This window comes from Staphylococcus sp. IVB6240, from assembly GCF_025558425.1.
Classification (GTDB): Bacteria; Bacillota; Bacilli; order Staphylococcales; family Staphylococcaceae; genus Staphylococcus.
The window spans coordinates 1095761-1153431 of sequence record NZ_CP094718.1 but is presented as its reverse complement, the minus strand read 5'-3'; the positions used below and the strand labels follow the sequence as shown (position 1 = coordinate 1153431).

At 36.1% G+C, this 57671-nt stretch carries 61 protein-coding genes (2 of these 61 running past the window's edge); 3 read left to right on the top strand and 58 right to left on the bottom strand.

What is annotated here, in order from left to right:
- The 19 genes from recO to lepA form a co-directional block, all read right to left on the bottom strand.
- Positions 1–629 carry the 5' portion of a DNA repair protein RecO gene (recO, locus tag MUA88_RS05630; RefSeq protein WP_262605191.1) on the bottom strand. It extends 133 nt beyond the left edge of the window, so the window shows 629 of its 762 coding nt (coding positions 1–629); its start codon is at positions 627–629; its stop codon lies off the left edge, out of view.
- 20 nt (positions 630–649) lie between these two features.
- Complete coding sequence (era, locus tag MUA88_RS05625; protein WP_262603222.1) at positions 650–1546, bottom strand: GTPase Era; 897 nt, start codon at positions 1544–1546, stop codon at positions 650–652.
- Positions 1546–1953, bottom strand: a complete 408-nt coding sequence (gene cdd / locus MUA88_RS05620; RefSeq protein ID WP_262603221.1) for a cytidine deaminase — start codon at positions 1951–1953, stop codon at positions 1546–1548. The genes era and cdd overlap by 1 nt, the downstream gene beginning before the upstream one ends.
- 13 nt (positions 1954–1966) lie before the next feature.
- Positions 1967–2305, bottom strand: coding sequence for a diacylglycerol kinase family protein (locus tag MUA88_RS05615; protein WP_262603220.1), 339 nt, complete (start codon positions 2303–2305; stop codon positions 1967–1969).
- Positions 2302–2775, bottom strand: coding sequence for an rRNA maturation RNase YbeY (gene ybeY / locus MUA88_RS05610; RefSeq protein ID WP_262603219.1), 474 nt, complete (start codon positions 2773–2775; stop codon positions 2302–2304). The genes MUA88_RS05615 and ybeY overlap by 4 nt, the downstream gene beginning before the upstream one ends.
- A gap of 2 nt (positions 2776–2777) precedes the next feature.
- On the bottom strand, positions 2778–3722 hold the full coding sequence (locus MUA88_RS05605) for a PhoH family protein (protein WP_262603218.1): 945 nt from the start codon (positions 3720–3722) through the stop codon (positions 2778–2780).
- A 198-nt stretch (positions 3723–3920) separates the two neighbouring features.
- Entirely contained in the window at positions 3921–4532 is a 612-nt protein-coding gene (locus tag MUA88_RS05600; protein WP_262605190.1) for a hypothetical protein, read from the bottom strand.
- 13 nt (positions 4533–4545) lie between these two features.
- A complete protein-coding gene (gene floA, locus MUA88_RS05595) occupies positions 4546–5544 on the bottom strand; it encodes a flotillin-like protein FloA (RefSeq protein WP_095116742.1) in 999 nt (332 codons plus the stop codon).
- A gap of 16 nt (positions 5545–5560) precedes the next feature.
- A complete protein-coding gene (locus MUA88_RS05590) occupies positions 5561–6208 on the bottom strand; it encodes an NfeD family protein (RefSeq protein ID WP_262605122.1) in 648 nt (215 codons plus the stop codon).
- A gap of 235 nt (positions 6209–6443) precedes the next feature.
- The gene (gene rpsU, locus MUA88_RS05585; RefSeq protein ID WP_002471046.1) at positions 6444–6620 is read right to left on the bottom strand and encodes a 30S ribosomal protein S21; all 177 of its coding nucleotides are present in this window, start codon (positions 6618–6620) and stop codon (positions 6444–6446) included.
- Positions 6621–6780: 160 nt separating this feature from the next.
- Positions 6781–8127 (bottom strand): tRNA (N(6)-L-threonylcarbamoyladenosine(37)-C(2))-methylthiotransferase MtaB, encoded by a 1347-nt coding sequence (mtaB, locus tag MUA88_RS05580; protein WP_262603216.1) that lies wholly within the window; start codon positions 8125–8127, stop codon positions 6781–6783.
- Positions 8128–8131: 4 nt separating this feature from the next.
- Positions 8132–8884 (bottom strand): 16S rRNA (uracil(1498)-N(3))-methyltransferase, encoded by a 753-nt coding sequence (locus tag MUA88_RS05575; RefSeq protein ID WP_262603215.1) that lies wholly within the window; start codon positions 8882–8884, stop codon positions 8132–8134.
- A 2-nt stretch (positions 8885–8886) separates the two neighbouring features.
- Positions 8887–9819: a 50S ribosomal protein L11 methyltransferase gene (gene prmA / locus MUA88_RS05570; protein ID WP_262603214.1), complete on the bottom strand. Its 933-nt coding sequence runs from the start codon at positions 9817–9819 to the stop codon at positions 8887–8889.
- A 2-nt stretch (positions 9820–9821) separates the two neighbouring features.
- On the bottom strand, positions 9822–10958 hold the full coding sequence (gene dnaJ, locus MUA88_RS05565) for a molecular chaperone DnaJ (RefSeq protein ID WP_262603213.1): 1137 nt from the start codon (positions 10956–10958) through the stop codon (positions 9822–9824).
- A gap of 118 nt (positions 10959–11076) precedes the next feature.
- On the bottom strand, positions 11077–12900 hold the full coding sequence (dnaK, locus tag MUA88_RS05560; RefSeq protein ID WP_262605189.1) for a molecular chaperone DnaK: 1824 nt from the start codon (positions 12898–12900) through the stop codon (positions 11077–11079).
- A gap of 64 nt (positions 12901–12964) precedes the next feature.
- A complete protein-coding gene (grpE, locus tag MUA88_RS05555; RefSeq protein WP_262605188.1) occupies positions 12965–13555 on the bottom strand; it encodes a nucleotide exchange factor GrpE in 591 nt (196 codons plus the stop codon).
- Positions 13556–13600: 45 nt separating this feature from the next.
- Positions 13601–14590, bottom strand: coding sequence for a heat-inducible transcriptional repressor HrcA (gene hrcA, locus MUA88_RS05550; RefSeq protein WP_262605187.1), 990 nt, complete (start codon positions 14588–14590; stop codon positions 13601–13603).
- Positions 14591–14695: 105 nt separating this feature from the next.
- Positions 14696–15817 carry a radical SAM family heme chaperone HemW gene (gene hemW / locus MUA88_RS05545; protein ID WP_262603209.1) on the bottom strand — a complete coding sequence of 374 codons (1122 nt, stop codon included), beginning with the start codon at positions 15815–15817 and terminating at the stop codon, positions 14696–14698.
- Between the two features lie 69 nt (positions 15818–15886).
- Complete coding sequence (gene lepA / locus MUA88_RS05540) at positions 15887–17710, bottom strand: translation elongation factor 4 (RefSeq protein WP_262605186.1); 1824 nt, start codon at positions 17708–17710, stop codon at positions 15887–15889.
- A gap of 245 nt (positions 17711–17955) precedes the next feature.
- Between lepA and rpsT the strand changes: the two genes are divergently transcribed.
- Positions 17956–18204, top strand: coding sequence for a 30S ribosomal protein S20 (gene rpsT / locus MUA88_RS05535; RefSeq protein WP_095116721.1), 249 nt, complete (start codon positions 17956–17958; stop codon positions 18202–18204).
- Between the two features lie 129 nt (positions 18205–18333).
- Here the strand turns inward: rpsT and holA are convergent, their stop codons facing one another.
- The 33 genes from holA to MUA88_RS05370 form a co-directional block, all read right to left on the bottom strand.
- A complete protein-coding gene (gene holA, locus MUA88_RS05530) occupies positions 18334–19308 on the bottom strand; it encodes a DNA polymerase III subunit delta (protein WP_262603207.1) in 975 nt (324 codons plus the stop codon).
- A 62-nt stretch (positions 19309–19370) separates the two neighbouring features.
- On the bottom strand, positions 19371–21317 hold the full coding sequence (locus MUA88_RS05525; protein WP_262605185.1) for a DNA internalization-related competence protein ComEC/Rec2: 1947 nt from the start codon (positions 21315–21317) through the stop codon (positions 19371–19373).
- A gap of 284 nt (positions 21318–21601) precedes the next feature.
- Positions 21602–22066 (bottom strand): ComE operon protein 2, encoded by a 465-nt coding sequence (locus MUA88_RS05520; protein ID WP_262603205.1) that lies wholly within the window; start codon positions 22064–22066, stop codon positions 21602–21604.
- A gap of 65 nt (positions 22067–22131) precedes the next feature.
- On the bottom strand, positions 22132–22794 hold the full coding sequence (locus tag MUA88_RS05515) for a helix-hairpin-helix domain-containing protein (RefSeq protein ID WP_262605184.1): 663 nt from the start codon (positions 22792–22794) through the stop codon (positions 22132–22134).
- 56 nt (positions 22795–22850) lie between these two features.
- Entirely contained in the window at positions 22851–23573 is a 723-nt protein-coding gene (locus MUA88_RS05510) for a class I SAM-dependent DNA methyltransferase (protein ID WP_262605183.1), read from the bottom strand.
- A complete protein-coding gene (gene rsfS, locus MUA88_RS05505; protein ID WP_262603202.1) occupies positions 23573–23929 on the bottom strand; it encodes a ribosome silencing factor in 357 nt (118 codons plus the stop codon). Before rsfS ends, MUA88_RS05510 begins: the two co-directional genes overlap by 1 nt.
- A gap of 11 nt (positions 23930–23940) precedes the next feature.
- The gene (yqeK, locus tag MUA88_RS05500) at positions 23941–24513 is read right to left on the bottom strand and encodes a bis(5'-nucleosyl)-tetraphosphatase (symmetrical) YqeK (RefSeq protein WP_262603201.1); all 573 of its coding nucleotides are present in this window, start codon (positions 24511–24513) and stop codon (positions 23941–23943) included.
- Positions 24506–25072, bottom strand: a complete 567-nt coding sequence (gene nadD / locus MUA88_RS05495; RefSeq protein ID WP_262603200.1) for a nicotinate (nicotinamide) nucleotide adenylyltransferase — start codon at positions 25070–25072, stop codon at positions 24506–24508. The genes yqeK and nadD overlap by 8 nt, the downstream gene beginning before the upstream one ends.
- Positions 25072–25365: a ribosome assembly RNA-binding protein YhbY gene (yhbY, locus tag MUA88_RS05490; RefSeq protein WP_262603199.1), complete on the bottom strand. Its 294-nt coding sequence runs from the start codon at positions 25363–25365 to the stop codon at positions 25072–25074. The genes nadD and yhbY overlap by 1 nt, the downstream gene beginning before the upstream one ends.
- Before the next feature lie 19 nt (positions 25366–25384).
- Positions 25385–26191 carry a shikimate dehydrogenase gene (gene aroE, locus MUA88_RS05485; RefSeq protein ID WP_262603198.1) on the bottom strand — a complete coding sequence of 269 codons (807 nt, stop codon included), beginning with the start codon at positions 26189–26191 and terminating at the stop codon, positions 25385–25387.
- A gap of 12 nt (positions 26192–26203) precedes the next feature.
- Positions 26204–27304, bottom strand: a complete 1101-nt coding sequence (gene yqeH, locus MUA88_RS05480; protein WP_262603197.1) for a ribosome biogenesis GTPase YqeH — start codon at positions 27302–27304, stop codon at positions 26204–26206.
- Position 27305: 1 nt separating this feature from the next.
- Positions 27306–27833, bottom strand: a complete 528-nt coding sequence (locus MUA88_RS05475; protein ID WP_262603196.1) for a YqeG family HAD IIIA-type phosphatase — start codon at positions 27831–27833, stop codon at positions 27306–27308.
- A 71-nt stretch (positions 27834–27904) separates the two neighbouring features.
- Positions 27905–28591, bottom strand: coding sequence for a 5'-methylthioadenosine/adenosylhomocysteine nucleosidase (locus tag MUA88_RS05470; protein ID WP_262603195.1), 687 nt, complete (start codon positions 28589–28591; stop codon positions 27905–27907).
- Positions 28592–28960: 369 nt separating this feature from the next.
- Positions 28961–30199 (bottom strand): NRAMP family divalent metal transporter, encoded by a 1239-nt coding sequence (locus MUA88_RS05465; RefSeq protein WP_262605182.1) that lies wholly within the window; start codon positions 30197–30199, stop codon positions 28961–28963.
- Between the two features lie 3 nt (positions 30200–30202).
- Positions 30203–30964, bottom strand: coding sequence for a 5-oxoprolinase subunit PxpA (gene pxpA, locus MUA88_RS05460; protein WP_262603193.1), 762 nt, complete (start codon positions 30962–30964; stop codon positions 30203–30205).
- Complete coding sequence (locus tag MUA88_RS05455; protein WP_262605181.1) at positions 30957–32321, bottom strand: acetyl-CoA carboxylase biotin carboxylase subunit; 1365 nt, start codon at positions 32319–32321, stop codon at positions 30957–30959. The genes pxpA and MUA88_RS05455 overlap by 8 nt, the downstream gene beginning before the upstream one ends.
- 13 nt (positions 32322–32334) lie before the next feature.
- Positions 32335–32775, bottom strand: a complete 441-nt coding sequence (locus MUA88_RS05450; protein ID WP_262603191.1) for an acetyl-CoA carboxylase biotin carboxyl carrier protein — start codon at positions 32773–32775, stop codon at positions 32335–32337.
- The gene (locus MUA88_RS05445) at positions 32766–33791 is read right to left on the bottom strand and encodes a 5-oxoprolinase subunit C family protein (RefSeq protein WP_262605180.1); all 1026 of its coding nucleotides are present in this window, start codon (positions 33789–33791) and stop codon (positions 32766–32768) included. Before MUA88_RS05445 ends, MUA88_RS05450 begins: the two co-directional genes overlap by 10 nt.
- Positions 33781–34512, bottom strand: a complete 732-nt coding sequence (gene pxpB / locus MUA88_RS05440; RefSeq protein WP_262603189.1) for a 5-oxoprolinase subunit PxpB — start codon at positions 34510–34512, stop codon at positions 33781–33783. Before pxpB ends, MUA88_RS05445 begins: the two co-directional genes overlap by 11 nt.
- 527 nt (positions 34513–35039) lie before the next feature.
- Positions 35040–35516 carry a transcription elongation factor GreA gene (greA, locus tag MUA88_RS05435; protein WP_262603188.1) on the bottom strand — a complete coding sequence of 159 codons (477 nt, stop codon included), beginning with the start codon at positions 35514–35516 and terminating at the stop codon, positions 35040–35042.
- A 24-nt stretch (positions 35517–35540) separates the two neighbouring features.
- A complete protein-coding gene (gene udk, locus MUA88_RS05430; RefSeq protein WP_262605121.1) occupies positions 35541–36167 on the bottom strand; it encodes a uridine kinase in 627 nt (208 codons plus the stop codon).
- A 4-nt stretch (positions 36168–36171) separates the two neighbouring features.
- Positions 36172–37437 carry a peptidase U32 family protein gene (locus MUA88_RS05425; RefSeq protein WP_262605179.1) on the bottom strand — a complete coding sequence of 422 codons (1266 nt, stop codon included), beginning with the start codon at positions 37435–37437 and terminating at the stop codon, positions 36172–36174.
- 18 nt (positions 37438–37455) lie between these two features.
- Positions 37456–38385, bottom strand: a complete 930-nt coding sequence (locus MUA88_RS05420) for a peptidase U32 family protein (RefSeq protein WP_262603186.1) — start codon at positions 38383–38385, stop codon at positions 37456–37458.
- On the bottom strand, positions 38378–39022 hold the full coding sequence (locus MUA88_RS05415; protein ID WP_262603185.1) for an O-methyltransferase: 645 nt from the start codon (positions 39020–39022) through the stop codon (positions 38378–38380). The genes MUA88_RS05420 and MUA88_RS05415 overlap by 8 nt, the downstream gene beginning before the upstream one ends.
- Before the next feature lie 352 nt (positions 39023–39374).
- Positions 39375–41078: a hypothetical protein gene (locus MUA88_RS05410; protein WP_262605178.1), complete on the bottom strand. Its 1704-nt coding sequence runs from the start codon at positions 41076–41078 to the stop codon at positions 39375–39377.
- Between the two features lie 75 nt (positions 41079–41153).
- Entirely contained in the window at positions 41154–41474 is a 321-nt protein-coding gene (locus tag MUA88_RS05405; protein ID WP_262603183.1) for a DUF1292 domain-containing protein, read from the bottom strand.
- Between the two features lie 13 nt (positions 41475–41487).
- Positions 41488–41916, bottom strand: a complete 429-nt coding sequence (ruvX, locus tag MUA88_RS05400) for a Holliday junction resolvase RuvX (RefSeq protein WP_262603182.1) — start codon at positions 41914–41916, stop codon at positions 41488–41490.
- Positions 41909–42184 (bottom strand): IreB family regulatory phosphoprotein, encoded by a 276-nt coding sequence (locus MUA88_RS05395; RefSeq protein WP_262603181.1) that lies wholly within the window; start codon positions 42182–42184, stop codon positions 41909–41911. The genes ruvX and MUA88_RS05395 overlap by 8 nt, the downstream gene beginning before the upstream one ends.
- A gap of 65 nt (positions 42185–42249) precedes the next feature.
- Complete coding sequence (gene alaS, locus MUA88_RS05390) at positions 42250–44880, bottom strand: alanine--tRNA ligase (protein ID WP_262605177.1); 2631 nt, start codon at positions 44878–44880, stop codon at positions 42250–42252.
- 247 nt (positions 44881–45127) lie between these two features.
- Positions 45128–47533: an SF1B family DNA helicase RecD2 gene (recD2, locus tag MUA88_RS05385; protein WP_262603179.1), complete on the bottom strand. Its 2406-nt coding sequence runs from the start codon at positions 47531–47533 to the stop codon at positions 45128–45130.
- Between the two features lie 2 nt (positions 47534–47535).
- Positions 47536–48207 (bottom strand): tetratricopeptide repeat protein, encoded by a 672-nt coding sequence (locus MUA88_RS05380; protein WP_262603178.1) that lies wholly within the window; start codon positions 48205–48207, stop codon positions 47536–47538.
- 136 nt (positions 48208–48343) lie between these two features.
- A complete protein-coding gene (mnmA, locus tag MUA88_RS05375) occupies positions 48344–49456 on the bottom strand; it encodes a tRNA 2-thiouridine(34) synthase MnmA (protein WP_262603177.1) in 1113 nt (370 codons plus the stop codon).
- On the bottom strand, positions 49453–50601 hold the full coding sequence (locus MUA88_RS05370) for a cysteine desulfurase family protein (RefSeq protein WP_262605176.1): 1149 nt from the start codon (positions 50599–50601) through the stop codon (positions 49453–49455). Before MUA88_RS05370 ends, mnmA begins: the two co-directional genes overlap by 4 nt.
- 376 nt (positions 50602–50977) lie before the next feature.
- Between MUA88_RS05370 and MUA88_RS05365 the strand changes: the two genes are divergently transcribed.
- Positions 50978–51991, top strand: coding sequence for an LLM class flavin-dependent oxidoreductase (locus MUA88_RS05365; protein ID WP_262605175.1), 1014 nt, complete (start codon positions 50978–50980; stop codon positions 51989–51991).
- A 162-nt stretch (positions 51992–52153) separates the two neighbouring features.
- Here the strand turns inward: MUA88_RS05365 and MUA88_RS05360 are convergent, their stop codons facing one another.
- Positions 52154–52345 carry a CsbD family protein gene (locus MUA88_RS05360; protein WP_262603174.1) on the bottom strand — a complete coding sequence of 64 codons (192 nt, stop codon included), beginning with the start codon at positions 52343–52345 and terminating at the stop codon, positions 52154–52156.
- A gap of 91 nt (positions 52346–52436) precedes the next feature.
- The gene (cymR, locus tag MUA88_RS05355) at positions 52437–52856 is read right to left on the bottom strand and encodes a cysteine metabolism transcriptional regulator CymR (RefSeq protein WP_262605073.1); all 420 of its coding nucleotides are present in this window, start codon (positions 52854–52856) and stop codon (positions 52437–52439) included.
- Positions 52857–53106: 250 nt separating this feature from the next.
- Between cymR and MUA88_RS05350 the strand changes: the two genes are divergently transcribed.
- Positions 53107–54372 (top strand): replication-associated recombination protein A, encoded by a 1266-nt coding sequence (locus tag MUA88_RS05350; RefSeq protein ID WP_262605174.1) that lies wholly within the window; start codon positions 53107–53109, stop codon positions 54370–54372.
- A 45-nt stretch (positions 54373–54417) separates the two neighbouring features.
- Here MUA88_RS05350 and MUA88_RS05345 read toward each other — a convergent pair whose 3' ends face one another.
- From MUA88_RS05345 to MUA88_RS05330, 4 genes are all read right to left on the bottom strand, one after another.
- Positions 54418–55188, bottom strand: coding sequence for a tRNA threonylcarbamoyladenosine dehydratase (locus MUA88_RS05345; RefSeq protein WP_262605071.1), 771 nt, complete (start codon positions 55186–55188; stop codon positions 54418–54420).
- A 226-nt stretch (positions 55189–55414) separates the two neighbouring features.
- Positions 55415–56296: an oligopeptide ABC transporter permease gene (gene opp4C, locus MUA88_RS05340; protein WP_262605945.1), complete on the bottom strand. Its 882-nt coding sequence runs from the start codon at positions 56294–56296 to the stop codon at positions 55415–55417.
- 23 nt (positions 56297–56319) lie between these two features.
- Entirely contained in the window at positions 56320–57282 is a 963-nt protein-coding gene (opp4B, locus tag MUA88_RS05335; RefSeq protein ID WP_262605070.1) for an oligopeptide ABC transporter permease, read from the bottom strand.
- A protein-coding gene (locus MUA88_RS05330; RefSeq protein WP_262605926.1) for an ABC transporter ATP-binding protein crosses the window boundary here: on the bottom strand, positions 57279–57671 show its 3' end. Its footprint extends 597 nt past the window's final position; only the last 393 of its 990 coding nucleotides appear in the window; its start codon lies beyond the right edge, outside the window; its stop codon occupies positions 57279–57281. Before MUA88_RS05330 ends, opp4B begins: the two co-directional genes overlap by 4 nt.

The window sequence follows — 57671 nt, the reverse complement described above, 5'->3', positions numbered from 1 at the left end:
ATAGAGTTAATTTTTAATAGTGGTAGTTGCTTTAAAATCGCCATGAGGTACAGCGTTTTGTTACTAAGTGGCATAAGATATGGGTCTAGATGTGCTGCTGATTTTGAAATCACACCATCATATTTAAAACTGTATCCTACAAATTCACCTGGCTCTTCTGTATGCTTCACGGCACATTGCGTTAAATTAATATCAAAACCATAATATGTCATACATTTTAACATAACAATATTCGCAATTAATTGTGCTGAAACCTCTTTCTCAATTTGTGTTAATGCAAACTCTAACAAAGCATACATTTGTGGATCAACCTGATCTGTATCCATTGCCCCATCAATTGTTTCTAAACATAAACTCGCATAGCTATTTGTTATTAAATCTACACGCAGATCATAGTAACTATCGATGACATCCACTGAAGTTAACGTCCCCATACCACGCCATTTATTATATATGAACAAACCTTTGACAAAGAGTTGAGTTGTCGCCTGTAATCCCGACTTCACTTTCTTTGCACGGCGAACCATTAATGGAATCTTGGCACCATGTTCATTTAAAATCGTAATAATTTTATCTGATTCACCATAGTCAACGGTTTTAATAATAATTCCTTTTTGTTTGACGAGCATTTATCGCCCCACCTTATATCCTATTCGTCTTCTACGTATCCCATCTGTTTGATGAATTGAGATTTATTACGCCAATCTTTTTGAACTTTTACCCATAAATCAAGATACACTTTAGAACCAAGTAGATATTCAATATCTAGACGTGCGCGTTTCCCGATTTCTTTTAGTTTCTTACCACCCTTACCGATGACAATCCCTTTTTGTGAGTCTCGTTCTACATAGATAACAGCTTCTACATGTACGCGATCCTCAGACTCTTGAATCATACGTTCGACATTAACACCGATGGAGTGTGGGATTTCTTCAGACGTTGTTTGAAGGATTTTTTCACGAATTAATTCACTCACAACAAATTGTTCAGGATGGTCTGAAATTTGACCATCTGGATAGTATTGTGGTCCTTCAGGAAGATAACTTTTCAACACATTTATAAAATGATCGACATTATGTCCTTCTAATGCTGAAATAGGTATAATCTCTGAAAATGACATGTAGGATTGGTATTTTTCAATTTTTGGCATTAATTCATCAGGATGCACCAAATCAATTTTATTTAATACTAAAAAGACCGGTGTTTTAACGGTTTTTAGCATTTCCATAATATATTGATCACCACGACCAATCTCTTCATTGGCATTCACCATAAACATAACCGCATCAATTTCTGATAAAGTATTTTTAGCAACTTTCATCATATAGTCACCTAATTTATGTTTCGGCTTATGAATTCCTGGTGTGTCTAAGAAGATGATTTGGGCATCATTTTGCGTCATGACACCTTGAATTTTATTGCGAGTTGTTTGTGCTTTGTCAGACATAATCGCAATTTTATTTCCAATGACTCTATTGACAAACGTTGACTTCCCTACATTTGGGCGACCAATAATGGTAACAAACCCTGATTTATATTCATTCATTATTTATTTAAATCCTTTCCTGAAAATCCAAGTGGTAATAACTCAGCTACGGTTAATGACTTCATTTCACCTTTATGGTTTGTCATATAAACTGGCATTTCATCGTCGCATAATTCTTTCAATACTTGTCGGCACGAACCACATGGTGAAGACACTTCATCACTATCAACTGTTATTGTAATCGATTCGAAATCCCCAGGTCGGTAACCTTGTGACATCGCTGCAACTAGCGCAGAACGTTCTGCACAAATCGTAGCAGGATATGCTGCATTTTCAATGTTTGCTCCGTAGAACGTTTGTCCATCTTTTGTAATAAGATACGCACCCACTTTGAATTCGCTGTATGGTGCATAAGCATTTTGTTGTGCTTTTCTTACTTCTTCAAAATGTTTATCTGTGTATGTCATATGCGTCATCTCCTCAAAATAATTTTGGTACAAAGATAAGCGTGCCAACGATCACTGCATAGATTGAAGCAAGCAACACACTGAATGCAGCAATATCTTTTGCTCTCTTAGCATCAATATGATAATCCTTTGTGACAAGGTCAACGGTATATTCAATTGCTGTGTTTAGCGCTTCTGTTAACATCACAAGAAAGATAGCAGACAATAAGAACAGCCATTCCATCAGTTCGACATGAAGCAGTATTCCGAGGACAATTACAATCATCCCTGCAATTATATGCAAAACAAAGTTTCGATCTTTGAAGATCAGTGTCTTACCGCCTTCAAATGCATACTTAAATCTTGAAATCATGCGTCTCTTGTTAAGCCAAAAGCGTTTAAAATCGCATCTTGACGTCCGAACATTTCTTTTTCTTCTTCTTCAGTTATGTGGTCATAACCAAGAAGATGCAAGAAACCATGCAATGCAAGGAATCCTAATTCACGTTCAAAAGAATGATTGTACTGTTCTGCCTGTGATTTCGCAACATCTGTACAAATAATAATGTCGCCGAGTACACGTGGGATTTCAGCTCCTTCAAACCCTTCGAATACATCTTCTTCTTCCTCGAAAGCGAATGAAATCACATCTGTCACTTTATCTTTATCTCGATAATCGCGATTAATTGTTTGAATTTCTTCTTGATCAACAAAACTCACAGATAATTCTGCGTTCTCGTCGATGCCTTCTTGTTGTTTGGCAAACGTTAATAATGTTTCTATTTGATCAATCCATGCTTGTTCCACTAAGCCAGTATGATCATTAAAGTCAATCGTGAACATGTTTAGTCCTCCTCATATCTTGTAATAATTCGACCTACAAGTGGATGGCGTACAACGTCTGCTTGATCAAGATGTTGGATGCTTAAACCTTTAAGTCCCTTTAATCGTTGTTCAGCTTCCACGAGCCCACTTTTAACGCCTTTTGGTAAATCTATTTGTGTTTTATCTCCTGTTACAACCATTTTTGATCCAAATCCTAAACGTGTCAAAAACATTTTCATTTGGGCTTGCGTTGTATTTTGTGCTTCGTCTAATATGACAAATGCATCATCTAGTGTACGTCCACGCATATAAGCGAGTGGCGCTATTTCTATCACACCACGTTCAATAAATCGTGTCGTCTGTTCTACACCTAGCACTGTGTGTAATCCGTCATATAAAGGGCGTAAATACGGATCTACCTTTTCTTTCAAATCACCAGGTAAAAAACCAAGTGATTCGCCCGCCTCTACAGCAGGTCTTGTTAGAACAATACGTTTAACTTCTCCTGCACGTAATGCTTTGGCAGCATACACGACTGCTAAAAATGTTTTCCCTGTCCCAGCTGGACCAATACCAAAAACAAGATCATGTTGTTTCATCGCATGAATATACATACGCTGTCCCATTGTTTTAGGTCGAATGGTTTTGCCATACGCATCTTTTGTAATTGCTTCATCATAAAGGTCGATCAAATGGTCAATGGTTCCATTTTTGGCCATTTTAATCGCTGCTTGAACATCTTTTACAGCGATAGATTCACCTTTTTCAATGACTTTTAATAAATTGCGTAATACAGACTCAGCTGCTGTGACATCATGTATCTTTTGTCCTTTCACTGCAACCTCTTGTCCACGTGCATGAATCATGACACCAAATGCATTTTCAATAAGCGTTAAATGTTCATCATTATTGCCTAGTAACGCTTGTGCTTGATGGATGTCATCTATCTGAATAATTTCAGGCATACAGTCGCTCCTTTACATAATTGTTGACCTTAATCTAACAAAAAAATGAGATTAGGTACAAATAAACCTATTCATATTCCTCTTTATTATAGCATGATTTTCTTATTTCGTTTTGATATAAATACTTTATTGCGAAAGAACATCCAGACATAAAAAACGAGCTGTGAAGACGTATTTTGTCTCACAGCTCAAATGATTTTATAATTGTTTCGGTTTGTTTAAAATCTCAGACCAGATAACCCCATTGATCACTTCATTATCTGAAAAAGCCATTTTTCTATCTGAAGCATTCTTTACATTTGTTGTATCCATCAAAGCCTTCAACTTGATTTGCTTCGTGCGATTAGACAAGTATTCATCTTCAATAATCATTCTTGCACGACGCTCAACTCTAGCAAGTTGTTTTTGACGTTCACGGTGCAACTCATTATCTAGCTGATTCATACGTTCAGCAACCATATCATTTAATCGTTGACGTTGTTGTTCTCCATCTTTTCGACGACTTGACACGGTCGGTTCTGCTGTATGTTCAGTCTGTACAACGTCAGGACGTTTTGGTTCTTCAATCGGCTTTTGTTGACGTGGTGACTCAACTGGCTTTTCAGTATCTGGTTCTTGTTCCGAGAAAGCTTCTTCTATTTCTGATAAAGTTTCTTGTACTTTTTCAAAAAATCCTTTTTCAGGTGTTTCTACATGCTTCTTTGGACGAGGTGGTTGTTGCTGTTGACGTTTTTCATGCTGCTTATCCCCAAGTGCGCTAAATAATGAAAAAGCGATTGTAATGAGGAAAATAATGAAACCCATACTCATAAGATCACCTCATTTATTGATCAGATGGTGTATTGTTTTGTTCTTGAGAGTGCTTGTTGATTGCTTCTCTCATACCAGTATCTGCCTCAATATTTTTTAAATTATAATACTCTTTCACACTAATATTACCTGAACGTAATGCTTCTGCCATAGCAAGTGGTACTTCAGCTTCTGCTTCCACAACTTTTGCATGCATTTCTTGAACACGTGCTTTCATTTCTTGTTCTTGAGCGACGGCCATTGCACGACGCTCTTCAGCTTTCGCTTGTGCAATGTTTTTATCAGCAATGGCTTGTTCGGTTTGTAAGTCGGCACCAATGTTTTTACTGATGTCTACATCGGCAATATCAATTGATAAAATTTCAAAAGCTGTACCTGAGTCTAGACCTTTGCTTAAAACAGTTTTAGAGATATTATCAGGGTTTTCAAGTACTTCTGTGTGGTGTTCACTTGAACCAATTGTAGAAACAATACCTTCACCAACACGAGCGATGATTGTATCTTCACCAGCACCACCCACTAAACGTGAAATATTCGCACGCACTGTAATACGTGCTTTTGCTTTTACTTCAATCCCGTTCATTGCGACACCAGCGATAAATGGTGTTTCAATCACTTTAGGATTAACAGACATTTGAACCGCTTCTAATACGTCACGACCTGCTAAGTCAATTGCTGCACCACGTTCAAATGGTAAATTGATGTCGGCACGTTGTGCTGCGATATTTGCATCTACAACTCGGTCGACGTTACCACCTGCTAAGTAATGTGATTCTAATTGGTTAGTTGTGATTTGTAAACCAGCCTTATGTGCTTTAATTAAAGGACCAATCACCTTTCTAGGTGAAACTCGACGTAAACGCATACCCACTAATGTGGCGATGCTGACTTTAACGCCTGCAGCTAATGCAGAAATCCACAGTCCAATCGGTACGAATGAAAATAATATCATTAATGCAACAACGACAAGCACTGCGATAATAATTAAAGAAATAAATCCTGCTGAAAACATATTTTGCCATCTCCTTTTATGATTTTGTTAATCTTACAACGACCCGAGTCCCTTCAACCTCAACAATATCCACTTGTGAGTCTTTTAAAATGAAAGGACCTTCTGATACCGCATCAATCCGTTCATTGTTTAAGAGAATGATACCGGACGGGCGCAAATCTGTGAGTGTCGTAGCAACCTCTCCCACTAAATGAGAGCGATCATTGTGCGATGTGTAACCAGATTCTTTATTTGTAGAATCTTTTAACACGACATTCTCAAATAAAGAAATTGTTTTTTTGAAAATATTCACTAAAATCACCCACTCAATAATACTTAAAATTAATGCGACGAATACATTTAAGAGCATCATCGATAAGTTGTCACCAATTGTGATTAAACTAAAGATGATCAGACCCATGCCTATGATTCCTAGTACTGCACCAACCACAAAAAGTTCAATGATGACAAGAATAACTCCTACTATAATCATCAACAGCGTAATTGCAGATACATCTCCTAGTACAATAAACCCTAGTAATAAGAGTAAGAAAGAAATAATAGATATGATACCTGCAAAGTTAATGCGCTTTGAATACAGTTGGTAAACAAAACCAAGAAAGATGAGACAGGTTAAGATGAGAGATATCATTGGTGAAGTGACCCATACACCAAATTGATGCATCCCTTCTTGAAATGTAATCGTCCCACTGACGATCCACGTATGTAAACCCATCTTGTTCTTAATTCACCTCACTCTCTTTTATTAAGTATACATGAATTTTCTGAGTACTTATAGTCATACCTCTAACTCTATAAATTTGGATAAAAAAAGAATCTCAACTAGTAGCATTATGCTATCGTTGAGATTCTATATATCATTAATTTTGAATGTTGAGGGAGTTCAACACATTAATGATTTATCTGAATTTGCGCTTACGAGCAGCTTCAGATTTTTTCTTACGTTTTACGCTTGGTTTTTCATAGAATTCGCGTTTACGAACTTCTTGAATTGTACCGCTTTTTGACACTGAGCGCTTAAAACGACGTAATGCATCTTCTAGTGATTCGTTTTTACGGACTACTGTTTTAGACATCTGTATTTCCCTCCCTCCAAATATCAAAAAAACTTTTTTCATATTTACATAGTTACTCACCATGTATAAATTAGTATAAAATAAATCTTATTCACGGTCAATCAACAAATTTACATTTTTATGGATAACAACCATTTTTTTATATAATTACTTTATAATTTTATGCTAGCATTTCAAATTCAGATTGATTATTTGCATGTTCAACCGTTCTTAGGAATGTACCATAGTTGATTGGATAGCCCACTTGATCAATTTTAACTTTACAGATTTCGCCGATAAGTGATGCATCACCTTCAAATTCAACTTTCATGTAGTTATCAGCATATCCAACAAGCACACCATCTTTGGCACTCTTTTCTTCAGGAATTACTTCTAACACATCATTTTCAAATTGAGACGCATACGTTTTCGCAAGTTGATTACTTAATTCAATTAACTTGTGTACTCGTTCATTTTTTACTTCTTCATCAATTTGGTCATCCATACGTGCAGCAGGTGTACCAATTCTTGGTGAATATGGGAATACGTGTAACTCAGAGAATTTATGTTTTACAATAAAATCGTATGTTTCTTGGAATTCTTCTTCAGTCTCACCAGGGAAACCAACGATGACATCACTCGTTACAGCTAGGCCTGGTAACGCTTCGTGTAATTTCATAATACGTTCAGAAAAATGTGCCATTGAATATTTACGACGCATACGTTTTAATACACTGTCAGATCCGGATTGTAGTGGAATGTGTAAATGGCGAACAACTTTTGACGATTTTTGTAAAACATCAATCACTTCATCTGTTAATTGACTTGCTTCAATAGATGAAATACGAATACGTTCTAAACCATCCACTGTTTCTAAGTCACGTAAAAGTTGCGCTAAGTTATAATCTTTTAAGTCTTGACCGTAACCGCCTGTATGAATACCCGTTAATACGATTTCTTTATAACCAGATTGCACAAGTTGTGTTGCTTGCTCCACTACTTTTTGTGGATCACGAGAACGCATCAAGCCACGCGCCCATGGAATAATACAGAATGTACAGAAGTTATTACAACCTTCTTGAATTTTAAGTGATGCACGTGTTCTATCAGTGAAGTAAGGTACATCTAATTCTTCATATGTACGATTCTTCATGATATTGCTAACACCATTAATGGGTTGTCTTTCTTGTTGATATTCGTCAATATATCCTAAAAGTTTATGACGATCTTGTGTACCAACGACGATATCGACACCTGGAATTTCCATAATTTCTGCAGAAGATGTCTGTGCATAACAACCTGTTACACAAACAACTGCATCAGGATTTTGTCTGATCGCTCTGCGGATCACTTGGCGACTTTTTTTGTCCCCTGTATTTGTAACTGTACACGTATTGATGACAAAAACATCTGCGTTTTGTTCAAAATCAACACGATCATAGTCAGCTTCTTTAAATAATTGCCAAATTGCTTCTGTTTCATAATGGTTCACTTTACACCCTAAAGTATGAAAGGCAACTGTTGACATGACTTCACCTCATTAATTCTATTTCGTAACTAATGGCACTCAACGCATAGAGCGGAGCTGTTTCAGCACGAAGAATACGCGGTCCTAAGCCAACAATATGTGCATTGGATTCAAATAATGCCACTTCCTCTTCACTAAAGCCACCTTCTGGCCCAAACAAGAGAAGTACTTTATCGTTTGGTTTAAGCTGTGTAAGCATCTTTTTAAATTGTGATGACTCACCTTTTTTTGCCTGTTCTTCGTATGCCATTAGAATATAATCATATTCACTAATCATATCATATACATATTTTAAATTCGAGTAATATTTTATGTTTGGAATAAGTTGTCGATAGCTTTGTTCTGCAGCTTCTTTGATTATTTTTTGCCATCTATCTAATTTTTTTGATGCTTTTTGGTCATTTAATTTTACGACTGAACGATCCATTTGAACGGCAATCAAATCATTTGCACCCATTTCTGTCGCCTTTTGGATCAGCCACTCATATTTATCAGACTTGATTAATCCACTGGCAATCGTAATCGACACTGGCATTTCTGTTTCAATTTCCAGTTGTTCAATTGTCTCGATTTCTATTGATTTGTTGTCGATTTGTATGATTTCAACTTCGAATGTTTGTCTATTATTAAAATTAATGATGATATGATCGCCTTCAGTATAGCGCATCACTTTTGACATATGATGTATATCATCTTTATCTGTGATAAAAAAACGCTGATGACTCTCAGCGTTTTCATTTAAAAAATAACGTTGCATGATTAACTCACCTTCTGTCCAGTAATACAAACCCAACCATTATCATGTTGGACATCAATGATTTCATAGCCGACGTCTTTCATTTGCGATTGAATTGACTCGCTTTTCTCTTCAATTATCCCAGATGTAATAAAATAACCAGATGGATTTAATCGTTCATAACTATCTTCAATCATCAATTCAATAATGTGAGGTAATATATTCGCAATAACAACATCATATTGTGCAGTTTCGTTTGTTAATAAGTTCCCAGTTGCTGTTTCTATTTCACTAGCACAACCATTTTTCTCGAAATTATCTTTTGCGACTTTCACAGCCATCTCATCTAAATCAATCGCTTTAACTGACTTGGCACCAATGAGATGTGACGCAATACTTAAGATACCTGAGCCTGTCCCTACATCAATGACAGAATGATGCGGCTTTACAACACGTTCAATCGCTTTTAAGCAAAGGCTAGTTGTCGGATGATCACCTGTACCGAAAGCCATACCTGGATCTAATTCAATATATAGGAAATCGCTATCCTGTGATACCGTCTCCCAGCTTGGCACAATAAAGAACTTCTCTGATGCTTGGAATGGATGGAAATAGTTTTTCCATTCATTCTCCCAATCCGATTCTTCAATCACCTTTGTGGATACCTGTAAAATATTTGTGTCAATTTCTTCAATTGATGATAGCTTTTCCTTTAAACGTTCAACAAAAGCGTTATCAGCTTGCATTTCTGTGTAGTAACCCTTTATTACCATGTGTGTATCAGGATAATCAGAAGGGTTTAAATCAAAAACTTCACCAAATCTATCTTCTCTCTCTTTATTGACTTCATTTGAGTCCTCTATTGCGACACCATTTGAACCGAAGTCTTGTAATACATTAGAAACAATGGCTTCAGCATCTTCGTTTACCGTAACTGATAATTCAATCCAATTCATTTTTAATCTCCCTTAAAGAAACGACGTGCTTTATCTTTGAAATTGCTTGGTTGTTCATTGATTTCATCGCCACTTTCTTCAGCAAAAGCTTTTAATAATTCTTTTTGGCGATCATTTAGTTTTGTAGGTGTATGGACTTTAATATTAATAAATAGGTCACCATAACCATAACCATGCACGTTTTTAACACCTTTGCCTTTTAAGCGGAACTGTTTACCTGATTGAGTACCTGCTGGAATTGTTAACATGCCTTGGCCGTTTAATGTTGGGATTTTCACTTCATCACCTAATGCTGCTTGTGCAAAGTTGATTGTATGTTGATAATACACATCGTCACCTTCACGTGTAAATTTATCAGATGGCTCTACACGGAATACAACATATAAGTCGCCAGCTGGTCCACCATTTTCACCAGGTGAGCCTTGACCAGACAAGCGAATTTGTTGGTCATTGTCGACACCTTCTGGAACTGTCACTTCAAGTTTAACTGTTTTAACTTCTGTACCCTTACCATGACATGTTGGACATGGCTCATCAAATTCTTGACCTGTCCCGTTACATTCAGGACATACTTGTTGTGTGCGGACACGTCCTAAGATTGTATTTTGCTCAACTGATACGTGACCAGAACCATTACAATAGCTGCATGTATGTTTTTTCGTACCAGGTTTCGCACCTTCACCATCGCATGTATGACAAACTACTTCTTTTCTTACTGATATTTCTTTCTTTGTACCAAAAATAGCTTCTTCAAACGAAACAGTCATTGTGTATTGAAGGTCATCACCTTTACGTGGGGCGTTTGGATCTCGTTGACGTTGTGCGCCACCGAAGAAAGAACTGAAGATATCTTCAAAGCCACCACCGCCAAAGCCTGAGAAGTCTTGGCCACCAAAGCCACCTTGACCGAATCCACCTTGTGCACCTGCATGACCGAATTGATCATAGTTAGCACGTTTATTCTCATCACTTAATACTTCATAAGCTTCACTTATTTCCTTGAACTTCTCATCCGCGCCTTCTTCTTTATTAATATCCGGATGATACTTTTTTGACAATTTACGGTAAGCTCGTTTTATTTCATCTTTCGAAGCACTCTTCGAAATTCCTAGGACTTCATAATAGTCTCTTTTCGCCAATGCTATCTCTCCTTTTACTCATTCAATTTAGATTGTAGACACTAAAGTAAAAGGAGCTGGGACGATGATTGTCCTAGCCCCTTTGAGCGACTGATTACAGTCAATCTATTATGATCTATTATTTTTGATCGTCATCTTTTACTTCTTTGAATTCAGCGTCTTGAACACCGTCATCTTGTTGTACTGCGCCACCTTGAGCTTGTTGTGCTTGTTGCGCTTGCTCATAGATCTTCATTGATAATTGTTGAATCACTTGTTCAAGTGATTCTTTTTTCTCTTTAATTGCATCAATATCGTCACCTTCAAGTGCTGATTTCAATGCTTCTTTTTTCTCTTCAACTTCTTTTTTGTCGTCTTCAGTAACATTTTCACCTAAGTCAGTTAATGTTTTGTCTACTTGGAATACAAGTTGATCTGCTTCGTTACGTAAATCTACTTCTTCACGACGTTTTTTGTCTGCTTCAGCATTTTGTTCTGCATCTTTAACCATGCGATCGATTTCTTCATCTGAAAGTGATGATGAAGATTCGATTGTAATGTTTTGTTCTTTATTTGTACCCAAGTCTTTTGCAGTTACATTTACGATACCGTTTTTGTCGATATCAAATGTTACTTCGATTTGAGGTACACCACGTGGTGCTGGTGGAATATCTGTTAATTGGAATCGACCTAATGTTTTGTTGTCTGATGCCATTGGACGTTCACCTTGAAGTACATGGATATCTACTGCTGGTTGGTTATCAGCTGCTGTAGAGTATACTTGTGACTTAGATGTTGGGATTGTTGTATTACGTTCGATTAACGTATTCATACGTCCACCCATAATTTCAATACCTAATGATAATGGTGTTACGTCAAGTAATACGACATCTTTCACATCACCAGTGATTACGCCACCTTGAATAGCTGCACCCATCGCAACTACTTCGTCAGGGTTTACACCTTTATTAGGTTCTTTACCGATTTCTTTTTTAATTGCTTCTTGAACAGCAGGGATACGTGTTGAACCACCTACTAAAATGACTTCATCGATATCAGCATTTGATAAGCCAGCATCTTTCATTGCTTGACGTGTTGGTGTCATTGTTTTTTGTACAAGATGATCTGCTAATTCTTCAAATTTCGCACGTGTTAATGTCATTTCTAAGTGTAATGGACCTGCTGCACCTGCAGAAATGAATGGTAATGAAATTTGAGTTGAAGATACACCTGATAAGTCTTTTTTCGCTTTTTCAGCAGCATCTTTCAAACGTTGTAATGCCATTTTATCTTGTGATAAGTCTACACCGTTTTCAGATTTAAATTCACTTACTAAATAGTCAATGATAACTTGGTCAAAGTCATCCCCACCTAATTTATTATCACCTGCAGTTGCTAATACTTCGAATACACCGTCACCTAATTCAAGGATTGATACGTCGAAAGTACCGCCACCAAGGTCAAATACTAATACTTTTTCTTCTTTATCTGTTTTATCTAAACCATATGCTAATGCTGCAGCTGTTGGTTCGTTGATAATACGTTCTACTTCTAATCCAGCGATTTTACCAGCATCTTTTGTTGCTTGACGTTCGCTGTCATTGAAGTAAGCAGGTACAGTGATAACTGCTTTTTCAACTTTCTCACCTAAATAACTTTCAGCTGTATTTTTTAAGTTTTGTAAGATCATTGCAGAAATTTCTTGTGGTGTGTAGTCTTTACCTTCAATATTTTCTTTATAATCTGTACCCATATGACGTTTAATAGATTGGATTGTGTTTGGGTTAGTGATTGCTTGACGTTTCGCCACTTCACCTACTTGTGTTTCATCGTTTTTAAATGCAACAACAGATGGTGTAGTTCTTGCACCTTCAGGGTTTTGAATTACTTTAGGTTCGTCACCTTCTAATACTGATACACAAGAGTTTGTTGTTCCTAAGTCAATACCAATTACTTTACTCATAGTTAAATTCCTCCTAATTTACAAACAATGTTATTTTACATAAATGATCGTTTTTCGTCAAAAATTATTGATTTACTTTAACCATTGATGCGCGTAATACGCGGTCTTTTAATTTATATCCTAATTGCAATTCTTCAGTTACTGCACCAGATTCAAATTCTGGATTGTCGTCTTGAATAACAGCTTGGTGATAGTTCGGATCGAATTGTTCACCCTCTGCTTTGATACGCTCTAATCCATTATCTTCAAGTGCTTTAATGAGACTATCATAAACCATTTGTACACCTTTTTTTAGTGAAACGAATGATTCGTCATCGCCTTCTATTTGTAGCGCTCTTTCAATATTATCAAGTGTTGGTAACACATCTGTTAATACTGATTGCGCACGGTATGTTTTTTGAATATCCGCTTCATTTTGAATACGGCGTTTGTAATTTTCAAATTCTGCATATAATCTCAAATATTTTTCTTGAGCAGCTTCTACTTCAGATTTTAAAGTTTCCACTTGTTGTTCTAAAGTAGGTTCACTTGCAGTTTCTGTTTCCTCTACAGTTTCTTGAGTATCAACATTTTCATCTTCTACTGTATTAGGGTCGACAGTTTCTTCAGTTGTTTCTTCGTTAACTTCTTCACGTAATTCTTTATCTTCTGGCATTTCCAAACCTCCGCGACACTTTTTTGTATGTGTACTTGAATTGTTTTATCTCGTTTGACTTAGCAATTGTATCACATTTTGATAACGCATTGCTGTTGGGCCAACGACTGCTATGTGACCTTCTATATCATTTGTAAGTGTATAAGGTCTGGTCACTATCGCAATCCCTTGTAAGTTCTGATCAATTTCAGAACCGATACTAATATGAATAGGTGCATCAGATATTTGATCGATTAATTGTGTAATCTTACCAGATTCAACATACTTTAATATAGGTTGTATCGATGTCACAGTTGTCTCATCTAGTCTTTCTATCAATTGATGTTTACCACCTAAATAGATACGTGATGATTCGGAATTTAAATGTTTCCGCAATAAATAGTATACCTGTAATAGGACTGTCACCTCATCATCATCAAACCCCATCAGTCGATACGTATCGATATGCTGTTGTTGACCGTTATTTAGAAATACTTCAAGATTTTTTGAAATATAATTAGATATTTTAATAACTGTTTTATCTTCAACAGCAACGCTTGATGACAAATGTAGGTGTTTGACATGACCTGTTTGATATATTAATACCACGATGAGATGTTGTGGATTAACCTTAATCAAATGGGCATCAATAATCGGTGACTTGCTATGATCAGGACCTACTACAATCGTCGTATAATGCGTTCGGTCTGAAAACAATTGTGCGAGACGATTTAGCGTAGTAGAAATATCAAAATGATTCTCACTAAACAATGTGTTCAGATTTAGTTTGCTTTGAGGTTCATTCACATTTTTTTGCTGTAATAACTGATTCACATAAAGTCGAAAACCAGCTTCAGATGGGACACGCCCAGATGATGAATGCGTCTTTTCAATCAAACGATTTTCTTCCAGTAACTTCATTTCATTTCGAATTGTAGCTGGACTTACTTGAACGTTATGTCGCTTTATTAATGTGGTTGAACCAATGGGTTGGCCTAATTCAACATAATCTTCAACAATTGCATTTAAAATACTTATTTGCCTTTGAGTAATCATGTTTCCACCTCATTAGCACTCATTTATATCAAGTGCTAATTATAATTTATCAAAAAGGTCAAAGTAAGTCAATGTTAAAGCTTACGTTTCTTTATTTTCTATGTTTTATTTGATAAAAGCCTCAAAAACATAGTTTCCAATCACTCTTCCCTCTTCTGTTAAGGCAATGTGTGTTGGCGTTTCATAGATTAAATTTTTAGCTTTTAAGTCCTCTATTTCATCTTGATAATAATTTAAGAGTTCAATATGATATTTTTTATTAAAACGTGATTTTTCAACACCCTCATTCATACGTAATCCTAGAAACATTTCTTCTTCCATTTTCTCTTGTTTTGTCAAAGTCTCTTCCGTACGAACCGGTCTTTTGTTTTGTGAAACCTGTTCAATGTAATGATTTACAGGATTGGTATTAGAATACCTCACGCCATTTACATAACCGCTAGCACCCGCTCCAAAACCATAATAGTTTTCATTTTTCCAATAAACTTTGTTATGAGCAGATGAATGGCCTTCACGTGCAAAGTTAGAAATCTCATATTGCTTAAATCCATGCTGTCCTAACTTTTCAATCATAAAATGATACATCTCTGCACCAAGATCTTCATCTGGTTCATTTAATTCTCCACGTTGATACAAGTTATAAAATTGTGTTTGTTTTTCTAATATCAGACCATAACTTGAGATATGATCAATATTTAGAGAAAGCGCCTCCTCAAGACTTTCTTCAAACTGCGTCATCGTCTGTCCAGGGAGTTGATACATCAAATCAATACTGATAGAAGAAATTTGATATTTACGCGCATTTTCTACAGCTGAATAAATATCTTCACGTTGATGACTACGCCCTAATACTTTAAGTAAGTCCTCATCAAAGGTTTGAACACCTAATGATAAGCGATTCACACCATATTTTTTAAGCAACGCTACTTTCCCTTCAGTTAATTCATCTGGATTTGCTTCAAAAGTATATTCGTCAGTAATATCAAATTGTTTTTGTATTGCCACTAATAATCGCTCTAACTGTGCTTCAGAAAGTGCTGTCGGCGTCCCACCACCCACAAACATCGTGGATAATTTTTGTTTACCGACCCAAGACATTTCCGTAATCAAGCTTGTTAAATAATCATCAACAGGTTGGTGTTGTATAAAATACTTATTAAAATCACAATAAGTACAAATTTTTGCGCAGAAAGGTATGTGAATATAAGCGCTTTTTACTTTTTGCATGAGTCATCCTCCTACGAAATAAACTCCCAAGTCACAATGTCATGCAAGTGACTGGGAGCTTTATATTCATTATTCGTCATCCATTTTTAGAACTGCTAAGAAGGCATCTTGTGGAATTTCAACACTACCAACGGCCTTCATCTTCGCTTTACCAGCTTTTTGTTTTTCAAGCAACTTACGTTTACGGCTAATATCCCCACCGTAACATTTTGAAAGTACGTTTTTACCCATTGATTTGATATTTGTACGTGCCACGATTTTTTGACCAATCGCTGCTTGTACCGGTACTTCGAATTGTTGTCTAGGGATCAACGTTTTTAATTTTTCAACAAGCACTCTACCACGTTCATATGCAAAATCACGGTGCACAATAAAGCTTAAGGCATCTACTTTATCACCATTTAATAAAATATCCATTTTAACAAGATTACTTTCTTTGTTTTCAATGAATTCATAGTCAAATGACGCATAACCTTTTGTATTCGATTTCAACTGATCAAAGAAATCAAATACAACTTCTGATAATGGTAGTTCGTAAACAATACTTACTCGGATATCATCTAAATAATCCATTGTGATAAATTGACCACGCTTACGTTGACATAGTTCCATTACAGCACCCACATAATCATTTGGTACCATCATTGTTGCACGTACGTATGGTTCAAATACTTTTTCAATTTGATCACGGTCAGGCATTTGCGCAGGGTTATCCACTTTAATTGATTCGCCATTTCTCAACACAACTGTATAAATTACAGATGGCGCTGTGGCAATTAACTCTATGCCAAATTCACGTTCAATACGTTCTTGAATAATTTCCATATGCAGCATACCTAAGAAACCTGTACGATAACCAAAGCCCAGTGCTTTTGATGATTCAGGTTCAAATTCTAGAGAAGCATCGTTCAACTGTAATTTTTCTAACGCTTCACGCAGATCATTGTAATCTTTATTATCGATTGGGAAAAGACCACAATATACCATTGGATTCATTTTTTTATACCCTTGTAAAGGTTCAGAAGCTGGATTGTCCTCATGCGTAATTGTATCACCTACACGAGAATCATCCACATTTTTAATACTCGCAATAATATAACCTACATCACCCACTGTAAGTTCATCAATGGGTAATTGTTTAGGCGTATTGATCCCTACTTCTGTTACTTCGAAGCTTTTACCAGTCGCCATCATTTTAATACGGTCTCCTGCTTTTACAACACCGTCAACGACTCTTATAGAAGAGACAACCCCACGATATGGGTCATATTCAGAGTCAAAGATTAATGCTTTAAGAGGTGCAGAAGGATCGCCATCTGGTGCTGGGACGATTTCAACAATCTTTTCTAAAATCTCATCGATACCGATATTAGACTTCGCACTTGCTAAGACAGCATCATCTTTATCTAAGCCAATCACATCTTCTACTTCTTGTTTTACACGTTCCGGCTCAGCAGCAGGTAAATCAATTTTGTTGATAACAGGAATTAATTCAAGGTCATTATCTAAAGCAAGATAAACATTTGCTAAAGTTTGCGCTTCGATACCTTGTGCCGCATCCACAACTAAAATTGCACCTTCACATGCAGCTAATGAACGAGAAACTTCATATGTAAAGTCGACATGCCCAGGTGTATCAATTAAATGGAATGTATATGTTTCGCCATCTTTTGCTTCATATTTTAAACGAACGGCATTTAATTTAATGGTAATACCACGTTCACGCTCTAAATCCATTGAATCTAGTAATTGTGCTTGCATTTCACGTGATTCTACTGATTTTGTATTTTCTAAAATTCGATCCGCCAATGTTGACTTACCATGGTCAATGTGGGCAATGATCGAAAAATTTCTTATATTTTTACGTCTGTTTAAACGTTCATTATTGTTCATAACATCCTGCTCACTTTCATTATATTCCCGATTTATAAACTCTTACATCTTTGCTATGATAACGTTTTTAAGCCATAATTGCAACTACATGAATAAGCATTTTATAATATGTTTTTAGTCATAAAAATAAAAAATAAGATGAACTGTATAATTAATGATTGCACAATGTGTACACATTTGATAGAATAAATTTTGTTGTAATCAAAGTTATTTTGATACCAAGTTGATTCTAGGAGGTGTCTTTCATGCCAAACATTAAATCTGCTATTAAACGTGTTAAAACGACACAAGTAGCTGAGAGCCAAAACATTTCACAAAAAAATGATATGCGTTCTGCAGTGAAAAATGCAAAAAAAGCAATCGAAACTAATGCTGACAATAAACAAGAATTAGTAAGCAAAGCAATCAAACGTATTGATAAAGCTGCGCAAAAGAATTTAATTCATTCTAACAAAGCTGATAGAATGAAATCTAAATTAATGTCAGCAAAATAATTTCATAGTATTCATACTATGTGATATGACTTCTAATGTTGAACTTGTTCAATGTTAGAAGTCTTTTTTTATCTTAATAGATTTAGAGAGGCTGGGATACTATTTAAGCAACTCCCAACCCCCTCTTTATTATAGACTTAATATAAACAACTCTAAAATCAGGACCTTATCCATATATGAAGATTTTAGCTTATAATCTGTTTCAGCACATGCGTTGATAATATCTAATAATTGATGAAGTTGATATTTTCTTGTTTGTTGCATGGCTAGTTTTACGCGGTATGGATGAACACCGACCGTTTTCGCAATTTGTTGCTGAGAATATCCCTTTTGACTGAGAATTAAAGATTGATAGTATAGACGATAGTTACTGGTGATTAAAGCTAACAACTTGATGGGTTCTTCTTTTAATTGAATTAAATCTTTCATCAGTTGAATGGCACGATCTTTCTGGCCTTTTTGGATGTATTCCGTTAATAAAAAGACATTCTGTTCCAAACTTCTATTTACAATCGTTACTACATCATTTTTATTAATAACTGGTTGATCTCCAATAAATAAAATGATTTTTTCAAGTTCTTGTTGAACAATACGATAATGAATTCCTGTTAATTGGATAAGTTCATCTAAAGCATCTTGTTTAATATCTTTAAACTGTGCATGAAGTTGTGTTTGAACCCATTGTTTCATTTCTTGTTCTGTAAATTGTTCAACTTTCTTTAAAGTTGCATGTTTTTTTAATTGTTTTACAACCTTTTTTCGTTCATCCAACTTCACTGCATTCACTTGAAATATCACTAGTGTCTCTCCATCATAATTTTCGATAAATTGAATCAAACCATCAATATTAGGTTGTATTCCTTTTGGTACTTTTTCTCCTGTAAATACATAACTATTTTGTACTAACACGACTTTTTTGTCAGAGAAGAACGGCAGTGTCATTGCCTCCTCCATAATAACGTTAAGTTCTGTCTCATATAAATTATATTTCACAAAGTTAAAATCATCTCTTGGTGCCTTCTCTAAATATTGATCGATCAGTTGATCACTTTCTTTATCTACGAGTTCTGGCACTTCACCATATACAACATGCAAATAGGACATGTGTTTCTCCCTTTCAAAAATAAATGTATACGTATTATAACATGATTTAGGAATAGTTCGTTCTATGAATCACCCTTTGACTCATGGCTCAATTTATAAGAATGATTTATATCATTAGGGAATGTAATAATCACATGATGGTTATCCGCAGTACTATAGACGGGGATATGATTATTGATAAACCTATCTAATATCAGTGGGCTTGGTAAATGATACATATTATGTTTTGCTACTGAAATAAGGGCAATATCTGGTTTAATTGTTTCAAGAAAAGCCACAGAACTGCTTGTTTTACTACCATGATGGCCTACTTTCAAAATATCAATCTTAGGTAATTGATACGATTGCAAGAGCTTTTCCTCATTTTTTATAGTCGCATCCCCCATCAATAATAATTTGTATTGATTAATATTCACTAAAGTCACAATAGAATGTTCGTTAGGGTCATCACTCATTTCAACATCACAATTTAAAAATTGAAATTTAAAATCACCTAATTTAAGTTGATTCAATTTTTTAAAATCCCAAAGTTTCGATTGTTCTTGTCTTAATACCTTTTGAACAATTGTAGCATTCACCTTATCAAAATGATTAGGATTAATCACAATGTTTTCAATTATTACCCGTTGTGCAAGATGTTCTAATTCTCCCATGTGATCGGCATGTGGATGTGTAAGAATTAAATAATCAATCTTATGAATGCCACGAGTCTTCAAATATGGAAATAATTTCTGATCAGTGATAGATAATTTGTGTGCAAAATGATTTTTATCCTCCCGCTCCCCTCCTGTATCTATTAATACCGTCTGCCCAGTTGACGTTTCAAATAGGATGGCATCTCCTTGACCAACATCAATCATCGTCATTCGATTTTCATGATGAGGATGACAAATCAATAACACTATAAAAGTGCAAGCTGTTAAGATGATAAGCACGCCACGCTTGTTTTGTGCTAAAAAGTACGCAAAAAAGATAGTAAATACTATAGAAGTGGCGTATCCCAACTCACCAAAGTCTGGGAGAATGACTTTAAATGCAATAAGTGGTTTAAGACAAACTAAAATAAATTTGTGAATAGCAAAAAAGAAAGAAAATGGTAGTTTAAAAAGAAATAACAATGATGGGCACAGTAAAGCAATTAATATTGTTAGGAATGATAATGGAATAATACAAAAACCATATAGTGGAATAAAAAATATATTCGAAATCAAGCCAATCCACTGAAGTTCATTGAAGTATTGATAACTAATCGGAATCGTACCTAAAATGGAAATCATACTTGTGATAAAAAAAGCTTTGATAAATGTTTTATTGATATAAGTATCACGAAGCATCAGTAATAAAAAACAGATAGTATAGGAGAATTGAAAACCAATGTGGGTATGAATCTGAGGATTATAAACAGATAAAATTATGTAGGAAATAAGTAGAATATACAGTGGTTGTTGCGGTGTATATCGTAGTAAAAGAATGACTAGTATCGCCATCACAACCGCTCGTTGTGCACTCGGACTATTACCAGCAAATATTAAAAATAGTGGCAGTACGATGAGTATACATCCTTTAGCGACATACAGTGGAATTGGACAGCGTTTTCCAATCATATAGAGTAATCCTGTCATAATGGCAACATGAGTCCCGCTCACTGCAAACAAGTGAGAAATACCAAGATCTCTTAATTGTTGTTTTTGAAGTATTGGAATGTAATCTGTTGTCCCAGTGACTAGTGCGATAATATATGGAAAACCTGATAACTTAGATTGAGCTAGTCTTTCAATTGCTGTATTACGTAGCTGTAGAATTTTATCTTTTAACGTTATATGATATGTGATATTACAAGCATTTAAATCAAGTTGATTTGTAAATAGTGTAGGAAGTGAATTCTCTTGTTGTGCGGGTTTTGTTGTCGCTTTTATTTCACAATCATGATCCACCCAAAATGAGGCTTGCGGTTGACGTGTGGTATTTTTGATTTCTCTAAAAATCAGTCGATAAGCTTGGTTCTTCATTGTAACAGTTGTATGATAAAAATCCCCATTATAAATAGGTAGCGACTCAATATGTATCATGGAATGGATTGTTTTGTCAGATACTTGAATATCGCCTGTTGTAGACTGCATCGAGTTTGATTCAATGTAGTAACCCATCATGATACAAAATGTAGATATCAATATGACATATATCGTTTGTCGCTTTATCACCATACTTACATACATAACAAACCCAATACAACATGCAGATAAGCTATGATGATAAGCGAACTGACCAACGATATATGCTATTAATATGTAAATCATTGGCTATCCATAATATAGTTGGCAATGCGTTCAGGTTCAAAAGGAATATGCTCATATTTGACACCTGATTGCTCAAGTAACTGTAAAGCATACGCATGATTGTGATAATCTTTAGCATAATAGATCGTCTTGATACCTGCTTGTATGATAGACTTCGTACAATTTAAACATGGAAAATGTGTCACATAGATTGTCGCACCTTCTGTAGAAACACCTTGTTTTGAACACTGCAATATTGCATTCATTTCTGCATGAATCGTACGAATACAATGTCCATCTTCAAGGAGACAATCTTCATCAATACAGTGAACTTCTCCTGCTACAGAGCCATTATAACCACCTGCAATAATGCGATTATCCTTTATAATTGTTGCACCTACAGACAATCGTTTACATGTAGATCGCAATGCAAGTAAATGTGCTTGCGCCATAAAATAATCATGCCATTCTATTCTTTCCATCATGTCACTCCTTGTATGCACTGAATTTCTTTAGATTATAACATTGAAACCAACAAATGCTCCAATCAAACCGTAAAATAACTGCTTAAGTTTTCATATGTTTTATCTCCAATACCTTTCACTTCTTTCAATTCTTCAACAGACTGAAATTGACCCTTTTCCTCTCGATAAGCTAATATCGCTTGTGCTTTCGCAGGTCCTATTCCCGGAACATTCGTTAAATCATTGAGTTGTGCTGTATTCAAATTAATGACCTGATTTTGCCCTGGGCTAGCTCCATTTGAATTATTGGGCCCAGCAGATAATGATGGATCAACCTGTTCTCCTTTTTGTGGGATATAGATCATCTTTTGATCCGTCAACTTTTCAACAAGATTAATTTTTGTTAAGTCAGCATTAGGTAAAACCCCTGCTTTATCAATCAATTGCTTCATTCGATCATCTGACATCATCTGATATGTATTTGGATGTTTTACTGCTCCTTTTACATCAACAACAATCGGAACAGCTTGTTGTTCTGTAGACGTTTTTCCTTGAGATAAGTGTGCTGTTGCATTTGAGTCACTTACCTCTGTTTGCTGAATGAGTGACGTCGAAGCTGCCTCTTCATCATCAGAAGAAATTAATCGAATAAGTACAAATACTGCTACACATAATAAAACAATTGCAAATACTGAGATGAAACGGTATTTTAAACACCAAGCTTGTAATTGGGAAATGAAAGACATATGAAACCCTCCTTTGCATATGAATACATGCATAAAGGAGGGTTATTACTTTGTATTTATTTTGATGCAACAAAAAATAAGCGATCGCTTTTCGCATCGTGACATTCGGGATTAAAATCATAAAATGTTTGAATATTTTTGAACCCAATTGATTCTAACATACTTTGATAAATCGACTTATCCAATGTTCTTTGGAATTGTGTCTCATCATGGCGTGTGTATTGACCGTCTTCTTCTTGAACAAAAAAGATTAAATCATGCCAAACACTATGTGGTAATTCACCCGCTTCAGTTTGCCACACTAATGTTAAATTTTCCCGATCATCGAGATACGTTTCACCGTTAAACTGTGTATCCATTTTATGTGTAGTATGCACATCAAATATCAGTACACCCTCATGATTTAAGTGTTGATATACATGATTGAACGTTGCGAGTACATCTTCTTCATCTGATAAATAATTTAACGAATCGCATAAGATGGTAATAGCATCGAAACGCTGCGATAATTGAAAATCAGCCATATTTCCAACAAGCCATGATACATCATTGGACTTTTGTTGGGCATAAATGACCATCTCTTCACTCAAATCCATACCTATCACTTGATCCGAAAAACTTAAGAATTTTTCAGTTAATGTGCCTGTACCACACCCCAAATCTAATATGGATGTGATATGTGATTTGGATAAATAACGTTGAACAATTTCTAACCACTGATCATAGGGTTGGTCGTCCGTTAATTTATCATAAAAAGCACTGAGTGTTTGATAAGCCATTATGACTTAATCACCTCATGATAACCAAGAATTTCAGCGTCTTGATATAACTTTTCAAGATTATAATAGTCACGTTCATCCTTATGGAAGACATGTACGACTACATCTGCTAAGTCAAGTAGTACCCAACGTGCTTCTTCATAACCTTCCATGCGTTTCACATGAATCCCTTGTTCTTCTGCTTTATCTTTAACTGCTTTGGCAATTGCTTGCACTTGTCGTTCATTGTTCCCATGACAAACTAAAAAGTAGTCAGCAATATCAGAAATACCTTGCATATTAATTGAAATAATATCTTCAGCTTTCTTCTCATCTGCTGCATTTACACTTAACATTAATAATTCATTTGCGTTCATTTAATCATCCTCTAATTAATTTCATTTAAGTTATAGTAATTCAAACAGTCGATTGTCGGTTGGTAGACACTGACATCTTTACTAACAAGATGTAACACTGTTCTTTTAGAAATCTCATAAATTGTACGATCTAAACCGCCGCCGTTATACACTAATTCACGTATTTCATCAACACCAGGGATTTCTCTTTTAGGTTCAATGTAATCAGCGATGAAAACTAACTTCTCTGTTTTCGTCATCTCATTACGACCTGTTGTATGATAGTGAATAGCTTTTAATACTTCCTCATCTGTCACACCATATTGATGTTCCATAAGCGCAGCACAAACTGGACCATGAAGAATTTCAGAACCGTAACTTAATAAGTTAGAATCTAATTGATATTTCGTCACTTGTTGATAAAGAAAACTCAATTCATCATACTTACAAAAATCATGTAGGATGCCAGCTAACTCAGCTTTCTCTTTATCACCTTCATATATTTCAGCTAACTTTACAGCTGTTTCAGCCACACGTAATGAATGTTTGAAACGCTTCTTCGGCAATTTTTGTTCAACAAGCTCAATAGCAAATTGTTTATCCATACAATCCCCTCCTCATAATATACGATTCTACATTTAATGGTACCCACATATGAATGGTTTCATGCTTTTTACATTTATCACGAATAATTGTTGAGCTAATTGCCATTTCTGGAATCTCTAACGGTCTAATATGTGGATCTTCTGTTTCAATTTGACGCCCGCGATTCACAACGATAAACGTAACAATCTGCTTAAGTTCTTCAATACAGTACCATTTCTCTAATTGATCATATTGATCTGTCCCTATGACAAAGTATAAAGAAACATTAGGATTTTCTTCATAAATGGCTTTAATAGTATCGTACGTATAGCTTTTCCCTTTTCGTTCAATTTCATCAGTCCGTAAAACACCAAATCCTAAGTTATCAATCACAAGTTGAATCATTGCTAACCGATCCTCAATCGGAATAGGTTGATCATGTTCTTTAAGTGGTGACATGTAACTTGGCATGAAATAAAATTCATCAGGCTTTAATGCCGCATTCACTTCACTGGCAATCATTTCATGCGCACTGTGAATGGGGTTGAATTGGCCACCATAAATGACGATACGTTTCATTATGGCAACTCGATTTGTTTATTTTCTTCAGATTCACGATACAGCACAATGATTGAACCGATGAGTTGAACAAGATAGCTATTCGTTGCTTGTGCTAAAGTTTCAGCTAAATCATTCTTATCATCTAAGTTATTTTGTAAAATGTGTACTTTAATTAATTCTCTTTTTTCTAATGTTTCATCAATTTGAGTCACCATATTTTCATTAATCCCCGCTTTACCAATTTGGAAGATTGGATCGATATGGTGTGCTTGGCTTCTTAAAAAGCGCTTTTGTTTTCCTGTTAAAGTCATAATGACCTCCTATTAAACTCTATTCTGTATATAATTTTTCTTTGACACGATTTCGCATTATCTCAATGTCAGCGTCTAAACCTGTCCAAAATTTAAAACTTTCTGCACCTTGATAGACAAACATATCAAGACCATTATACGTATTATAGCCTTGCAGTCTTGCAGCTTTTAGAAATGCTGTTTCTGCAGGAACATATATAATATCACAAACTAAAGCGTCGTGTTTTAATTCTTTCAGTGATACAACTTGATCTGTTGATGTGTGCATACCTACCGGCGTTGTATTGATAATAATATCAAACTGACCCGCTATTTGGTCGACGTCAGATAAGTGATATGGTGTCACTTCAAACTGCCAATCATCAAAACGCGACATTGTACGATTAGCAACGGCGATGGTATGTGCTGTTTTTTGAGATAATGAATAGGCAATCCCTTTACTCGCACCACCTGCACCAAGGATTAGAATTTTAGCATCTGAAAGGTCGCCATAATATTCAATTAAACCTTTTACAAAACCAAGTCCATCTGTGTTATGACCAATCCAACGCCCCTCTTTGATATGAACTGTGTTTACCGCACCAATCGCTCTCGCTTCATCCGTTAGTTCATCTAAATAAGGAATGATACGTTCCTTGTGTGGAATGGTGACATTAAACCCATCAAAGTCATACTCTGATACGATATCTCTGATATGGTTGAAATGAGCAGGTGGAATATTCAACGCTTGATAGCCATACTCCAACTGCAATGCATCAAAATTCGCATGATGCATGATTGGAGATAAAGAATGTTCTATTGGATGACCAATCACTGCAAAATTCATAAGCTTCTCCTCCTACATAATAGACGGACGTAAATATACTTCTACATTTTTCGGTACAGTGACAACAACATCTGCACCCTCATCAATTGTAATAAAACCAAGTCCAGCAATCATAACGTCTTTCTTACCATCTTCAGTATGCAATGAAACTTGTTTTAAACTGTCAAAATCAAAGTTTTCACGATTAGATGGTGGTGTTAGAAGTGCACCTAGTTGTTCACGCCAAAGCTTATCAGCCTTTTCAAGTTTTGTACGATGAATGTTAATTTCATTAGAGAAATAACAAATTAGTGGACGTTTACCACCACTGATATAATCAATTCTTGCAAGCCCCCCGAAAAATAGAGATTGCGCTTCATTCAATTGGAATACACGCTGTTTAATCTCTTTTTTAGGCATAATCAAGTTAAGCTCTTTCGTCGTCACATAGTGTGTCATTTGATGCGCCTGTACAACACCCGGTGTATCATACATAAAGCTATGCTCATCAATTGGAATATCAATCATATCAAGTGTTGTTCCAGGTACTTTAGATGTTGTAATTACATTCTTTTCACCCACACTCTCCTCAATCAATTTATTGACTAATGTTGATTTCCCTACATTCGTCGTCCCCACAATAAAGACGTCTTGTTGATTACGATGCTTTTCAATCGCTTGCATGAGATCATCAACGCCATATCCTTTCATAGCTGATAACAATACAACGTCATCTGGATTAAGGCCATATTCTTTTGCACTGCGTCGTAACCATTCTGTTACACGACGCTTATTAATTTGTTTTGGTAATAAATCAATTTTATTTGCTGCAAGTATAATCTTTTTATTTCCGACAATGCGTTTTAATGCATGGATAAATGATCCTTCAAAGTCAAATACATCAACAAGGTTCACAACAATCCCTTTTTTATCCGCTAAACTATTCAGTAATGTTAAAAAGTCTTCACTTTCCATGCCGACATCTTGAACTTCATTATAGTTTTTTAAACGGAAACAGCGACGGCAAATCACATCTTCTTTTTCCAAACTTGCTTTCGGTACATAGCCTGCTTTATTTGGATAATCAGATTGTAGTGTTGCCCCACAACCAATACATTTTAGTGCTGCTGACATATTATGACTCCTCCCATGTGATGTAACCTTTTCGTTTAAAGTGGCTTAATATACGACGTTCAATTAGACGATTCACTTTCGTTGCTAAACCATCTGAATTTTTAACAGGGACAACCATAATCGTATACAAACCACTACGGTTACCACCAAAAACATCTGTCATCATTTGGTCACCAATAACAACAACTTGTTCTTTTTTCAAACCCATTTTTTTCGTTGCTTTACGCAGTGATTTTCCACGTGGTTTTTGTGCTTTAAAAATATAATCCACATTTAAATCTTTACAAAATCCAGTAACGCGCTTCTCATTATTATTTGAAACGACCGTCACCTTGAAACCATGTTCATCAATCGTTTTGAACCATTGTTCTACTTTAGGTGTTGGGTTCGCCTCATCCCAACCTACAAGTGTATTATCAAGGTCAGTAATAATGCCACGTATATTTAGTTTTTCTAACTGTTGAAAATCAATTTCGTGAATATCTTTCACATATTGATTGGGTAAAAATAATCGCTTTAAAATCCCCATGATGTGCCTCCAAATTAAATAACTTCATTCCTGTTATTATAACATATCTCTATGACTCTCTAATATATCTATTACAGTTCTTTTACGAGTGCTCGTACCATTTCACTAGAAGATTTTGACGCAACTTTAAGGAATTCATCAAAAGTCATACTTGCTTCACCATCAGCTAAGTCTGAAATGGCTCTAGTCACGATAAATGGTTTGCCGAATTGATAACATGTTTGAGCAATAGCAGCTGCCTCCATCTCTGCCGCAATCGCATGTGGGAAGTCTTTAAGTATGACTTCACGTTGTGCTTCGGTACCGATAAAACTATCTCCAGACACAATGAGGCCTTCCATAGACCCTTGATTCAATGTTTTCAGTACACTTTTTACTTTATCAGTTAGATAATCATCCGCTTCATAAGTTGCTGGCATACCAGGAATTTGTCCCATTTCATAGCCAAAGGTACGCGCATCCGCATCATGATAGCCAACTTGTGTACTAATAACGACATCTCCTAATGTTAAACCAGGTTGTAGCCCACCAGCTGATCCGGTATTAATCACATAGTCTGGGTTAAAACGATCAATTAATAATGCTGTTGAAATTGCCACATTCACTTTACCAATACCACTTTGTAGCAATACCACTTCTTTTCCTAATAAAAGACCTTTATAAAAACGCGTATGCGCAATTTGTGTTTCTTCAAGTTCTGTCATTTCTTGTTTTAAAATTTCTACTTCTTCTTCCATTGCACCAATAATACCAATCATGAGAACGCCTCCTATTTGTTAAAACTGTTTATATAGTCGGTGCTATTTTACCATATTTCAATCATGTATCTCACTTGATTTCATTTAATCATATATTCTATAAAAATAATCGTATCTTTTGGCATGAGACGTATTGACTGCACACTCTCGGAAATCGATTGTCGTATTTTCAACATAACAGGGATTATGTAGTGCCTCTGGAAAGTGAATAGATAAGTAAAATGCATAGACTCACATCACTCAACTATTCTCAAAATTTACTATTAAGCATTTCTTATGTTCTTGTCAAATTCTAAATGCTTCTATCAAGCAATTTAAAAAGCCGAGACAACAATTGTTATCTCGACTTCAATGCATCTCTTAATTAAATTATTGTGTCCAAAGTTGCGCTAAGCCTTGGAATGAGAAGAATCCTGTGAATAATGTCACGATGACTGCCACGATACCGAAGATTAACATCCATGTTGGGTGTTGATAATCACCAACAATACGTTTATTTTTAGATGCAATCAACACAGTTCCTAATGTAATTGGTAAGATTAAGCCATTCAATGCCCCTGCAATGATTAACAATTTAACAGGTTTACCAATTGATAAGAAGATTAATGTTGAAATAAGGATAAACGCTATAACAACATAGTTATCAAACTTATTTAACTTTTTGTGCAATGTTTTGATGAATGTTGTACTCGTATAAGCTGAACCAATCACTGATGACATCGCCGCCGCAAACAATACTACACCAAAGATATTTTTACCAATTGGACCAATCGCGTGTTCAAATACAGATGCTGGTGGGTTTTCAGGATTCAAAGTAACACCTGTCACTACGACACCTAACACCGCTAAGAATAATAGACCACGCATAACACCTGTTGTTAAAATACCTGTGATTGCTGAACGATTGACGAAAGGTAAGTAGTCCTTGCCTTTAATGTCTGCATCCAGAATTCGGTGTGCACCAGCAAATGTAATATAACCACCTACTGTTCCACCTACCAGCGTAATAATTGGTAATACAAGTGCAGCTGGATTTTCAGGTAAGATCATATGTTTTGCCGCATCTGCATATGGTGGATTTGATTGCACCATAACATATGCAACAACAGCAATCATTAAAACACCTAACATCATAGTGACAAAGTCCATCATTTTCTGACCATTTTTAGAAATAAATACAAGAATAGAAATAACTGCTGTGATTGCCGCACCGACACGGACATCTATACCGAAAATGGCATTTAAACCAAGTCCTGCTCCTGCAATATTCCCAATATTAAACGCCAGACCACCAATTGCAATTAAGATTGAGATAAATGTTCCAAGACCTTTTACAACCTCATTCGCAATTTCTTGTCCACGATAACCTGTTACAACAAGCACACGCCAAATATTAATTTGTGCACCGATATCAATAATGATTGATAATAAAATGGCAAATGCAAAACTTGCTAAAAATTGTTCTGTAAATACAGCTGTTTGTGTTAAAAAGGCTGGCCCGATTGCTGATGTTGCCATCAAGAATACAGAACCTAATAACAGTCGCCTATGTGCTTTTGTGAATTGGAATTCACCCGGATTTTCAATTTTATTTGGATTTGATTTCATTCATTAACCCCCAATTTTAATTATCTTGACCCCAACTTCTGAAAGTTGCTCTCTAATTTGTCTTACAAATTCTAATGCGTGTGCACCATCTCCATGCACACAAATTGTGTCTGCTTTAATGTCGATTTCTTCACCAGTAATGGCTGTTGTTTTACCTTCTGTCACCATGCGTACTACTTGTTGAATCGCTTCTTGCGCATCTTCAATCAGTGCACCTGGTTTTCTTCTACTTACTAATTGACCATCTTTTTCATAACGTCGGTCTGCAAAAACCTCAGACGCTGTTGGTAATCCGATTTTTTCTGCTTCTTCTAGTTGAATTGAGTTTGATAAACCAACGAGATAAAAATTTGGATCGACTGCATATACAGCCTTGGCAATGGCATGTGCAATTTCTCGGTTTTTCGCACCCATTTGATAAAGTGCGCCATGTGGTTTAACATGATTCAACTCGACACCTTCAATTTCACAAAATGCCTTCAATGCCCCAATTTGATAAACCATCATGTGATAGATTTCTTCAGGTGACATGTCTAAATTGCGACGGCCAAAACCTTGTAAATCAGGAAAGCCTGGGTGAACCCCTACACTCACATGATGCTGTTTCGCATATTTAACTGTTTGTGCCATAACATTTTCATCGCCTGCATGAAAACCACAGGCAACATTTGCAGATGTAATGAGTGGTAATACTTCTTCGTCATTACCAACTTTGTAGTTACCAAAACTTTCACCTAAGTCACAGTTCAAATCTACTTTAACCATGTTGAACCCCCTTGATAATATCATGACGCTCTAAAAACTTAATGTCGACTTCACTTGCATCTCCTTCACAGTATGGTGGATAAGATAGCACAGCATATAAGAAGTCTGCAGTTGTTGTAAAACCATCGATAATCATTTCATCCAATGTCACTTTTAACTTGTTGATAGCATGTTCACGATTATCTCCTTTGACGATGACTTTAGCAACCAAAGAATCATAATATGATGACACAGTATAACCACTATAAAGGAGTGAGTCAACACGTACATTAAATCCTTGTGGCAAATGTAATCTTTGAACAGTTCCTGGTGTCGGTCTAAATGCTTGTTCTGGATTCTCAGCATTAATACGTGCTTCGATAACATGACCTTCAAATGGAATATCCTCTTGTCTCAATGACAATGTGCCATTCTGCATAATGCGTAACTGTTCACACACAAGGTCAACATTTGTACGCATTTCAGTAACGGTATGTTCTACTTGAATACGTGCATTCATCTCAATGAAATAATACGCATCTTCAGTCACTAAAAATTCAATTGTACCAGCACTGCGGTAGTTTGATGCTCGTGCCACTTTTACCGCATCATTACACATTTTTTCACGCTTTTCTGGCGTTAAAGCACTACATGGTGATTCTTCAATTAATTTTTGATTTTTACGCTGTACAGAACAGTCACGTTCTCCAAGGTGAATGAAGTTTGTTTCACCATCACCAAGCACTTGTACCTCTACGTGCTTAGCAACAGGAATAAATGCCTCAACATAAACACGATCATCATTAAAGTATTTATTTCCTTCACTTTTTGCTTCTTTAAACGCCTGTTCTAACATACTTTCATCTTTGACAATACGGATCCCTTTACCGCCACCACCACTTGCTGCTTTTAATACAAGTGGATAGCCTAATGACTCTGCTAGTTCTTTCACTTCATCGACAGATTCAACAGATGATTTAGAGCCTGGAATAATCGGAACACCTGCTTGGTCCACCGTTTGACGTGCAGTGATTTTATCCCCCATTAACTCCATCGTTGTTTTTGTTGGGCCGATAAAATATAAGCCTTCATTTTCAACTTTTTCAGCAAAAACTGGACTTTCAGATAAAAAGCCATAACCAGGGTGAACCGCATTTGCATTCGTGATTTCAGCAGCTGAAAGGATATTATGAATATTTAAGTAACTGTCTAATGGATTTGCATTCCCAATACAAACAGCTTGGTCTGCCAGTTTCACATGTAAGCTATCTTCATCGCCTACAGCGTACACCGCAACAGATTCCATATTCATTTCCCGTAATGCACGGATGATTCTTACTGCGATTTCACCTCTATTTGCGACTAATACTCGATACATTCGGATATCCCCCTTATTTTAATTTAACGATGCATTGGTTATGTTCAATATTTTCACCATGATCTACAAGGATTTCTACAATTTCGCCACTTTCATCAGCTGTTACCTCGTTCATCACTTTCATCGCTTCAACATAGCCAATGATGTCCCCTTTTTGAATCACATCGCCAACTTTAATGACTGGTTTTGTTAATTCTTTTTCATCTTGTAGATAGAATGTACCAATCATTTGAGAACGGATTTCTTTAAATGTATCTTCTGATGTTTCTTCTTGAGTTTGTGCTACTTGTGGTGCTGTTTGAACCGGTGCTTGTGGTGCCACTTGATAGTCTTCACTCTGTTGTGTTGCAGGTAAATCAAGCTCTAACTCCATATCTTCATCACCATATCGGAAGTGTTTGACACCGTATGTTTTTAATAAAGTAAGTGTTTGTTCGATTTGTTTTAAGTCCATGGTATACTATCTCCTTTTAATACGCTTTTAATTTTACGTTGTGTTGGTCGTATATTTTTTAAATAACGTTTCGGATACCTTCTTAGCTTTTCTTTAGCATCAGCAAGTTTACGCCCTTTTCGTGCAAGAATTTCATTTGCTTCATTGAAAGTGACCCACTCAAATTGAACCTTTTCACCCGGTCGCTTTTGAATAATATCTACAATATCGCTATCTATCACAGTACCAATCTTTGTATAACCACCAACAGTTTGACGATCATTTAATAAAATTATCGGGTTACCATCTTTTGGTACTTGTATACTTCCGAGTGCAACGGGTTCAGAAATAATATCTGCACTTTCCATTGGTTTGATGGAACCACCTTTTAAACGATATCCCATGCGGTCCGAACTTTCTGACACTTCAAACTCAATATGTTCTATTTCAGCAATGGTGCGCTTTGAAAATGCCTCTAACTGTGGTCCATCCATAATGCCTATGGGTAACTCGCTATTCGCACTAAAACTTCTAAAGTCGCTTGAACGTCCAATCAAGCTGATATCCATATTTGTACCACGTGTTGCGATAATGTCATTTTCTTTTAACACGCGTCCTTTATAACCCCCAACATGTGTACGTGTGTGTGTGGCATAGCTTCCTTCTACTAATGGAATATCTAATTGTTCAGCAAAACCGATATACGCGCGCATACCTTCTTTGGCAGCCCCTAAGTCTAAAACATCACCATCTTCTGCTTTAATCGCAGTTTGATGTGGAATGGGTTCTCCATTTAGTGTCGCTGAAAATTCTGCACCTGTAATCGCGAATAAATTTTGTGATAAGAATTTAATTTTTGGACCGATCATTGTGATTTCTAGTGCAGGTTGTTGTTCTGTTTCAAGCAATGCATTTAAAATTTCATAACTTGGTCTGTCCATCACACCTGCAGGAGAGAACCCTTCAGATTGATGCCCAAAACGCCCTAAATCTTGAACAGTTGTAAATAATCCTGGCTTTAATATTTTAATGCTCATAGCCGATTCTCACCCACTCATCATAATTTAATCGTCCTTTTTCTACATATTTTTGAATATGTAGAAACTCTTCTTCGTTGATCGCATAAAATTTAATTTTATCGCCAGGTTGGTAAAGAATCTTAGGATCACGTTTTAAGTCAAAGACATCGATTGGTGTGCGTCCTATAATTTGCCATCCACCTGGAGAATCTGCAGGGTACAATCCTGTTTGATTGTTCGCAATACCCACTGAACCAGCTGGAATTTTTAAACGTGGTTCTTCTTTACGTGGTGTATGAATGCGAGCATTTAAACCACCTAAGAATGGAAAACCAGGCATAAATCCAATCATATAAACAAGATAATAACCTTCAATATGATATTGAATCACTTCTTCTACTGATAACTTATGATATTCTGCGACATATTCTAAATCAGGACCCCATTTCCCACCATACAAGACAGGAATATTGACGATACGTCTTGGTTGATTGACTTCCGTCGCAGATAAAACATATGTAGATAGCTCAAGCTCTTCTAATAATGCTTCATAAGTGATTGAGATACCATCAAAATAGACAAGAATCGCTCGATATGATGGTACAATCTCTTGGATATATGGATGCTCCAATGACTTCAAATAATCAGATACAGCATTAACTTCACTGAATATTTCTTCATTTATCTGTGCATCAAAATATATCATAAAAGATTGTTCACTAATTTGTTTAAATTGCATCTTCATCCCCCTTCCGTAATCCCTTACATTAAAATATTTTAACATCATTGGTATAGGCTGACAATTCAATGTTTTCTTAAGATAATATGCCTATTGTTCGATTTTTGTATAAATGAACAAAATTCATCACGGCCTGACATATGATAGACAAGCCATTAAATCGCGTTAAATCAGTGAAGTGTTACTATTATCTTTCTATCTATTGTGTGGTATGAAATGAATCATTCATAAAAGTATTATTTGTTTATATTGACATTTAAGCAATTTCACTTCCAAAAAGGCTTGAGAAAGATAAGGAAATTGAATGGTTTTTATCATTAAAAATCAAAACTGAGATGAACATTTCAAAGGGATAAAAGTAAAATATAAAAAAATTATAGAAGTTTTAATCTTAAATATGCGGATTTTTAGAAATAAGTTTAACGCTATTGTCTTAAGGTCTTACATAAGAGGCTCGTTGAGATTATTGGGAACCAAAAAAGACTAAAGCACATACCCATGCTCTAGTCTTTTGAATATTATTATTATTATTGAATTTTTGTAATTTTAACGTTCATTTCTCCACCGTTTGGAAGTGGTACACGAACTTCTTCATTTAAGTGTTTGCCAATTAAAGCTTGCGCCATTGGTGATTCATTTGAAATTTTACCATTGAATGCGTCCGCTTCAGCTGAACCAACGATTTGGTAACTTTCTTCGTCATCACCTGGTAATTCAACAAATGTAACAGTTTTACCAATTTGAACAACATTGTTATCGCCAGTATCTTCAATGATTAATGCGTGACGTAACATTGTTTCAATACGTTGAATATCTTGCTCAATGAAACCTTGCTCATCTTTTGCAGCATCATACTCAGAGTTCTCAGACAAGTCACCAAAGCTACGAGCAACCTTAATTTTTTCAACTACTTCAGGTCGTTTAACGGTTTTTAACTCTTCTAATTCTTGCTCAAGTTTTTCAAAACCTTCTTGTGTCATTGGATATTGTTTTTGGTTTTCCATATGTTCATCTTCCTTTTTAATGAATTAATCTTTCTTCTGAACGAGTGCTTGAATCTTTGTTGTCATAATGTCGATAGCTACCTTATTACTACCACCCTCTGGAATAATAATATCTGCAAACTTCTTCGTTGGCTCGATAAATTGATTATGCATTGGGCGAACGACGCTAAGATACTGGTCAATGACTGAGTCCATTGTACGACCACGCTCTCGTGTATCTCGTAATAAGCGTCTTAAAATACGTAGGTCAGCATCTGTATCGACATAAATCTTCACATCCATCAGATTGCGGAGTTCTTCGTTTTCAAGCGCAAATATACCTTCTACGATAATAACATCTTTAGGTTGAAATGCAATGGTTTTCTCACTTCTCGTGTGATTAGTGTAATCATACGTAGGCACTTCAACTTCATTACCTGCACATAAATCTCTTAAATTCTGAATTAATAAATCATTATCGAATGCAAATGGATGATCATAATTCGTTTTAAGGCGTTCCTCAAATGTAAGATGAGACTGATCTTTATAATAATAATCCTGCTCAATCAATGCCACACTATGGCCTTCTAAATTATTCATAATCTTATTAGTGACTGAAGTTTTTCCGGAACCTGAGCCACCAGCTATACCAATAATTGTTGTAGGCGCCATCATGCTATACCTCTTTTCTCATCATATTATTTACATAGATTGGACGATCAACTTTAATTTGAACGATTTGTAATGGGTGACGCGCAGCATCAAGCTCATTACCTTCTTCATCGTAGATTGCTTCTACTACTTGTGTGAACGTTTCAATCTCAGGTCCAAAGAATTCAACTTCTTGACCTGGTTTGAAATGGTTACGTTGCTGAATCGTTGCAATTTGTGTTTCCTCATCATAGGCTAACACAAGTCCGATAAAGTCATATGGTGATTTCTTAGAAGATTCATTACCAAACATTTGCTCCTCATAACCAGGTGTTCCTTTAAAGAATGCAGGTACTGTATCACGGTTTGCACATTTATCAAGTTCAATTAACCATTCCGGTTTAATTTTAAAGTTTTCTGGATCTGCTGCATAAGCATCGATTACTTTACGATATACTGATACAACTGTAGCAATATAATGAATAGACTTCATACGACCTTCAATTTTTAAAGAATCGATTCCTAAATCCATCATATTTGGAATAGATTCGATTAATTTTAAGTCTCGTGGGCTCATTGCGAATGGCACTGCTTCACCATCTTCGTAATAAACGTCTAATTCTCCATCTTCATCAACTGTTAGAAGATCATAATCCCAACGGCAACTTTGACAGCAACCACCACGGTTAGAGTCACGCGCTGTCATATGGTTACTTAATGTACAACGTCCTGAATATGCGATACACATTGCACCATGAATAAACGCTTCGATCTCGATATCGACTTTGTCTTTCATTTCTTTCATTTCCATTGCACCTGTTTCACGTGCAAGTACGACACGGTCTAATCCTTCTTCTTTCCAATATTCAACCGCTTTGTAGTTACTTAAAGACTGTTGTGTTGATAAGTGAATTTCAAGTTTTGGTGCCACACGTTTACATGTTTCAATAATTAATGGGTCTGCTACGATAATACCCGTTGCACCTGTTCCTTCTAACTGCATTAAGTATTCATCAAGGCCTTCAATATTTTCATCATGAGCAATAATATTTGTTGTGATATAAACTTTTGCACCATAACGATTTGCAAATTCTACCCCTTCACGAATTTCTTCAATTGTGAAGTTATCAGCATTTGAACGCAAACCATATTCTTGACCACCTAAAAATACAGCATCTGCACCATAATGGATGGCAATTTTTAATTTCTCTAAGTTTCCAGCGGGTGCAAGCAATTCTGGTTTTTTAATTTTTGGTTTCGCATCTGATTTTACTGCTTCTAATACCGTCATATGCACTCTCTCCTTACATTAATATACCGTTTGTTTATAGTAGAATCCTTCGTCAAATGGACGGTGTTCAGGTTGAATTGCTTCAATTGGATCCACTAACATAAACTTCTCATCTTCATATGTTTCAGGGTCTTCTTCATATAGGTCAATTGCTTCACGATATTGTTCTGTCACAGTATTAATATATTCTTCCGTGTGTAATAATCCATCAATTTTTAAACTATCAATACCTGCTTCAAACAATGGTGCTAATTCTTCAATTAAGCAGATATCGTTTGGAGACATAATATGTGTGCCATTGTAATCTTCATAAACAGGATACTTATTGTCACGTTCTTCATCATATAAAAGTAATTGTGTTGTTTCATCCAAATCTTCACGTTCAATTTTCATCTGACGCTCTTGGAAAGTATAGTAGTTCCCTAGTAGCATACGTTTTGATTGGAACATGCAAGTCATACCGTGTACTTGAACTTCAATTTCTACATCAGCATTTGCTTTAATATTTAAAATTTCGTCCAAGCTCAATTCACGTGCTAACACTGCACGACTTGCACCACGTTTCCCCCAATAGTTACATTGGAAATAGTTAGTAACAAGCGTTTCAGCATTCCAATGAAGTGGAATTGGGTTTTCTTGTTGTTTTACAATCATAACAATTGCAGGGTCACCGAAAATAATACGGTCCACACGAATTTCATGTAAAAACTTAATATAATCTTCCACAGCAGGGATATGATAATTATGAAAAATACCATTTACAGCAGCATATGCTTTTTTACCAGCTGCATGAATGATATTAACTGCTTGCTTCATTTGTTCTCTATTAAATTCTCCAGCCAGACGTAAACCGAATTTTTCTTCTCCGATTACAAAGGCATCTGCACCTTTTTCAATCAAAGTTTCAATATGGCTGAGAGATTTTGGGGTCACTAATAATTCAGTCATTTTTGCGCTCCTTTATTGAAATAGCTAAACCATCATCCATATTTATAAAATTTGTTTTAAAATCAGATTGTTCACTTAGCCATTGATTAAATTTTTGCACTTTCCTTACCATTTGTTTCACATTGCGACTACGGACAATATCAATATTCGCGACAAAACCATGGTAAAGTACATTATCTGTAATAATGATACCACCCTCTTTTAGTAGAGGACTATATAGCTCAAAAAACTTTTGAGACTGTGCTTTTGCTGCATCGATAAAAATCATATCATATGTACGGTCATTTACCATTGAAAATGCTTGTGCCGCATCTTCCTCAATCAATCTAATTTGCTCTGTATATCCAAACTGTAAAAAATGAGATTTTGCATAGTCAATCATTTCTTCATTACGTTCGATGGTTGTCACATGAACATCCGGTGAAACAGACGCAAAATGCATGCTACTATAGCCAATCGCTGTACCAAGTTCTAAAATTTCTTTCGGTTGATGTATGCGTATAATTTGTTTCACTAAATCCAGTGAGAGTTGATCAACAATAGGCACTTTATTTGTTTCTGCAAAAGTACGTAATTGATCTAAATCACTATCATACGATTGCAATCCTAAAAAATAAGATTGATTTAAATTTTCCATCTTAAGACTTCCTTTAATTAAACTTTCATAAAAATCATCAAAAAATTGGGAGTGGAACAAAAATAATCTTCGCAAAGACTTTTGGATTCCACCCCATGAAGTTTGCAATATTTAAGTAAGTTTAGAGTTTTAGTCGTTTATCTAAAAATAAATCAAAACCCAATCTCTATTTAAATTTGCAAAGTTTTATATGGTATTTGTATGATTCTTAAACATTGATACTTGCTTTTCAGGTATCACTATCAAATAACTTCATATTATTCTATCACAAATAAAACAGAAAAATAAGAGGAACTCATTGAAAACAATACAATCATGCAATATTTCTTGATGGTCAACAAATTTTTTAATATTAACCCACTTGAAACCAAAGAGATAAGTCATCATCAGATACGAAATATTTCCATGCTACGGTAAAGTCATATAATTCTTGATATTCTTCTAACCATTCAACGTAATATGGAATGCCCACTTTCGTCGAATGTACCTCAAATTCATCAGGATCAAACGGATGAGCAACAATACCAATGTCATATTTGTCTACTTGCCAATGATTTCCCGTTTGATGTTCATCCCAGAGATCATCAATCCATCTTGCAGTTTTTAAATTTATATCTGTCCGAAGTTTCAAATATTTAAACTTTTCGCTGTTAAGTTGATACGGCTTTATTTTGTATATAGCTTCTACAAAATATTTGTCATCGTACTGTGGATATATCGTGTTAATCGTCATTTTGATTGGTTGATCATTATATTCTAACCAAAAATTAACAACTGGTGTTTTTAAGACATCACATACTTTACACTCAACAATTGATGCTTTTTTCTGTGTTAAGTCACAGACAATATCATGAGGGCGTAGTGATTTCTGACATATTTCAAACGTTTGTATAGGTGGAGACTTGAGTTGTGTTTTGGGTTCATGTTGCCAAACAGGGTCAGACAAACCTATCACTTTTCTTATTTTATAAAGTGGGTAAGGAGGTCTATTGGCAGCTTGTTGGAAAACTTTAACCACTTGCGCATTTTTTTGAACACCTTGTATGCTAACAGGAACCTGAACCCAATCACCTTCAATGATCCTGTCATCAGGACAATAGTATGTATAAACCTTTCCATTCGTATTAAATTGTACTTTACAAAAGCGAATGTATTTATGTGGTTTCCACATAAGTGCCGGTTCCAAAGGTCTATTGTTGAAATATAACAGTGAACTAAAGTTTATTTGATTCCCCTTTTCCCAGCGATTACAATCAGGACAGAAATACGTATCATAAGGAATCGAATAACATAGATGTTTGGAACAGTGACAGCATTTTTTCTGTTCGTCAATATATCCATCTATCTTAACGCCATTGACAAAAAGTTGTTCATTACGATCAACACTGACATATGTTGTAACAGAATGTTCGACAAAGCTGAGCCAATCATGGAGCGACATTTCCAATATATCTATTATTTTAACTTCTGACCAACGCATTCTTAGAGATTGTCCTTCATATAGTTTTGCCTCAAATAAGTCTTCTACCGTTTTAAATTTAATTCGCTTTCCATCGAATAATAAACTTGCCCAATAGAGTGTATCGGAATGTAAATCATAGCCAATTTTATAATTGACATATTCATGATCAAATCGAATGGTCATTATGTTCATATTTTGAAAGTTTTTAAATTCTTGTATGACATATTCAATATTTAAATTTGAAATTTTGTCTGTTGTTGGGACTTTAAAATGAAAGGAACTTGCCTGAAAAGATATGAACCCTTGTTGCAGTTGAAAATACAAAAAATCTCCATCTATCCTAACCGCCAATATAGGATTTATTTTAAACCCTTTTGTATTCTCCATATGGAACTGACGCACATCTTGACATAGCATATCGAAAGTAATAGGCACTTTGTAACGATCATGTTTATCTTTTTTGGTTAATGTGATATGAAGTTTTTGTACTACTCTATCAAAACTAAAGTCAGCAATATAAAGATTTCGAAAGTTATCCATCTTTTCAATGAACCCTGATAATTCATCTATGTGGTGATACAAATAGTTTTCCATGAACAAAACACCTCCCCTTTTAAAACGACAAAAAAGCTGATGCGCAACATACCACATCAGCTTCATGAAAACTTTTTATTCTTCAGTTTCGTCGAAGTTTGTATTTACAACTTCTTCAATCATATCCCATTCTTCTTCTGTTTCGATTGCTACGAAACGACCACCGTCACCAGACTCATCTGGTTCATTAATCATTGGGACTAATTCGATTAAGTCATCGTCATCCGCTTGTGCGCCTTCTTCTGCTAAAATGACATATTCTTTATCAAATTCAGGATGATAGAATTCTAGCATTTTACGGTATAATACTTCGTTACCTTCTTCATCATATAATGTTAATAAAGCTTCATCGTTATTAATTTCTAATTCGTTAATTTTATGGTTTTCATTTGTCATCGTCGATCTCTCCTTAGTTTAGTGAATCTAAATAGCCTTGTAATATAAATACTGCCGCCATTTTGTCTATCACTTTTTTACGTTTTGCTCTTGAAACGTCAGCTTCGAGCAGCGAACGTTCCGCTGCTGAAGTACTTAAGCGCTCGTCCCACATGACAATCTCAAGTTCTGGCATGCGCTCAGCCAACGCTTCTTTATAATGTAATGATGCCTCACCACGGAATCCTATTGAATTGTTCATGTTTTTCGGCAATCCGATCACGACGGTACCTACACGCTCGCGATTAATGATCTCAATTAAGGTATCTAATCCGAGTTCATTTTGTTCTTCGTTGATACGGAGTGTATCCAATCCTTGTGCTGTCCAACCCATCATGTCGCTTATCGCAACACCCACTGTCTTACTGCCTACATCTAAACCAATAATTTTATGTTTAAGCATCTTGGTCTGAATCGTGGTTGTGTTTTAAATAAAATGACACAAGTTCTTCCATAATATCATCACGATCAATGTGTCGGATTTGGTTTCTTGCTTCATTATGACGTGGAATGTATGCTGGGTCACCTGAAAGAAGATACCCTACAATTTGATTCACCGCATTGTAGCCTCTCTCTTCCAAAGTATTGTAGACATTATTAAGAACTGTTTCAACATTTGCTTTAGGGATTTCATCGTGGTTAAACTTCATTGTTTTATCAAAATTTGCCATTGTCATAACACTCCTTAAACCATAAATAGATTACGCTCTCTATTCTACACGAAATACATCTATTTTTATAATGATTTAATGTAAGTTTCAACAAATTGTAATGCTGCTGTTATCTGGCTAGGATCTGTACCGCCGCCTTGAGCCATGTCTGGACGACCACCACCTTTACCGCCAACGATTGGCGCCATCTCTTTAATAATGTCTCCAGCTTTGATGCGATCAACATATTGTTTTGGTACTGTCGCAACAAGTGATACTTTACCACCCACATCACTTGCTAAAACAATGATTGTATCTTGTAATTTAGATTTAAAGTCATCCATTGTTGTACGCATTGCTTTTGCATTATCCACTTCAACTTCCGTAATTAATACCGGTAAGTCATTGATATTTGTTACTTTATCCTCGATATTGCCCATTTTCAATGCATTGATTTCTTTATTTTTCGCTTCAATCGTTTGTTGCAATGTTTTTTCTTGTACTTGCAAGTTTTCAACTTTTTCAATGACTTGGTCGTCTGCTTTTGCTTTTACTTGCGTTTTAATTGCATTAAAGCGTTCTAAGTAACGTTCTAAGTACATAAATGCTGCTTGACCCGTCACCGCTTCAATACGACGTACCCCTGCACCTGTACCTGATTCGCTTGTAATCTTGAATAGACCAATTTCAGATGTGTTTTTAACGTGTGTACCACCACATAACTCGATTGAGAATGGTTGCATATCAACAACGCGAACAACATCTCCGTATTTCTCACCGAATAATGCCATTGCACCTTTTGCTTTGGCTTCATCGATCGGCATTTCATTGATTGTAACATCGATACTGTTCCAAATTTCTTCATTAACTCGTTGTTCAACCAATTGTAATTCTTCTTGAGTCATTGCCGCAATATGTGAAAAATCAAAGCGTAAACGTTCACTGTCCACTAAAGAACCTGCTTGGTTAACATGGCTGCCTAATACTTCTTTTAAAGCTGCATGTAATAAGTGAGTGGCACTATGGTTTTTCATAATTGCTTTACGTGATTTGCTATCTACTGTTGCTGTGACTTCAGCACCTTCAGTCACAGTACCAAACTTCACATAACCTGTGTGTAAGTTTTGACCGTTTGGTGCTTTGATAACTTCACGTACTTCAATTTCAAAATCATCCGTTGCGACAATCCCTTTGTCTGCCACTTGCCCACCACTTACAGCATAAAATGGTGTTTGATCTAAAATAAAGTAAACCGTTTGATCAGCATCTGCTTTTGTGGCGCGTGTACCATCCAGAATAATATCTGTCATGTGTGCTTTTGTTTCGAATTGATCATAACCTACGAAAGTGCTTGCTGTATCGATTTGTTTAAGCACTTCACTTTGAACTTGCATAGATTGATTATTTTGACGGGCTTCACGAGCGCGGTTACGTTGTGCTTCCATATGTGTTTCGAAGACATCCATATCAATTTTAAGGTTTTCATTTTCTGCAATTTCTTGTGTTAATTCAATTGGGAAACCATACGTATCATATAGTTTGAATGCATCTTCACCGGCAATGACACCGTCTTGCGTTTTAGATTGTGCAATTAAACCGTTCAAGATAGAAAGCCCTTCTTCAAGTGTTTCGTGGAAGCGTGCCTCTTCTGACTTAATCACTCGAGCAATGAAATCTTGGTTTTCTTTTACATTTGGATAATAAGGTTCCATGATTTCCGCAACAATTTCTACAAGACGGTACATGAATGGTTCATTGATATCCAATGTTTGGCTAAAACGAACCGCACGACGTAATAAACGACGTAATACATAGCCACGACCTTCATTTGCTGGTAAAGCACCATCTGAAATCGCAAATGCAATCGTACGAATATGGTCTGCAATGACTTTAAATGCCACATCATCTTGTGCATTTTCTAAGTATGATTTGCCAGAAATTTTTTCAATTTCATGCATGATTGGCATAAATAAATCTGTTTCATAGTTAGTACGAACATTTTGAGAAATTGAGGCCATACGCTCAAGCCCCATGCCGGTATCAATGTTTTTACTTGGTAGTGGTGTGTAACTATGGTCTTTGTTGTGGTTGAACTCACTGAATACTAAGTTCCATACTTCTAGGTAACGTTCATTTTCGCCACCAGGATACATTTCTTCTGCTGGATCTTCTTTACCGTATTCTTCACCACGATCATAGAAAATCTCAGTATTTGGGCCAGATGGTCCTTCACCGATATCCCAGAAGTTTCCTTCAATACGAATAATACGGTCTTCAGTTAATCCGATCATATCATGCCATAAATCATAAGCTTCTGTATCTTCCGGATGAATTGTTACGTATAGTTTATCTGGATCCATTGCCATCCATTTCTCGCTTGTTAAAAACTCCCATGCAAATGTGACAGCTTCTTTTTTGAAGTAATCACCAATTGAGAAGTTACCTAGCATTTCAAAGAATGTATGGTGACGTGCTGTAAATCCTACGTTTTCAATATCATTTGTACGAATAGATTTTTGTGCATTTACAATACGTGGTTTCTTCGGTACTTCACGACCATCGAAATATTTTTTTAATGTTGCAACACCTGAGTTAATCCATAAAAGCGTATCATCATCGATAGGTACTAATGGTGCTGATGGTTCTACCATATGGCCTTTCTCAACGAAGAAATCAATGTACATTTGTCGAATATCACTAGCTTTTAAATTTTTCATTCTTTCAACTCCCTATTCTCTTTCATCAAACAAAAAAGACACTCGTCTCATCAAAGGGACGAATGTCTCGCGGTACCACCCTAGTTATAGTCGCCAAGCAACTATCACTTCATTATCTGTTATTGAACTATGCGTATAGTAGCGTTCAATGGTGGAACTCGTATCTCTCAGCACTGATACGTCTCTGTGAAGTTCCATTGTCATCTACTCGGCTATGCGCTTTACTTAATAGTGATTATATAAAAAGTTATGAACCTTTGTCAATTTCCAAAAAGTCATACGGGGTCGTCTCTCCCATATTGATCATTGGATTTACCTGATACATATTAGACTCAGTGAGTACAAATGTAGCTGCTTCAGTGTCAGCCTGTCCATCTGCATCGGATTCTGAATCCCCTTTAAAATACATTGTTAAGAACGTATATAACTGTGTCAATCGTGTTTGACCTTGTGTTTGAAGTCCCATATTGAACGCTTCTGCATCTCCTAAGAATACAAGTGATTGTTTGGCACGTGTTAATCCTGTATATAAAATAGGTTTTTGAAGCATGCGATAGTATTGTTTAACAATTGGCATGATGACTATTGGGAATTCTGAACCTTGAGATTTATGAATAGACGTGCAGTAAGCATGCGTTAACTCAACAAGGTCAGACCGCATATATGTAATCTCATTGCCCTCATAATCTACAATGACCACATCTTTATTCAATGCATTTTCTTTCGCCCAAAATATCCCAATGATTTCACCGATATCTCCGTTAAACACGTTATCATCTGGTCGGTTAACCAATTGTAAGACTTTATCTCCAGTTCGGAATAAGACGTCTCCAAAAGCGACTTCACGATGATCATCATCTTCTTTAGGATTTAAGATGTTTTGCAGCACCTGGTTCAATTTTTGAATACCAGCACTACCACGATACATCGGTGCGAGCACTTGTATATCTGCCATTGTATAACCTTTGCCGACCGCATTCGTTACAATTTTATCAACGATTTCTGGTATTTGATGTGTCTGACACGGGATAAATGAACGGTCATGATAGCGTTGGGTAATATCAACATCTTTTCCTAACTTTATGCGATGTGCCAAATCAATGATACTAGAACCATCTTGTTGACGATACACTTCAGTCAAATTAATTCTCGGTAAGACATCTGCGTCAATTAAATCTTTAAACACTTGTCCAGGTCCAACTGATGGTAACTGGTCTTCATCACCCACTAGTACAACTTGGGCATCTTTAGGAACGGCATTCATAAATTGATGGAACAACCATGTATCTACCATTGACATCTCATCAATTATAATCAAGCGTGCATCAATTTCATGTTCCAACAAGTCATCTGGTTTTGTCTCTTGATTCCAGCCAATCAGTCGATGTATCGTCATTGCTTCAAGACCTGTGGATTCATGAAGTCGTTTAGAAGCACGTCCCGTAGGTGCAGCAAGGACTACTGGAAATGCATCGCCTTCATCATAATCATCATAGTCTAGTGACAATCCATGCATCTCCGCATATAACTGAACGATGCCTTTAATCACCGTTGTCTTTCCTGTACCAGGACCACCCGTTAATAACATAACCTTGTTTTGAAGTGCACATTCTAACGCTTCTTTTTGCGATGTGGCATAACTCACTTCATTCATTTCTTCAATTTCTCCTATATTGAGTTGGATATCGGACAAATCAAATTTCGTAAGTGATTTCTTATCATTTGCGACTTTAAATAAATTTTGTGTGCTTTTTAGTTCCGAATAATAAAGACTTGGTATTGCCACGACTTCATCTACTGCAATCAGTTTTTGTTCTTCTACTAATTGCGTCATACATTCTTGCATAGGGGCTTCTTCAATCACTTCTGACTGATTTTTAGATAACAATTCAATTGCCGCATGAATCAATGCATCTGTTGGTAAATACGTATGTCCATTTTTCAGACATGTTTCTTCTACAACATAAAGAATGCCCGCGCGCAGACGATCTTGATGTAAAGGATGAATTCCTAATTGTTGGGCTAATTGGTCCGCTTTTTGGAAACCAACCCCTTTGATGTCATAGACCAATTGATACGGATTATTATCCAGTACTTTCAATGTATCTGCTTGATAAAACTTATAAATATCCATTGCGAGTTTTGACCCAAAGCCAAGCTCATTTAAGCGAATCATAATTTGTTCACTTTCCTGATTTTGATAGACTTGTTGGGCAATTTGTTCCTGCTTGTCCTTCGATAGTTTTGGAACACGTGATAAACACGATTCATCATTCAAAATTTGATGTATGGCATCTTCACCAAGCGTTTCTACAATAGCCTCCGCTGTTTTGACACCAATTCCTTTGAACAGTGAGCTAGAAAGATAGGCAATAATTGCATCTTTCGTCTGAGGAAGTTCTTTTTGAAACGTTTCTGCTTTCAGTTGTTGGCCGTAACGTGCATGCTGAACGACGTAACCTTTGAAAAGATACGTTTCATCTTCCACAATATCCGGAAAATACCCAACGACCGTCACTTCATCTTCAAAGTCGCCATTTGTATCAGCAACATCCACTTTTAAGACCGTGTAGTAGTTATCAGTATTTTGAAATAAAATACGTATCACTTCACCCTTTACATAAGTGCTATCTAAAAGCGTTGGGTTTTCCATTGTTATCCCTCCTGTTCTTGAATCATTTTAAACGTCTTAATCGCATGATGACTTAACATATGTGTGTCATCCATCTCAATAGCCTGTTCAAATCCTTTTATAGCTGCATCGATATCTTCATCTGTCATATATTGCGCTAATGTTAAATTGTACTGTGCATCTGCATGTTTTGAATCCTTCTCTAAAATGCGTTGTAATAACGGAATGGCTTGGTCAAACATTTCAAGTTCACAGAGTACAAGTCCATATTGAAATTGTGCTTCAATATCTTGGAAATCTGTATCTAATTCAGAAGCACGCATTAAAAATGGTAGTGCCTTGTCTTTTGCTTCCAATTGTACGAATGACATACCTAGCATAAAGTAAACATCTTTCGTTTCTAATTGTTTACTAATCGCCGTTTGATAAAGCTTAATGGCTTCTTGAAAACGCCCTTCATTAAAATACACATTGGCCAAGTTATAGTAAACGACACCGTTATCTGGCTGCAGTGTGATCGCATGTTGAAAGAAACGCTCAGATTTTTCAATTTCCCCTGCCTCAGCGAGTAAAATACCTGAGTTAATATAGTTCTCTATTTCTTCTGGTGCCGCTTCAATATTATCGAAGCAAGCTTGCAATGCTTTTTCAAATTGTCCTTGTTTAATCAAGTTATGTATTTGTTCTTGTTCCATATAATTTTCACCTTTACATTTTCTGTTTCAACAACCATTGTACCTCAAAACCGACCACAACTAAAATAGGGAGCTGCTTTAAAATCCCTACCTTCGAAAGATTTTATCGCAAACTCCCATTTTATCATTGTCATAATTAAATGACGTAACTTAATTGACCGCTATTTTTATAGACATCATCAATCGTTGCGCCACCTAAACAAACATCGCCATCATAAAATACAACAGCTTGTCCTGGTGTAATTGCACGAACAGGTTCATCAAACGTTACACGAATAGCATCATCATTTTCTTTCGTGATTGTGACACCTGTATCTTGCTGACGATATCTAAACTTCGCTGTACATTTCAACGGTTCAGATAAATCGGTTGGATTTACAAATGATACATCTGAAGCCACAAGATAATCACTGTACAACGCATCATGATGGAACCCTTGTTCAACATACAATACATTGTCTTTTAAGTTTTTACCAACAACGAACCACGGATCTCCATCGCCACCGATACCAAGGCCATGTCTTTGTCCAATTGTATAATACATCAATCCACTATGTTGTCCTTTTAATTCACCATTCAGTGTGCGCATTTCACCTGACTGTGCTGGTAAATATTGTGATAAGAATGTTTTAAAGTTACGTTCACCGATGAAACAAATACCTGTTGAGTCTTTTTTCTTCGCAGTTGCAAGATCTTGTTCAAGTGCAATTTTACGTACTTCTTTTTTATCAATATCACCAATTGGGAACATCACTTTTTGCAATTGTTCTTCCGTTAATTGATTTAAGAAATAGGTTTGGTCTTTGTTTTGGTCAACCCCGCGTAACATTTCAACTCGACCATCTTCATTGCGACGTACACGTGCATAGTGACCTGTCGCAACATAATCAGCCCCTAGTTTTAACGCGTGTTCTAAGAAAGCTTTAAATTTGATTTCTTTATTACACATGACATCAGGATTAGGTGTGCGTCCTTTTTTATATTCATCTAAGAAATATGTGAATACTTTATCCCAATATTCTTGTTCAAAGTTGACCGCATAGTACGGAATTCCAATTTGATTACAAACAGCAATGACATCATTATAATCTTCTGTTGCTGTACAAACGCCATTTTCATCAGTGTCATCCCAGTTTTTCATAAAAATACCGATGACGTCGTAGCCTTGTTCTTTTAATAAATGTGCTGTTACTGAGCTGTCTACACCACCAGACATTCCGACAACAACACGTGTATTTTTATTTGTCACGAATGTTCCACCTCTTTAAATTTTAAATATATTTTTTGTATTTCAACAATGATTTCATTGATATCTTCTTTTGTCATGAGTTCATTTAAGCTGATACGTACTGAATGGGTGACACGTACATCTTCTCCAAACATAGCAGAGAGTACGTGTGACGGTATCGTTGAGCCAGCCGTACAAGCTGAACCTGATGATACATAAACACCAGCTAAATCTAATAATGTAAGCAATGTTTCAATGTCAATAAATGGAAAATGTAGATTGACGATATGATTTGTCGTTTCAACCATAGAACCATTTAATTCAAATGGAATGGCTCTGTCTTGTAAGCCAACCAATAATTTCTCCTTCAATTGTGCCACATGAATATTATTGGCATCACGTTCTGAATCAGCCAGTTTTAAAGCTTCTACCAAGCCAACGATTTGAGGGACATTTTCAGTACCTGCACGACGCTTTGTTTCCTGTTCGCCACCTTGTTGTTGATAACGAATGGCTGTATCTTTTTTAACGTATAAGACGCCCACACCTTTTGGTCCACCAAACTTATGTGCCGTTAAGCTCAACGCATCGACTTTCAGGTCCTTTACATCAATAGGTAAGTGACCGATTGCTTGCACAGCATCCGTATGCAAGTAGGCATTCGATTCCGCAACAATTTCTTGAATTTCATCGATATGTTGAACTGTTCCCACTTCATTATTTACAAGCATGATAGAAACGAACGTAGTATCTTCACGTAAAACTGCTTTTAACTGCTCCAAATTTACGAGCCCTGAAGCATCAACATCTAAATATGTGACTTCAAAACCTTCACGTTCAAGTTGTTCGAAAACATGTAATACAGAATGATGTTCAATTTTAGAAGTGATAATATGCTGCCCTTTATCACGATTCGCTTGTGCAATTCCCTTGATAACCGTATTGTTAGATTCTGTTGCACCACTTGTGAAAATAATCTCACTTGGCTCAGCATTTATTATTTTCGCCACATCACGACGTGCTGAATCTAAAAAATGACGTGCATCTCTTCCTTGTGTATGAATAGAAGATGGGTTACCAAAATGATGTTGATAAATATCCATCATTGCTTCCAACACTTGAGGTTTCACTGGTGTAGTTGCAGCGTAATCTGCATAAATCCCCATTTAACGACAGTCCTTTCTGATAATCAATGTTCCTATTTTAGCATTGCCTTTTTTAATTTGCTAGTAGTCTGTTTCTACTGGCTTTCAACTATTACATCTATTGTATGATGAACGCGTTTGAACTGCAATGAATCGGCCGTAAGCAATTTTCAAGTCAAGACACGTTACAGGTGCTATACTAACTTCAGAAAATGTGTGATTGGGACAAAATGAATCATTACATTGAAACACCGATAAAGGGTCTTCCGATAATATGATTTTACGACAGACTTTTGCAGCGCTACAAAATTTGAAAAATTAATTTTGATTGCGGATGAGGTTCTGTTCAAATTCTAAGTACTTTTGTCCCAACCGTAGAATAGGAGTGTTATACACCATGAAAAAGATTCGTTATTCCGCGCTGAACCTTGTTCCAATTCGTGAAGGTTCAAATGAGCGAGAAGCTATTGATGAAATGATTGAATTAGCGCAATCATTAGAAAAGATGTCATATGAACGCTATTGGATTGCAGAACATCATAACGCCCCAAACCTTGTAAGTTCTGCCACAGCGATTCTTATCCAACATACACTGGCAAATACAAACCATTTACGTGTTGGATCAGGCGGTATCATGTTGCCGAACCACGCCCCATTAGTAGTCGCTGAACAATTTGGGACTTTACACCAAATCTACGGTGACCGTATCGATATTGGACTAGGTCGTGCACCTGGTACAGATATGTCGACTGCCAGCGCATTACGTCGTGATAAACATGACGGTGTTTTCCAATTCCCAGAAGAAGTGAAACAACTGATTCAATACATGGGGCCTGATACAAAACAAGGATATGTGAAAGCTATTCCTGCAATAGGTTCTGAAATCCCTGTTTATGTTTTAGGTTCTTCAACAGATTCAGCACATCTCGCAGCACGTGAAGGACTCCCTTATGTATTTGCCGGTCACTTTGCACCACAACAAATGAAAGAAGCCATCGCAATCTACCGTGAGTTATTCGAACCATCTGAATATCTTGATGAAACATATGTCATGGTAGGATTAAATGTGATCCTAGCAGATACACATGATGAAGCCTTACATTTAGCAACAACACTAAGCCAAATGTTCACAGGTATTACAAGAGGACGTATGCAAAAATTACAACCACCTGTCAAAGATTTAAACAATGTCATGTCACCTCAAGAAATCGCCATGTCGGACGCGCGTATTCAACAATCATTAGTCGGTGATAAAGCTGCAGTCAAACAACAAATTAAAGACTTTGTTAATTATTATGGTGAGATTGATGAAATCATGGGTGTTAGCTACATTTATGATAAAGAAAAACAAGTGCAATCATATCAATACTTTAAAGAAGTCCTTGATGAATTGAATGCAGAAAATGCATAATATGAATTAAACAGATAAAGAGCATCTAAATGATCCCAAAAATTCATTTAGATGCTCTTTTAATAAGATATTAGAGTAAATTTTTACTTTCAAATATCAACAAATGATAAAAAAAACAGCAGAGACTTTATCTTAGCCTCTACTGTTCATATCAATAGATGATTATTTGTCACCTTTTAATTTGTCGATTGCGTCAGTCGCTTTGTCTTTTACATTTTCTACAACTTCTTTAACTTTTCCAGCTGCTTTGTCTTGTTTGCCTTCGTTTTCTAACGCTTTATCGCCTACTGCATTACCTGCAGTTTCTTTAACGTTACCTTTTAATTGATCGAATTTGCTTTCTTCGTTTGTCATAATGATTACCTCCTCGTATAGCTTATGTTTATAATACCCATCTTAATAAATGTATAAACATAAAAGCTCATTATTTTTTTAAATACTTTTTTTAAATATAGAACATGTAGCCTTCTAGGGCTTTTGCATCTTCATACGATGCTAATGAATGTAATGTTGTTTGGTCTAGGACATCCTTGACAGCATCACGCATTCTCAACCATAGTTGTTGTTGGGCAGGTGGTTCAGACTCAATACGTTCTACAATTGTAAGTGGTCCTTCAAGTAATCGAATAATATCTCCAGCAGTGATTTCTTCAGATGACATGTTTAATTCATAGCCACCCTTTGCCCCACGTACACTTCTGATAAGTCCTGCATTACGTAATGGGCCGACAAGTTGCTCAAGATATAAGTCACTGAGGTCGTTTTCTTCTGCGATTGTCTTTAACGAAACACAGCCTGTGCCTTCTCTTTTCGCTAAAGCAATCATCAATGTTAATCCATATCTACCTTTAGTCGAAATTTTCATTGAATCATCTCACCTATCCATCCTATTTGCTTACATTTTTTCACTATTTATATTATTATAATACCAATGTTATTTGAGTACAACTTTCACTCTGAATTAGCTTTCATATTGGGACAATATACTTCTTTTATATATTATTATACTACATATAAAACATTTTCGTACTTCAATTTCTTTATGATTACTGAGCCATCATAAATTTACGATACATAAGTCCCCAATACAAATCATAATCATAGGAGGTCTTTTCATGACAACTGAACCTTTAGCATCCCGCATGCGACCACGAAATATTGATGAAGTGATTGCCCAACAACATCTCGTGGGTGAAACAGGTATTATAAGACGCATGGTTCAAGCACAACGCTTATCGTCCATGATTTTTTACGGTCCTCCAGGCATTGGTAAAACAAGTATAGCACAGGCAATTGCTGGTAGTACTGCTTTTAAGTTCCGACAATTAAATGCTGTTACGAATACAAAAAAAGATATGCAGTTAATTGTTGAAGAAGCAAAAATGTCTGGTCAAGTTATCTTATTACTTGATGAGATTCATCGACTTGATAAAGCCAAACAAGATTTTCTACTCCCTCACTTAGAGAATGGAAAGATTGTATTGATCGGTGCAACAACGTCAAATCCTTATCATGCCATTAATCCAGCAATACGATCACGTGCCCAGATTTTTGAACTGTATCCTCTGGAAGCTGATGATATTAAACAAGCTTTACAAAGTGCTTTGGATGATGAAGAACGTGGTTTAAAAACATATGAACCAATCATAGATGAAGATGCATTTGAATATTTTGCAACTCAAAGCCAAGGTGATGTTAGAAGTGCTTTAAATGCTTTGGAACTTGCCGTACTGAGCGCAAATTCAAAACCTGCACATATTACATTGAAAGATGCGGAAGATTGTTTACAACGTGGGGCATTTTTAAGTGATAAAGACGGCGATATGCATTATGATGTGATGAGTGCTTTTCAAAAATCAATACGTGGCAGCGATGTAGATGCGGCATTGCATTATCTTGCACGTCTGATCCAAGCTGGCGATCTGCCAACAATTGCACGTCGCCTATTAGTGATTAGTTACGAAGATATTGGGCTTGCGTCACCGAGTGCCGGCCAACGCACACTTGCTGCCATTGAGGCTGCTGAGCGCCTAGGTTTCCCTGAGGCGCGTATTCCGCTCAGCCAAGCAGTCATCGAACTTTGTCTGTCACCAAAATCAAACTCAGCAATCACTTCTATCGATAGCGCACTTTCTGACATTCGCAGAGGACATGTTGGACAGATTCCTGACCATTTACGAGATGGTCATTATAGTGGTGCAAAAGAACTCGGTCGTGCAATCGGCTACAAATACCCACATAGTTATAATTCAGGATTTGTGGCACAACAATATTTACCATCAAAGCTTAAAACCAAGCAATACTATCAACCGAAAGAAACTTCAAAAACCGAACAACAAATGAAACAAATTTACGATAATATTAAAAAACAACAAAAATAATATCACGTCAAAAGAAAAACGCCCCACTCGTGAGGCGTTTTTGCTTTATTGTTTATCTTTAATACGTGTTACTGGAATATCTTCTACAATTTTATTACATACATAACTTGCCATAATGAGTCCTACTGTACTTGGACAGAAGGCATTAGAAGCTGGAGGCATTTGCGCTTTACGGTTTTTACCTTGTGCATCCCCTACAACTGCCTTCACATCTTCACGAATTACAATTGGACTTTCATCTGAAAATACAACAGGAATACCACGATAGATTTTCTTTTGTTTTAGTTTTTGACGAATAATACGGGCAATTGGATCCGTATGTGTTTTTGAAATATCTGCAATTTCAAATCGTGTTGGATCTGTTTTATTAGCAGCACCCATACTTGAAATAATTTGAATACCACGGTCCAAACATTGTTCCATTAAATGAACCTTGTAGATGATAGTATCACTTGCATCCACAACGTAATCAATATCATAATCATTGAACAGTTGTTCATATGTTTCTTCTGTATAGAACATATGAAGTGATGTTACTTTACAATCTGGGTTAATCAGTTTAATACGTTCTTCCATCAGCGTTACTTTACTTTGCCCCACTGTTGTAGTCAAAGCATGCAGTTGACGGTTAACATTTGTAATATCTACATTATCTTTATCAATCAAAATGATATGTCCAATGTTTGTACGGGCTAATGCTTCCGCCGCAAATGTCCCAACACCACCGACACCTAGGACGGCTACAGTTGTATTTTTAAGGCGATCAAGACCTTCTTTACCGATCGCAAGTTCATTTCTTGAAAATTGGTGTTTCATTATTTTCTCCCTCTTTAACCAAAAATAGTTAACTATAGTATGTATCATCCTATAACTTGATGCAAGACATAAAAAACAGCAAGGATGAATTGTAAGGAAAAATTTTTAAAATATCTTTTCATTGTAGACAGCTACTTACATTACACGGATTCCCATCACACAAAAGAAAAGAGCCGAACACGATGGCTCAGCCCTTTCTCTATAATATATTTTAAATGCTATATGATTAATGACGTGACTTCGGATTCAAGGCATCTTTCAAGCCTTCACCAATAAAGTTGATACATAGGATTGTGACAGTAATGGCAATTGCTGGTGGCATCCAAATCCATGGTTTCCCACGCAAAATATCTCCTTCTTGCGCATCACTTAACATATTCCCCCATGTCGGAACTGTTTTATCAATACCAAATCCTAAGAAACTAAGTCCCGCTTCTGCAACAATTTGTACCGCAAAAATTAATGTTGCTTGTACAATGACAACACTTAAAATATTTGGGAATAAGTGTTTGAATAAAATTTTATGAACAGGTGTCCCGATTGATTTAGCTGCAAGGAAGTATTCATTTTCCTTTTCCTGCATGACTTTACCGCGGACGATACGTGCAACACCAACCCAGGACAATGCGATAAGTACAGCGGCTAAAACAATTGCTGATCCATATTGGTTTTCGATTTTACCACTAAATGTCGCATTCAATACAACCGCAAATGGAATAAATGGGAACAGCATCACAAACTCTGTAAAACGCATCAGCACTGTATCTACCCAGCCACCATAATATCCAGAAATCATACCAATTAGGATTCCGATAACCATTAGTCCAACAGTCGTAATTAAACCAAATGTGAGTGAAACACGGCCAGAGTATAGAAGACGACTAAATATATCACGTCCACCTGAATCTGTACCCAGCCAATGTTCGGATGACATTTGACCTTTAATTAATACTAAATTTTGTAGGTTCGGATCATGCGGTGCGAGAAACGGTGACAAAAGTGAAATGAGAAATATTAAAGCTAAGATGATACTCGCTGTCATTGCTGGTTTATTTCTTTTAAATTTTTGAAGTGCTATTTGTAATGGCGAACGATTCTTTTGTTTAATTTCTTTTGACATAATTTCCCCTCCTAATTACTCTTGATTCGTGGATCCACAATACTGTATGCGATATCCGAAATCAGATTTGCTAATAAACCTAAAAATGAGAAAAAGAGGAGAAGTGCCATCATCAATGGATAATCTTTACCACTAATAGAATCGATCAGTAACTTACCAATCCCAGGATAAGAGAAGATTGTTTCTGTGATAACTGCACCACCAAATACAGATAACACGTCAGCACCGAAGAAAGTAACAATCGGAATAATAGAATTTCGTAAAATATGTTTATTATAGATCGTCGATTCCGATAAACCTTTTGAACGCGCTGTTCTTACATAATCTTTTCGTGAATTTTCAATAATATCATTTCTTAAAAACTGTACATAACTCGCCGTTGATAACAATCCGAGAACCGTACCCGGTAAAATGGAATGATACAATTTACTAATATAATATTCGACTGAACCACTTTCTACACCAATCGCAACAGATCCTGAGAATGGGAACCAGCCTAATTGGAATGCGAAAACATAGATCGCAAATACACCGGCTACGAACGATGGAATAGCTAACATTAAATAATTGATAAATTGAATACTATAATCTATCGGACTATATGGTTTCCGTCCGGATAAAATGCCCAGTGGAAATGCAATGAGATAGGTAATCACCAAACTAATCACACCTAATAAGATCGTGTTTGGCATTCTTTCTTTAACAAGATCCATGACAGGACGTTTGTAGCGAATCGAATCTCCTAATTCACCCTGAAGTACATTTTTGCCCCATGTCATATATTGTTCAGGGATCGAATCATTTAATCCAAGCTTTTCGCGTTGTTCTTCATAATAACTTGCATCTACAGAAGGGTCCATTTGTCCAGTAAAAGCATCCCCTGGCTGAAGCTTTGCAAGTAAGAAAATAACAATGGACATACAGATCAATAATGGAATCATCAGTAAAAAACGTCTAATAATTAATGTTGTCATTCTGGAAACACCTCTTCTTCTAACAGGATACATGCTGCAAAGTGATCAGGTTCAACTTGACGATAATCTGGTTTCTGTAGCTTACATTCAGCCTTAGCAACCGGACATCTCGTATGGAACGGGCAACCTTTCGGCGGATCACTTGGCGAAGGAAGGTCCCCCTGTAGTAAGATACGCTCTTTCTTTTCACCAGGTCGAATCTCTGGAATAGCAGAAATCAATGATTGCGTATAAGGGTGCTGTGGCCGATTATAAATCGCTTCTGCGGGTCCTTGTTCCACAATATGTCCTAAATACATCACACAGATATAATCGCTCACATGTTTTACAACACTTAAATCATGTGCAATGAACAAATAGCTCAATCCAAATTCTTCCTGGAGTTCATC

What these genes read in the sequence shown, in the direction of transcription:
- era (WP_262603222.1), bottom strand. Translation starts at nt 1,546, where the DNA reads ATGAATGAATATAAATCAGGGTTTGTTACCATTATTGGTCGCCCAAAT.
- cdd (WP_262603221.1), bottom strand. Translation starts at nt 1,953, where the DNA reads ATGACATACACAGATAAACATTTTGAAGAAGTAAGAAAAGCACAACAA.
- MUA88_RS05615 (WP_262603220.1), bottom strand. Translation starts at nt 2,305, where the DNA reads ATGATTTCAAGATTTAAGTATGCATTTGAAGGCGGTAAGACACTGATC.
- ybeY (WP_262603219.1), bottom strand. Translation starts at nt 2,775, where the DNA reads ATGTTCACGATTGACTTTAATGATCATACTGGCTTAGTGGAACAAGCA.
- MUA88_RS05605 (WP_262603218.1), bottom strand. Translation starts at nt 3,722, where the DNA reads ATGCCTGAAATTATTCAGATAGATGACATCCATCAAGCACAAGCGTTA.
- MUA88_RS05600 (WP_262605190.1), bottom strand. Translation starts at nt 4,532, where the DNA reads ATGAGTATGGGTTTCATTATTTTCCTCATTACAATCGCTTTTTCATTA.
- floA (WP_095116742.1), bottom strand. Translation starts at nt 5,544, where the DNA reads ATGTTTTCAGCAGGATTTATTTCTTTAATTATTATCGCAGTGCTTGTC.
- MUA88_RS05590 (WP_262605122.1), bottom strand. Translation starts at nt 6,208, where the DNA reads ATGCATCAATTTGGTGTATGGGTCACTTCACCAATGATATCTCTCATC.
- rpsU (WP_002471046.1), bottom strand. Translation starts at nt 6,620, where the DNA reads ATGTCTAAAACAGTAGTCCGTAAAAACGAATCACTAGAAGATGCATTA.
- mtaB (WP_262603216.1), bottom strand. Translation starts at nt 8,127, where the DNA reads ATGTCAACAGTTGCCTTTCATACTTTAGGGTGTAAAGTGAACCATTAT.
- MUA88_RS05575 (WP_262603215.1), bottom strand. Translation starts at nt 8,884, where the DNA reads ATGCAACGTTATTTTTTAAATGAAAACGCTGAGAGTCATCAGCGTTTT.
- prmA (WP_262603214.1), bottom strand. Translation starts at nt 9,819, where the DNA reads ATGAATTGGATTGAATTATCAGTTACGGTAAACGAAGATGCTGAAGCC.
- dnaK (WP_262605189.1), bottom strand. Translation starts at nt 12,900, where the DNA reads ATGAGTAAAGTAATTGGTATTGACTTAGGAACAACAAACTCTTGTGTA.
- grpE (WP_262605188.1), bottom strand. Translation starts at nt 13,555, where the DNA reads ATGCCAGAAGATAAAGAATTACGTGAAGAAGTTAACGAAGAAACAACT.
- hrcA (WP_262605187.1), bottom strand. Translation starts at nt 14,590, where the DNA reads ATGATTACTCAAAGGCAAATAAGTATTTTAAATGCAATTGTTGAAGAT.
- hemW (WP_262603209.1), bottom strand. Translation starts at nt 15,817, where the DNA reads ATGCAAAAAGTAAAAAGCGCTTATATTCACATACCTTTCTGCGCAAAA.
- lepA (WP_262605186.1), bottom strand. Translation starts at nt 17,710, where the DNA reads ATGAACAATAATGAACGTTTAAACAGACGTAAAAATATAAGAAATTTT.
- rpsT (WP_095116721.1), top strand. Translation starts at nt 17,956, where the DNA reads ATGCCAAACATTAAATCTGCTATTAAACGTGTTAAAACGACACAAGTA.
- holA (WP_262603207.1), bottom strand. Translation starts at nt 19,308, where the DNA reads ATGTCCTATTTGCATGTTGTATATGGTGAAGTGCCAGAACTCGTAGAT.
- MUA88_RS05525 (WP_262605185.1), bottom strand. Translation starts at nt 21,317, where the DNA reads ATGAAGAACCAAGCTTATCGACTGATTTTTAGAGAAATCAAAAATACC.
- MUA88_RS05520 (WP_262603205.1), bottom strand. Translation starts at nt 22,066, where the DNA reads ATGGAAAGAATAGAATGGCATGATTATTTTATGGCGCAAGCACATTTA.
- MUA88_RS05515 (WP_262605184.1), bottom strand. Translation starts at nt 22,794, where the DNA reads ATGTCTTTCATTTCCCAATTACAAGCTTGGTGTTTAAAATACCGTTTC.
- MUA88_RS05510 (WP_262605183.1), bottom strand. Translation starts at nt 23,573, where the DNA reads ATGGCTTATCAAACACTCAGTGCTTTTTATGATAAATTAACGGACGAC.
- rsfS (WP_262603202.1), bottom strand. Translation starts at nt 23,929, where the DNA reads ATGAACGCAAATGAATTATTAATGTTAAGTGTAAATGCAGCAGATGAG.
- yqeK (WP_262603201.1), bottom strand. Translation starts at nt 24,513, where the DNA reads ATGGATAAACAATTTGCTATTGAGCTTGTTGAACAAAAATTGCCGAAG.
- nadD (WP_262603200.1), bottom strand. Translation starts at nt 25,072, where the DNA reads ATGAAACGTATCGTCATTTATGGTGGCCAATTCAACCCCATTCACAGT.
- yhbY (WP_262603199.1), bottom strand. Translation starts at nt 25,365, where the DNA reads ATGACTTTAACAGGAAAACAAAAGCGCTTTTTAAGAAGCCAAGCACAC.
- aroE (WP_262603198.1), bottom strand. Translation starts at nt 26,191, where the DNA reads ATGAATTTTGCAGTGATTGGTCATCCAATAGAACATTCTTTATCTCCA.
- yqeH (WP_262603197.1), bottom strand. Translation starts at nt 27,304, where the DNA reads ATGTCAGCAGCACTAAAATGTATTGGTTGTGGGGCAACACTACAATCT.
- MUA88_RS05475 (WP_262603196.1), bottom strand. Translation starts at nt 27,833, where the DNA reads ATGGGGATTTTAAAGCGATTATTTTTACCCAATCAATATGTGAAAGAT.
- MUA88_RS05470 (WP_262603195.1), bottom strand. Translation starts at nt 28,591, where the DNA reads ATGATTGGTATTATTGGTGCAATGGAAGAAGAAGTAGAAATTTTAAAA.
- MUA88_RS05465 (WP_262605182.1), bottom strand. Translation starts at nt 30,199, where the DNA reads ATGAAATCAAATCCAAATAAAATTGAAAATCCGGGTGAATTCCAATTC.
- pxpA (WP_262603193.1), bottom strand. Translation starts at nt 30,964, where the DNA reads ATGGTTAAAGTAGATTTGAACTGTGACTTAGGTGAAAGTTTTGGTAAC.
- MUA88_RS05455 (WP_262605181.1), bottom strand. Translation starts at nt 32,321, where the DNA reads ATGTATCGAGTATTAGTCGCAAATAGAGGTGAAATCGCAGTAAGAATC.
- MUA88_RS05450 (WP_262603191.1), bottom strand. Translation starts at nt 32,775, where the DNA reads ATGGACTTAAAACAAATCGAACAAACACTTACTTTATTAAAAACATAC.
- MUA88_RS05445 (WP_262605180.1), bottom strand. Translation starts at nt 33,791, where the DNA reads ATGAGCATTAAAATATTAAAGCCAGGATTATTTACAACTGTTCAAGAT.
- pxpB (WP_262603189.1), bottom strand. Translation starts at nt 34,512, where the DNA reads ATGCAATTTAAACAAATTAGTGAACAATCTTTTATGATATATTTTGAT.
- greA (WP_262603188.1), bottom strand. Translation starts at nt 35,516, where the DNA reads ATGGAAAACCAAAAACAATATCCAATGACACAAGAAGGTTTTGAAAAA.
- udk (WP_262605121.1), bottom strand. Translation starts at nt 36,167, where the DNA reads ATGGCGCCTACAACAATTATTGGTATAGCTGGTGGCTCAGGTTCCGGA.
- MUA88_RS05425 (WP_262605179.1), bottom strand. Translation starts at nt 37,437, where the DNA reads ATGACGGTATTAGAAGCAGTAAAATCAGATGCGAAACCAAAAATTAAA.
- MUA88_RS05420 (WP_262603186.1), bottom strand. Translation starts at nt 38,385, where the DNA reads ATGACTGAATTATTAGTGACCCCAAAATCTCTCAGCCATATTGAAACT.
- MUA88_RS05415 (WP_262603185.1), bottom strand. Translation starts at nt 39,022, where the DNA reads ATGGAAAATTTAAATCAATCTTATTTTTTAGGATTGCAATCGTATGAT.
- MUA88_RS05410 (WP_262605178.1), bottom strand. Translation starts at nt 41,078, where the DNA reads ATGGAAAACTATTTGTATCACCACATAGATGAATTATCAGGGTTCATT.
- MUA88_RS05405 (WP_262603183.1), bottom strand. Translation starts at nt 41,474, where the DNA reads ATGACAAATGAAAACCATAAAATTAACGAATTAGAAATTAATAACGAT.
- ruvX (WP_262603182.1), bottom strand. Translation starts at nt 41,916, where the DNA reads ATGCTTAAACATAAAATTATTGGTTTAGATGTAGGCAGTAAGACAGTG.
- MUA88_RS05395 (WP_262603181.1), bottom strand. Translation starts at nt 42,184, where the DNA reads ATGGCAAATTTTGATAAAACAATGAAGTTTAACCACGATGAAATCCCT.
- alaS (WP_262605177.1), bottom strand. Translation starts at nt 44,880, where the DNA reads ATGAAAAATTTAAAAGCTAGTGATATTCGACAAATGTACATTGATTTC.
- recD2 (WP_262603179.1), bottom strand. Translation starts at nt 47,533, where the DNA reads ATGGAAAACCCAACGCTTTTAGATAGCACTTATGTAAAGGGTGAAGTG.
- MUA88_RS05380 (WP_262603178.1), bottom strand. Translation starts at nt 48,207, where the DNA reads ATGGAACAAGAACAAATACATAACTTGATTAAACAAGGACAATTTGAA.
- MUA88_RS05370 (WP_262605176.1), bottom strand. Translation starts at nt 50,601, where the DNA reads ATGGGGATTTATGCAGATTACGCTGCAACTACACCAGTGAAACCTCAA.
- MUA88_RS05365 (WP_262605175.1), top strand. Translation starts at nt 50,978, where the DNA reads ATGAAAAAGATTCGTTATTCCGCGCTGAACCTTGTTCCAATTCGTGAA.
- MUA88_RS05360 (WP_262603174.1), bottom strand. Translation starts at nt 52,345, where the DNA reads ATGACAAACGAAGAAAGCAAATTCGATCAATTAAAAGGTAACGTTAAA.
- cymR (WP_262605073.1), bottom strand. Translation starts at nt 52,856, where the DNA reads ATGAAAATTTCGACTAAAGGTAGATATGGATTAACATTGATGATTGCT.
- MUA88_RS05350 (WP_262605174.1), top strand. Translation starts at nt 53,107, where the DNA reads ATGACAACTGAACCTTTAGCATCCCGCATGCGACCACGAAATATTGAT.
- MUA88_RS05345 (WP_262605071.1), bottom strand. Translation starts at nt 55,188, where the DNA reads ATGAAACACCAATTTTCAAGAAATGAACTTGCGATCGGTAAAGAAGGT.
- opp4B (WP_262605070.1), bottom strand. Translation starts at nt 57,282, where the DNA reads ATGACAACATTAATTATTAGACGTTTTTTACTGATGATTCCATTATTG.